Raw genomic sequence first — 56299 nt, 5'->3', positions numbered from 1 at the left:
GTCGTCGTGGCCCTCGAACGACAGATCGTCGCAGTACACCACGAAACGATGGCGGGTATCGCGCAGCCGCTGGACCATCGCCGGCAGGCCGATCAGGTCGTGGCGGTCGACCTGGATCAGCCGCAACCCCTCGCCGGCCAGGCTGTTGAGCAGCGCCCGCACCAGCGACGACTTGCCGCTGCCGCGCGCCCCCCACAGCAGCGCGTGGTTGGCCGGTCGGCCGCGCAGGAACGCCCGGGTATTGGCCAGCAGCGCCTGCTTCTGACGTTCGACGCCGATCAGGTCGTCGAGCCGGACATCATCGCGGGTGGCGACCGGAATCAACTGGCCGCCCAGTGCGTTGCGCTGCCACAGCGCGGCGATGTCGCGCTCCCAGTCGACCGCCGGGGCCGGCGGCGGCAGGGCCTCCTCGACCCGATCGAGCAAGCGATGCAGGCGCTGGGCCAGTTCGGCATCCATTCAGGCTATCTCCTCTGTCACTATTCATGGTGGCTGGACTTGCTCCCGCGAAAACCCGAACCTAGGCCGGCGGGAGGGAACTCGTCCCCGATAGGTGCATCCCGGTTGACCCACCGGCGCAACGGGGTATCTTGGAGCCGATCAGCGTCGCGGTCCACCACGCCGCGGCCCACGCAATCGCGATGCCGACCGCGCGGCATCCAGCAAGGAGCGACAAGCCGATGCAATGGAAGACCCGTGGCGCCGTGGGGGCGCTGGTACTCACCCTCGCCGCCTGCAGCCAGACCCCGACCGGGCGCTCGCAACTGACCCTGTTCTCCGACGAGGAGATCGATCAGATGGGCGAGCAGAGCTTCGCCCAGTACCAGCAGCAACTGCCCACGGTCGGCGGTCAGACGGCCGACTACGTGCAGTGCGTCGCCCAGGCCATTACCCGGGCCGCTGACATTGGTGAAAGCTGGGAGGTGAAGGTCTTCAAGGATGACTCGGCCAACGCCTTCGCCCTGCCCGGCGGGCATATCGGCGTCAACACCGGGCTGCTCGACGTCGCCGAGAACCAGGACCAGCTGGCCACCGTGATCGGCCACGAGGTGGCTCACGTGCTCGCCCATCACGCCAACGAGCGGGTCTCGACCCAGGCGGCGACCCAGACCGGGCTGTCGGTGCTGCAATCGGCCGCCGGCATCGAAAGCCAGGGTGGCCAGCAGTTGATGGGGCTGCTCGGCATGGGCGCCGAGTACGGCATCATCAAGCCCTTCTCGCGCAAGCAGGAGAGCGAAGCCGATGGCCTGGGGCTCGAGCTGATGGCCCAGGCCGGCTTCGACCCACGGGCGAGCGTCGAGCTATGGCAGAACATGTCGGCCAACAGTCAGGGCCAGCCGCCGGTGTGGATGTCGACTCACCCCAGCCACGGCCAGCGCATCGACGGGCTGCAGGGGCAGATGGATCGAGCGCTCGCCGCCTACCAGCAGGCCCGGGCCGACGGCCGCACGCCGAGTTGCCAGCGCCCGGGCTGAGCGGTTCGACCCGCACGTCCCCTCACAGCGAGCGGCGCAGCCGCTCGCGCACCGCCGCGGTGTCCGGCCGGACGCCGCGCCATAACCAGAACGATTCCGCCGCCTGCTCGATCAGCATGCCCAGGCCGTCGACGGTGCGCGCGCCGCGCTCGGCGGCCCAACGCAGGTACACCGTCGGCTCGGCGCCGTACATCATGTCGTAGGCCAGCCCGCCTTCCGCAAACAGCGCATCGGGCAGTGGCGGCAGATCGCCGGCCAGGCTGGCGCTGGTGCCGTTGATCACCAGATCGAAGGGGCCCGTGATCCCGTCGAAGCCGTCGCCGGTGATCGCTCCCAGGTCGGCGAAGTCCTCGGCCAACTGGCGTGCCTTGCCCGCGGTGCGATTGGCGATCACCAGCCGCGCGGGGCCGGACGCCAGCAGCGGCTCGAGTACCCCGCGCACCGCGCCGCCGGCGCCCAGCACCAGGATTCGCGCTCCTTCGAGCGGCGCGGCATGGGCGCGCAGATCGCTGACCAGCCCCACACCGTCGGTGGTGTCGCCGTGCAGCCCGCCGTCTTCGTCGAGCAGCAGTGTATTCACGGCACCGGCGCGCCGCGCGCGGGGACTCAGCGCATCGGCCAGGCGCCAGGCGTCCTCCTTGAACGGCACCGTGACGTTGGCGCCGCGTCCACCGGCGGCGACGAAATCGCGCCAGGCGCCGGCGAAGTCGTCGAGCGGCGCCTCGATGGCCTGGTAGCTCAGCGCCTGGCCGGTCTGCTCGGCGAAGGCGGCGTGGATCTGCGGCGACCTGGAATGCCCCACCGGGTGGCCGAACACGCAGTAGCGATCGCTCATGACGCGTCCTCCTCTTCATCGAGCCAGTCACGCGGACGCAGATAGTCGCGGTAGAGCGTTTCCTCGGCGCTGCCGGGTTCCGGCGTCCAGCCGTAGTGCCATTCGACCACCGGCGGCATCGACATCAGGATCGACTCGGTTCGCCCGCCGCTCTGCAGGCCGAACAGCGTGCCGCGGTCCCAGACCAGGTTGAACTCGACGTAGCGCCCGCGCCGGTAGAGCTGGAAGGCGCGCTCGCGCTCGCTGTAGGCGTCGTCGCGCCGCCTGCGGACGATCGGCAGGTAGGCCTCGAGGAAGCTGTCGCCTACCGCACGCTGGAAGCCGAAACAGGTCTCGAAATCCCACTCGTTGAGATCGTCGAAGAACAGCCCGCCGACGCCGCGGGTCTCGTCGCGGTGCTTGAGGTAGAAATACGCGTCGCACCAACGCTTGAAGCGCGGGTAGACGTCGTCGCCGAACGGCCGGCAGGCGTCCCGCGCCACACGATGCCAGTGCAGCACGTCGTCGTGTACCGGATAGAAGGGGGTCAGGTCGTAGCCGCCGCCGAACCACCAGACCGGCTCCTCGTCGGGCTTCTCGGCAATGAAGAAGCGCACGTTGCCGTGACTGGTGGGCACATGGGGGTTGCGCGGATGCAGGACCCAGGAGACGCCGACGGCATGAAAGCTGCGTCCGGCAAGCTCAGGGCGCGCGGCACTCGCCGAGGGTGGCAGGGTGGCACCATGGACGTGGGAGAAATTGACCCCGCCCTTCTCGAAAACGGCACCGTTCTCGATCACCCGCGAGCGGCCGCCACCGCCGTCGGCGCGCTCCCAGGCATCCTCCCGGAACACGCCGTCAGCGTCTTCGGCGGCCAGCGCCTGACACAGGTTATCCTGCAGCTCGAGCAGGTAGCGCTTGACGGTGTCGAGATGGGGGTGGGACACGCGGATCTCCTTTGATCGTTTGACGAGGCGGTACGCTCATTCGCGCAGCCACTCGCCGCTGCGCAGGTCGCGGATACGGCTGGGGCGAGGATGCCCGCCCAGCGAGCCGTCGAGGATCGCCACCGCATCGCCGAAGTAGCTGCGCACGGTGGCAACGTCGCGGGCCGGGGGCTCGCCGGCGCGGTTGGCCGAGGTCGACACCAGCGGCCCGCCGAAGGCGCTGCACAGCGCGATCACCCCGGGGTGATCGCTGACCCGCACGGCGACCCGGTCATGATCGCCGCGCAACAGTGGCAGCGAACGGCCGTTATCGGGCACCAGCCAGGTCAGCGGCCCCGGCCAGCTGTCGGCCAGCCGCTGGCGCAGCGGCGCCTCGAGCCCTTCCAGCCAGGGCTCGAGCTGGACCATGGACGCGGCGATCAGGATCAGCCCCTTGGCGGGATCGCGCTGCTTGAGCGCGAGCAGTTGGGCGAGCGCGGCCGGGTCGTCGGGGTCACAGCCCAGCCCCCATACCGCCTCGGTGGGATAGGCGATCAGCCCGCCTTCACGCAGGTGAACGACGGCGGTTTGCAGGGTCGCGGCTGAGTACATCCGGCAGGGCTCCGACACACGCTGAGAACGCGGCCTAGTCTAGCATGCAGCGGCTTCGCCCGGCAGCCGCGACGCAGCGGGTCGCTTGCCGTCGGTCAGCACCGCACCCAGCCACCCGGCGCCTGGGTCACCCGGCCCTCGAGCTCGAGTTCGAGCAGGCGCTGCTGGCAGAAGCCGAAGTCCTTGCCGGAGAGCTCGATCAGCAGATCGAGCGGCGTCGGCGAGCTGCTGAGCAGGTCGAGCAGCACGTCGCCACCCGGCGCCGCCGGAGCTGGCTCGGCGGCGGGCGAGCCGCCGGCCGGTGCCCAGTGACCGAGTTCGAGGAGGATATCGTCGAGCTCGCTGACCAGCGTCGCGCCCTGCTTGAGCAGCGACAGGCAGCCCCGGGCCTGGGGGTTGTCGAGCGAACCGGGCAGCGCGAACACGTCGCGGTTCTGTTCGGCCGCCAGCCGCGCGCTGATCAGCGAGCCGCTCCTCTCGGCCGCCTCGATTACCAGCACGCCCAGCGACAAGCCGGTGATCAGCCGGTTGCGGCGCGGAAAGAACGCCGGATTGGCGCGGGTGCCCGGGGCGTGCTCGCTGAGCAGCAGCCCGCCCTCGCCGCGCATGCGCCGATAGAGTCCGGCGTGGCGCGCCGGGTAGTTGACGTCGATGCCGCAGCCCAGCACGCCGATGCTGCGGCCCCGCGCATCGAGCGCGGCCTGATGGGCGCGGCCGTCGATGCCCAGGGCCATGCCGCTGATCACGCACAGCCCGGCGGTGGCCAGCTCGCCGGCGAAGCGCGCGGCGTTGCCGAGACCCTCGCGGGTCGGCCGCCGGGTACCGACGATCGCCAGCCCCGGGGCCGCGAACGCGGCGAGATCGCCGACCGCCCACAGCAGCGGCGGCGGGTCGGGAAGCTCGTCGAGCAGGGCCGGCCAGGCGGCGTGCCCGGGGTAGAGCAGATGGCGGTCGGACGCCGCGGCCTGCCACTCCAGGGCGCCTTCGATGCGCGCCGACAGCGGGCTGCGCGACGGGTGGTCGAGCCATAGCCGCAGGGCATCGCGCGGCGCCGCCGGCAGCACCGCCAGCCAGCCCTGCGGCCAGTCGGGTGCCTGGCCTCGCAGTTCGGCCAACCGACGCGGCCCCAGTCCCGGCAGGTGAGCCAGTGCCAGTGCGGTTTCCAGTGCGCCCGTCATGGCCGCCGCGCCGCCCCGGCAAGCAGGTCGTCGGCGCGCGGCGCATGGACCCGATCGCCGATCGCCAGACTGCGCGTGGCGTGCATCACCAGCGCGTAACTGACCCGATCGTAGAGCCGGAACACCATCAGCCAGCCGGCGTCCTCGCCGGGCAGTTGCACCGGTTCGCCGGTCTGCGGATCGGTGACCGTCTCGCCCTGCTGCTCGACGGCCAGCACCGCGCCGCGGCTCAGGCCGTCACGCTGGCCGAGATCGAGCGCCACCACATCCAGCCGGCCGATGAACTGCACGCCGCCCGGTACCGACAGGATCCGGCCTTCGAGCGGGCGCCCCGGGGCGTGGGGCTGGAAGGTCGGCGTCACCGGCAGCGATTCCTGGGCCAGCAGCCGGTCGCCCTGGCGAATCTCCTGGCGCGATGCGGTGACCCGCAGCAGCGAAACGTCGCCGTCGCGACGCAACAGCCGGGCTTCGCCGAGGGTTTCAAGTTCGAGACCGAGGAACTCGCCGCTGTCGGGGTCGACGTAACGCTGGCCGCGGCGATAGATGCCGAAGCGCTCGCCGGGGGGCAGTTCGCCGCGTACGTAGAGGCGATCGCCGGCGCCGCTGATGAAGCGTCTATCGTCGCCGGCGATCACGTAGGCGGCCTCGTCGAGTTCGCCCGGACCGACGATACGGTTGGCCTCGAGGAAACGCTGCACGCTTTCCAGCGGCAGCGGCGGTATCGCCTCGCGACGCGGCACCTCGCGGACCTTCGGCGACAGCCGCACGACATCGCCCCGACCGGGCTCCAGGCCCAGCCGCGGCTGGCCGTTTTCATGGTAGAGGTAGATCGTGTCGCCGGGATAGATCCAGTGCGGGTCGTCGATCTGCGGATTGCCGTCCCACACCTCGGACCATTGCCAGGGGTGGTCGAGAAAGCGCCCGGCGATGTCCCACAGGGTGTCCCCGGACGACACGGTGTAGCGGTTCGGCGCATCGTCGCGCAACGTCGCGGCCGCGAGAGCCCCGCACGGCAGCAATCCGCCGAGCGCGGCACCCAGGACCAGGCCCCAGGCCGCCAGCCAGCGCCGGCATTCGCCGGCAGTGTGTTCACTCATCCCCTGCGCCTCGTTATTCTGGTATCGAGCGGTATTGCGTCACGCCGCCCCTGGCCGAGGTGGCATGCGGCCGGCATGTCCAGGCATTATCGTCAATGCCGTACATAGGCTTGAACTATCATGGCGATATCCCGGACATGGTTCCGTTCCATGCTACCGCGTCCTACAATACGGTACATATTCCTGCTTAACCCGAAACGGTATTTTCAACGCCATGGCCAAGCTAGAGATCCTCGAATTCCCCGACGAGCGCCTGCGCACCAAGGCTGCGCCGGTCGCCGAAGTCGACGACGAGGTGCGCACCCTGGTCGACGACATGCTCGAAACCATGTACGACGCACAAGGCATCGGCCTGGCGGCGACCCAGGTCGACCAGCATCGTCGCGTCATCGTCATGGATGTCAGCGACGACCACTCCCGGCCGCTGGTCCTGATCAATCCCGAGTACGCACCGCTCGACGACGAGCGCGAGCCGATGCAGGAAGGTTGCCTGTCTATCCCCGAGTTCTATGCCGAGGTCCCGCGCGCCCTGCGCGTGCGTCTCAAGGCGCTGGATCGCCACGGCGAGCCCTACGAACTCGAGGCGGACGGACTGCTGGCGCACTGCATCCAGCACGAGTGCGACCACCTGGAAGGTCGGCTGTTCGTCGATTACCTGTCGCCGCTCAAACGCGACCGGATCATGAAGAAGATGCAGAAACGCCACAAGCAGATGGCCTGACACCGCCGCCGTATTTCGCGAGCGCCGGGGGCCCTTGAGGGGTCGCCGGCGTTTTTCGTTCCGGGGGCGATCCGCTACCATGGCGGCGTTCCCCGTCAGCAAGGCTCTTTCGATGACCCGACCGTTGCGCGTGATCTTCGCCGGCACCCCCGACTTCGCCGCGCACAGCCTGCAAGCGTTGCTCGCCAGTCAGCATCAATTGCTCGCCGTGTACACCCAGCCCGACCGCCCCGCCGGTCGCGGCCGCAAGCTCACGCCCAGCCCGGTCAAGGCACTGGCCCAGCAGCACCGGCTGCCGGTCCACCAGCCGCGAAGCCTCAAGGACCCCGAGGCCCAGCGCGAACTCGCCGCCTACCAGGCGGATGTGATGGTGGTGGTCGCCTACGGCCTGCTGTTGCCGCAGGCGGTGCTCGACGCCCCGCGGCTCGGCTGCCTCAACGTCCACGCCTCGCTGCTGCCGCGCTGGCGCGGCGCGGCGCCGATCCAGCGCGCCATCGAGGCCGGCGACGCGCTGACTGGCGTGACCATCATGCAGATGGATGCCGGACTCGACACCGGCGACATGCTGATGACCCGCGAGACAGCGATCGACGCCACCACCACCGGCGGCGCACTTCACGACCGACTGGCGGCGCTGGGCGGCGAATCGATCGTCAGCGCCCTCGACGCGCTGGCCGGACCGGGGCTGACCGCCACGCCGCAACCCGGCACCGGGGCGACCTACGCCGCCAAACTGTCCAAGTCCGAGGCGGCGCTGGACTTCGCCCGCCCGGCCGTGGAACTGGCCGCCAGGATTCGCGCCTTCAACCCCTGGCCGGTGGCCTGGACGACGCTCGACGATGCCCCGCTGCGGCTGTGGTTCGCCGAATCCGAGGCCGGCGAGCAACGCGCCACCGCCACGCCCGGCACCCTGCTCGAGTCCGATGGCGACGCACTGCGCATCGCCTGCGGCGGCGAAGGCCGCGAGGTGTTGCGGGTGACCCGTGCCCAGTTGCCGGGCGGCAAACCGCTTGACGTGCGCGACCTGCTCAACGCCCGCGGCGAGCGGTTCACGCCCGGCAAGCGGCTGACCCGGGAGGGACCCAACGCATGAGCCAGCCCGATGTTCGCGCCACCGCCGCGCGCCTGCTGGTACCGGTACTCGACGGCCAGGGTTCGCTCGGCCATCTCGACGGCGGCCTCGCCGCGGCGGGTATCGCCAGTCGCGACCGCGGCTTCGCCAAGGCATTGTGCTACGGCGTGTGCCGCGCCCTACCGCGCCTCGAGGCGCTGTCCGGCGAGCTGTTGCGCCAGCCCTTCAAGCGGCGCGACCTGGACGTCCAGGCGCTGCTGCTGATGGGGCTCTATCAACTGCTCTACATGCGGGTGCCGCCGCACGCCGCGGTCGGCGAAACCACCGGCGCCGCACGGTCGCTGGGCAAGGACTGGGCGACCCGCGTGCTCAACGGCTGCCTGCGGCGCTTCCAGCGCGAGAGCCAGGCGCTCCAGGCCAAGGTCGATCGCGATCCGAGCGTCGCGCTGCTGCACCCGCCGTGGCTCCTCAAGACCCTGCGCCAGGCCTGGCCCGACGACTGGCGGGCGATCGCCGAGGCCAACAATCAGCCGGGGCCGATGACCCTGCGGGTCAACCGTCGCCGCACCGCCCGCGAGGCCTACCGGGGGCGACTCGCCGAGGCCGGATTCACGGCCCATGCCGCCCCCCATGCCGGGCAGGCGCTGACCCTCGACGAGGCCTGCGATGTCCAGGCATTGCCGGGCTTCGCTGAGGGCGATGTCAGCGTGCAGGACGAGGCCGCCCAGTTCACCGCCGAGCTGCTTGCCCCGCAGCTCGATACGCACCCCGGCGCACGGGTGCTCGACGCCTGCGCGGCGCCGGGCGGCAAGAGCGCCCACCTGCTCGAGGCCTTCGACATCGCACTCACCGCGCTCGACAGCGACGCCCAGCGGCTGTCGCGCGTCGAGGCCACCCTCGCCCGCCTGGGCCTGACGGCGACGCTGGCCCACGCCGATGCCGCCGACCTCGCGTGGTGGGATGGCGTGCCGTTCGACGCCATCCTGCTCGACGCGCCCTGCTCGGGCAGCGGCGTGATCCGCCGCCACCCCGACATCAAGCGCCTGCGCAGGCCCAGCGATATCCGCACGCTCGCCGGCCAGCAGGCGCGCCTTCTCGACGCCCTGTGGAAGACGCTCGCGCCGGGCGGCACGCTGCTCTACGCCACCTGCTCGGTGCTGCCCGAGGAGAACAGCGCGCAGATCGACGCCTTCCTGGCGCGCACCGCGGACGCCCGGGCGACGCCGATCGACACCGACTGGGGGCGCGCGGCCGGCGCCGGACGCCAGCTGTTGCCCCAGGCCGGCGGCCATGACGGCTTCTTCTACGCCCGGCTGGCCAAGGAGTCGACAGGCCCCCGTGGCTAGCCTCTATACTGGCGATGAGTCCGCACGCGTCTCGACGCAGGCGGACTCGCTCACATTCCGGCATAGGAGTTGCCCATGTCCACCCACGTCTACAAGCACATCGAGCTCACCGGCTCCTCGCCCAAGGGAATCGAGGACGCCGTGGAGCAGGCCATCGCCCGGGCCAACGAGAGCCTTCACGACATGCGCTGGTTCGAGGTCACCGACACCCGTGGCCACATCGAGCATGGCCGCATCATGCACTGGCAGGTCACCGTCAAGGTCGGCTTCACGCTTGCAGAGCCCGAGTGACGCGCCCGTGAGGCTCGCGTGGAAATAACGGGTCCGGTCCACCGGGCCCTGTCCCCGCCCCGCCCGACTGGTTTATGCTTGCTCGCGTTTTAGAGCGAATCCGGTTGAGCGCTCTTCTCCAATCCCGGACCTTGCGCACGCGGACCCGACAACGATGAAAATTATCATTCTGGGCGCCGGCCAGGTGGGTGGCACGCTGGCCGAACACCTCGCTCACGAGGAAAACGACATCACGGTGGTCGATACCAGCGCCGAGCGGCTGCGCGAATTGCACAACCGCCTGGACATCCGCACCGTGACCGGGCCCGCCTCCTATCCGATGGTGCTGCGCCAGGCCGGCGGCGAAGACGCCGACATGCTGATCGCGGTGACCAACTCCGACGAAGTCAACATGGTCGCCTGTCAGGTGGCGCATACGCTGTTCCGCACCCCGACCAAGATCGCCCGGGTGCGCGCCGCCGCCTACCTGACCCGAAAGGGGCTGTTCGCCAACGACGCGGTGCCGGTCGACGTGCTGATCAGCCCCGAGCAGGTGGTCACCGACCACATCCGTCGGCTGATCGTCTATCCGGGCGCGCTGCAGGTGCTCGAATTCGCCGGCGGCCAGGTCCAGCTGGTGGCGGTCAAGGCCTACTACGGCGGCCCGCTGGTCGGCCAGGAGCTGGGCTTCTTGCGCCGCCACATGCCCAACGTCGATACCCGCGTGGCGGCGATCTATCGCCGCAACCGGGCAATCATCCCGCGCGGCGACACGGTCATCGAGGCCGACGACGAGGTATTCTTCATCGCCGCGCGCAAGGACATCCGCGCGGTGATGAGCGAGCTGCGCAAGGTCGAGCGAGACTTCCGCCGGGTGCTGATCGCCGGCGGCGGCAACATCGGCCAGCGCCTCGCCGAGCACCTCGAGCACAGCCATCAGGTCAAGATCATCGAGCACGACCTGGAGCGCTGCACGATGCTCTCCGAGCGCCTCGACCGCACCGTGGTGCTGCATGGCAGCGCGACCAGCAAGCGGCTGCTGATCGAGGAGAACATCGAGGACTGCGACATCTTCTGCGCGCTGACCAACGACGACGAGGTCAACATCATGTCGTCGATGCTGGCCAAGCGCCTGGGCGCCAAGAAGGTGCTGACGCTGATCAACAACGCCGCCTACGTCGACCTGGTCCAGGGCGGCGAGATCGACATCGCCATCTCGCCCCAGCAGGCGACCATCGGCGGCCTGCTGACCCACGTGCGGCGCGGCGACATCGTCAATGTCCATTCGCTGCGCCGCGGCGCCGCCGAGGCGATCGAGGCGATCGCCCACGGCGACTCGCGCTCGTCCAAGGTGGTCGGCCGGGCGATCGACGAGATCGACCTGCCCGCCGGCACCACCATCGGCGCGGTGGTGCGCGGCAAGGAAGTGCTGATCGCCCACGACGACGTGGTCGTCGAATCCGGCGATCATGTCATCCTGTTCGTGGTCGACAAGCGGCGCATCCGCGACGTGGAACGGCTGTTCCAGGTCGGCCTGACCTTCTTCTGACCGCCTCTTCGAACCACGGGTACTGGCCAGTGACGATGCCTCATTCGACAAGGAGCGTGCGCTCTTGAGTCCCCGCGTCACCCTGCGCATCCTGGGGCTGCTGCTGATGCTGTTCAGCCTGACCCTGCTGCCGCCGATACTGATCTCGTGGCTGTTCGCCGACGGCGTATGGGAGGCCTTCGCCATCGCCCTGGCCATCACCGCGGTCACCGGCGCGCTGCTCTACGTGCCCAACCGCCGCGCGCGCAAGGAGCTGCGCACCCGCGACGGCTTCGTGATCACGGTGATGTTCTGGAGCGTGCTGGGGCTGTTCGGCTCGCTGCCGCTGATGCTCGCCAGCGACCCGGCGCTGTCGTGGACCGACGCCGTCTTCGAATCGTTCTCGGGGCTGACCACCACCGGCGCCACGGTGATCACCGGCATCGACCTGCTGCCCGACTCGATCCGCTACTACCGCCAGCAGCTGCAATGGCTCGGCGGCATGGGCATCGTGGTGCTGGCGGTGGCGATCCTGCCGACGCTGGGCATCGGCGGCATGCAGCTCTACCGCACCGAGATCCCCGGCCCGCTCAAGGATTCCAAGCTCACCCCGCGCATCACCGAGACCGCCAAGGCCCTGTGGTATATCTATGCGGCGCTGACACTGGCCTGTTTCCTGGCCTACTGGGTGGCCGGCATGAACTGGTTCGACGCCCTCGGCCACAGCTTCTCGACCGTGGCCATCGGCGGCTTCTCGACCTACGACGCCAGTATCGGCTACTTCGACAGCGCGACCATTGAACTGATCTGCGTGTTCTTCATGATCGTCTCGTCGATCAGCTTCGGCCTGCATTTCGCCGTGTGGCGCGAGAAGCGCATCAGACATTATCTGGCCGATCCCGAGTTCCGTTTCTTTATCCTCTTTCTGCTGCTGCTCAGCCTGATCAGCATCGCCACCCTGTTGATCAGCAACACCAACGACGACCTCACCGCGCTGCGTCACGGGCTTTTCGAATCGGTATCGGTCGCCACTACCGCGGGTTTCGGCGTCGCCGACTTCTCGGCCTGGCCCGGTGCACTGCCGTTTCTGCTGTTCGTCGCCGCCTTCGTCGGCGCCTGTTCGGGCTCCGCCGGCGGTGGCATCAAGGTGGTGCGCATCCTGCTGATTCTCAAGCAGGGCATGCGCGAGGTGCTGCGACTGATCCATCCCAACGCGGTGATCTCGATCAAGGTCGGCAAGGCGCGGATCACCGACAATGTGGCCCAGGCGGTATGGGGCTTCTTTTCGGTCTATGTGATGCTGTTCCTGCTGATGCTGGTCGGCCTGCTCGCCACCGGGCTCGATCAGGTCACCGCCTGGTCGGCGGTGGGCGCGGCACTCAACAACCTGGGGCCGGGGCTCGGCGAGGTCGCCAACGACTACGGCGATATCCCCGCGCTGGCCAAGTGGATCCTGGTCGCGGCGATGGTGCTCGGGCGGCTGGAGATCTTCACCGTGCTGGTGCTGTTCACGCCGGCCTTCTGGCGCCGCTAGGCTTCGCCTGCCACGGGCGGCAGCCGCCGGGCCACACCCGGGTTTGGTCTGCCCGCCCGCGATGTGGATAATCGAGCTTCTGCCTTACAGCCAGCGAGCCCCCATGACCGATACGCAGGACATTGCCTCCCCGGATACCGCCAGCGGCCCACGCGAGGTGGTCGTCAGCGGCGATACCCGCTACACCCTGCTGGGTACCGCCCACGTCTCGCGGGCCAGCGCCGACGAAGTGCGCGAGTTGATCGAGTCCGGCGACTTCGATGCGGTGGCCATCGAGCTCTGCGAATCGCGCCATCAGAGCCTGACCCAGCCCAACACCCTCGCCGATCAGGATCTGTTCCAGGTGTTTCGCCAGGGCAAGGCCGGCATGGTGGCCGCCAGCCTGGCGCTGGGCGCCTTCCAGCAGCGCGTCGCCGAACAGTCGGGGATCGAGCCCGGCGCCGAGATGCGCGAGGCGGTCAAGGCCTGCCGGCGTGCCGAGCTGCCGCTGCTGCTGATCGACCGCGACATCGGCGTGACCCTCAAGCGCATCTACGCCAACGTGCCCTGGTGGCAACGCGCCAGCCTGATCGGCGGGCTCGCCGGCAGCCTGGTCTCGCGGCAGAAGATCTCCAGCGAGGACATCGAGCGGCTCAAGCAGGGCGACGTGCTGGAGTCGACCTTCGCCGAGTTCGCCCAGCAGTCCGAGGCGTTGTACACCCCGCTGATCAGCGAGCGCGATCGCTACATGGCGCTGCGCCTGGCCGAGGACAATACACCGGCGCGCTATCGCGAGGTGCTGGTGGTGGTCGGCGCCGGCCATCTCAAGGGCCTGACCGAGCATCTCAGGGCGCCGCCGCCCGCCGAACCGGCCAGCGAACGCGCCGCACTCGACGCCATCAAGCCGCGGGCACGCTGGTGGAAGGCGATTCCCTGGCTGATCACCGCGCTGGTGCTGATCGGCTTCGCGATCGGCTTTTCCCGCGATACCCAGCTCGGCTGGCAGCTGATCGGCGAGTGGTTCTTGATCAACGGGGTGCTGTCGGCACTGGGCGCGACGATCGCCCTGGCCCATCCACTGACGATTCTGGCGACCTTCTTCGCCGCCCCGCTGACCTCGCTCAACCCGACCATCGGCGCGGGCTTCGTCGCCGCCGGCGTCGAGCTGGCGATGCGCCGGCCCAAGGTGCGCGACTTCTCGCGGCTGCGCCACGACGTCGCCTCGCTCAAGGGCTGGTGGCGCAACCGGGTGTCGCGCACGCTGCTGGTGTTCTTGCTCGCCACCGTCGGCTCGGCGGCCGGCACCTGGATCGCCGGGTTGCGCATCGCCGGGCAGTTGTTGGGTTGAACGCCAGACGAAAACAAGGAGCCCAATGTTTCAAGCCCCGTTATTGTCTTGTGGCTTGCTGGTCCTGATTGCCGTGGCCGTGATGCAGGGCATTCCCCGGCGATAACGGCTGCGAGCGGCCCAGCGCCGTGATCGCCTTGCGTTGCAGCTGCAACGAGCGCCGCGCGTGGACGAGAAAGGTTTCGCCACTGCCGGTCACCGCGATCCGGCGGACATGCCATGTGCCCAGTCCATGTTGCAACGATATAACGTTACTGCCAGAACCTCCTTAAGGGGCGTCTGGTCTTGCCGATAAGATTGATAGAGCCTCAAGCCGCGACACAGGCAGCCAGGACCCGATAACGATGACGGCTACTTTCCGCAGAAAGCGGTCGACGAGTCTACCGCTGCACGACGAGGTCGTTGCTCCCCAAAGGCCAGTCCCAAATGCCCAGCAAGCTTTACATGCACCACAACGCCTACTCCATTCCGCACTGGCGCTTCATGTACTGGTTGCTCTGCGACAGCCGCTTGCCCCTGCATATTCAACAGCGCTTGCTGCTGGGCCCCAACACCCAGACATCCGTCATGTGGTCCGGGACGCTCACGACACTCCTGCTGACGCTCATCGCCCTCTCCCGTCATCCGGCACCGCCATTCTGGCTCTGGTTTCTGGCCACGCTCGCGATCTCGGGTTATCGCGTCGGGCTCCATTATCAGGTCAAGCGGCAATGGCGCCGGCACATCGCCACACCCGCCGATCAGATCTATCTGGCCAATCTGCTCTGGAGTGCCACGACCGGGCTGGGCACCGCGCTTTGCCTGCTCAGCGGCGACGCGGTTCTGCAAGTATTAGCCATCCCGTCCATGATCGCATTGGCATCGGCCGCAGCCGCTTTCTCTCACGGGACTCCCCGTTATGCCATGTTGCAGGTCCTGCTGCTGGACCTGCCCCTCAAGCTCGCGGTCCCCTTCCAGCCGGAGCTCTGGTTCTGGGTATTCGTGCTGCAGGGCCCCTTCTTCTGGATGGCGCTGCGCATGATGACCCACTCCCTTTACGACATGTCGACCCAGGCCCTGCTCGGGGAGTATCACAGCCGGCGACTGGCCAGCCTCGACCCGCTGACCGAGCGGTTCAACCGGGAAGGCTGGTTCCGCGAGGCCCTGGTGATTCGCGGGCCGGGGCGCGGCACGCTCCCGGTCAGCCTGCTCTTCACGGACCTCGACGGCTTCAAGGGCATCAATGACACCTACGGGCACATGGCAGGCGATGACCTTCTGCGCCGCGTCGCCACCGCCATGAGCGAGATCCTGCGCCATGACGACCTTCTCGCGCGCTGGGGCGGCGATGAATTCGTGATCCTGTTGCCGGGTACCGACCCCGAGGCGACTCGCATGATCGCGCAACGACTGGTCGATGCCATCGCCGACCTCGGTCACGCCTATCCGGGGATAGGGCTGAGCATCGGTCTCGTCCATTGCCATGACTGGCGGGGCGCGGACCGGGAGCGTCTCGAGCGCCTGATGGCCCAGGCGGACCAGGCGCTCTACCAGGCCAAGCAGCAGGGCAAGGGGCGTTTTCAGGAATTCAACGAGCCGACGTGAAGCTGCCGGCGGGGGCACGACGCGACACCTAGCCGCGCCTTGCCAGCAGCCGCTTCATCGCCGCGGTCGGGGCCTCGAGCTTGCCGTGTCGGCGACTGGCCGCGTAACTGTCGTTGAAGGCATCGAAGTAGTCGTCGAGGGTCGCCGCCGCCTCGCCGTCGCCGGTCTGGTGAAGAAGCTCGGCGGCGACCTCGGCGGTGCACAGGTGCGCACTCGAGGCCGACTTGCGCAGCCGGTAGCGGGTGGTGCGTTCGCTGTGCAGCGGCAACACCGGCAGTCGCTCGAGATAGGGGCTCTTGCGAAACATCCGCCGCGCCTGGCGCCAGGTGCCGTCGAGCAGGATCAGCACCGGAATGCGTCCCTCGCGTTTGGCGGAGCGCACGGCATCGGGGCCGACCACGCGCTCGGCGTAGTCCGGCTGATCGTCGGGGAATACCACGAAGGGCGCGAAGCGCGGGTCTTCGAGGCGCGCCAGCAGGGTCGGGTCGGGTTCCGTGCGGTACCAGGTGAAGACCTCGGTGGTATCCAGGATATCGCCGATCAGCCGCCCGGTGTTGGTCGGCTTGTAGTGCTCGTAGGGGTGCGTCAGCAGCCACACGCGGGTCTCGCTGGCGGCGGCCACCTTGTAGGGGCACAGGCAGTTGAGGCTGGGCAGCCGACACGCCTCGCAGCGCGTCACGAAGCTGCCCCGGGCGTTGAACGGCTTGCGCCGCGGAGCGTCGTCCGACGCCTCTGCGCTGCGCTGGACGTCCTGTTCACGACAAGACTCGCTATGACGATTCACCATGGACTCACACGCACCGAACCCGGCAACCCTGCTTCGATCGACAGGAAGCTAAATGAAAGGGCCGGGCAGTCTAGCATGCCCGGCCCCGATTCCCCTCAAGCGATCCGTCAAGCGTTGGCGGCGGATCGCCGCCCGCGCTTCGCTCAGCGCGGAGCCAGCGCCGGTTCGGCCTCGTTGCCGACCGGGCGGCGTTTCCAGTAGCCCGCCAGCAGCGAGCCGGAGACGTTGTGCCAGACAGAGAACAGCGCGCCCGGCAACGCCGCGGTGGCGGTGAAGAACTGGTTGGCCAGGGTCACCGCCAGGCCGGAATTCTGCAGCCCGACCTCGAAGGCGATGGTGCGCGCGGTGCGCTCGTCGAAGCGCAGCGCCCGGGCCAGCGCATAGCCACCCCCCAGGCCGATGGCGTTATGGGCGATCACCGCCAGCGCGACGATCGGCCCCAGGGTGGCCAGGTTGCCGGCATTGAGGGCGACGACGATGGCGATGATCAGCACGATGGCGGCCATCGCCAGGGTCGCCAGCGCCGGTTCGACGCGCTGGATGCGCGTGCCGAGCAGATGATGGATCACCACCCCCAGCACGATCGGCGCGACCACCAGCTGGGCGATGCTCGTCAGCATCCCGGCCACCGGCACGTCGACGCTCTGGCCGACCAGCAGCAGCGTCAGCAACGGCGTGGCGAACACCGAGACCAGCGTCGAGACCATGGTCATCGACACCGACAGCGCTACGTGGCCGCCGGCCAGCCAGGTCATGACGTTAGAGGAGGTACCGCCGGCGGTGGCCCCCACCAGTACCATGCCGGTGGTCAGCTCCGGCGACAGCCCCAGCAGCAGCGAGACCAGCAGCGCCGCCAGCGGCATGATCAGGAACTGCAGCACCACGCCCACGGCGATCGGCTTGGGCGACTTGACCACTCGGGCGAAGTCGTCCTTGGAGAGCGTCAGCCCCATGGCGAACATGATGATGACCAGCAGCGTCTTGATGTAACCGGCCAGGCCGTTGAACAGCTCGGGCAGCAGGGCGGCGACGACCGCGAGCAGCACGGCCCATACGGGGAACAGACGGTTGATGCGTTCGAAGATCGACATGACGTGTCCTGAGCGTTGAAAGGTCCTGATAGACGACGGCCGCTAGGCGGGCTGACCCGCGCGGCTCTGGTTGGGCAACGCCGTGGCACAGAGGGCGTTGCTTAGCCGGCTATCATGCCGCAACGCCCCGGCGGCGGAAAGTCGACCTTGGACACGGACGTGCATCACTCCGGCAACTGCAATCGTCCCAGGCTCAACCAGTGGTCGGCCAGACGCGGCACACCCTGGCTGGCGGGCTCGTCGAGGGTAGTGACCCAGCGCGGCGCGACCTCGCTGGCGTTGGGGTCGACCAGCACGCAGGGGCATTCGAGTGGCGCCTGGTCGAGCAGCATCGCCGCCGGCATCACCGCCAGGGAGGTGCCCACCACCAGCAGCAGGTCGGCCTCGGCGACGATGTCGCAGGCCTGGGGGTAGGCGGGCACCGACTCGCCGAACCACACCACGTGTGGCCGCAGCTGGCTGCCCTTGTCGCACAGGTCGCCGAGCCGGATGCCGCCGCGCGGTAACGGATAGCGCAGCCGCGGATCGACGCTCGAGCGCGCCATGAGGATCTCGCCGTGCAGGTGCAGCACATCGCGGGAACCGGCACGCTCGTGCAGGTCGTCGATGTTCTGGGTGACCAAGCGCACGTCAAAGATCCGCTCGAGGCGCGCCAGCGCCTGGTGGGCGGGATTGGGACGCGCCTGGCGGACCTGCTCGCGGCGCTCGTCATAGAAGCGCAGCACCAGCTCCGGGTCGCGCTGCCAGGCCTCGGGCGTGGCGACGTCCTCGATGGCGTGGTTCTCCCACAGGCCATTGCCGTCGCGAAAGGTCCGGAGGCCGCTTTCGGCGCTGATGCCGGCGCCGGTGAGCACCACCAGGCGCGGCTTGGATTGCTCGGTCATGGCTCGCTCGGTCGTTGGTCGCAGGCCACGAACATAGCATCGCCGCACGCCGCCTCCAAACCGGCGACGGCGCGGCGATGAGGGTGACAGCGCGGGCCCCGGGCGGCGACAATGCCGCCCCTGTTCGTCTCCGTTTGGCTGCCCATGAATTCACTGACGATGCCCGCCAGCGATCGCCTGCCGATCGTCTACCAGGACGATATCCTGGTCGCGGTGCGCAAGCCCTCGGGGCTGCTGGTTCACCGCAGCGCCCTGGCCCGCGGCGAGACCCGCTTCGCGCTGCAACTGCTGCGCGATCAACTGGGCCGGCGCGTCTACCCGCTGCATCGCCTCGACCGGCCGACCTCGGGACTGTTGCTGTTCGCCCTCGATCCCGAGGTGGCACGCGAGCTGGGCGAGGCGTTCACCGCCCGCCAGGTCGCCAAGCGCTACCTGGCGGTGGTGCGCGGGGTAGGCCCCGAGCAGGAGCGCCTCGATTATCCGCTGCGCGAGGAGGACGGCGCCCGGCCCAAGGCCGAGATGCCCGCCCAGCCGGCCTGCACCGAGATTCGCCGACTCGACAGCGTCGAACTGCCGGTCCAGGTCGACCGTTATCCGCAGGCGCGCTATTCGTTGATCGAGGCGCGCCCGCTCACAGGCCGCCGCCATCAGATCCGCCGCCATCTGTCGCGGCGCGGCTACCCGATCATCGGCGACGCCAAGCACGGCAAGGGACTGCACAACCGCTTCTTCCGCGACCGGCTCGGCTGCGAACGCCTGTTGCTGGCCGCAGTGGGCCTCAGCCTGTGGCACCCGCGGCGTCGGGCCACGCTGCATCTGAGCGGCGCGCTGGAGCCCGACATGCAGCAATTGTTCGCGCATTTCGGCTGGGCCGGTCACGCTCCGACCGATGCCCATCGCTTTAGCGACGCGCCGACCCCGGGTACCGATTTCGCCTCCACTCATGCCTGCGAGGATCCGTCATGAACGATGACTACGATTTCCGCTTCGGCGGCATACGCCGCCTTTACGGTGCCCGGGCGGCATCCAGCTTCCGGCGCGCTCACGTGGTGGTGGTGGGCCTCGGCGGCGTGGGCAGCTGGGCGGCCGAGGCGCTGGCCCGCTCGGGGATCGGCCGGCTGACGCTGATCGACCTCGACGACGTCTGCGTGTCCAACGTCAATCGCCAGCTGCACGCCCTCGATGGCACCATCGGCCGGCCCAAGGTCGAGGTGCTCGCCGAGCGCTTCCGGGCGATCAACCCGCAGCTCGAGGTGACCGCCGACAGCGCCTTCGTCACCCCCGGCAATCTTGCGGCGCGCATTCCCGAGGACGCCGACCATGTCATCGACGCCATCGACAGCGTCCTCGCCAAGGCGGCGCTGATCGCCTGGTGCAAGCGCCGCAAGCTGGGCCTGACGGTGACCGGCGCCGCCGGCGGCCAGACCGACCCGACGCGGATCCGCACCGCCGACCTGACCCGCACCGAACACGACCCGCTGCTCGCCAAGGTGCGCGCCCGGCTACGCCGCGATTTCGGCTTTTCGCGCAATCCCCGGCGCCGTTTCAGCGTCGAATGCGTCTATTCTGACGAACAGCTGGTCTATCCGGGCGATGATGGCGAAGTCTGCCTGCAAAAGCCCGGGCTCGGCGAGGCGACCCGGCTCGACTGCGCCAGCGGCTTCGGCGCGGCGACCTTCGTCACCGGCAGCTTCGGTTTCGTCGCCGCCTCGCGGACCCTGGCACGCCTGGCCGAGCGCGCCCGCCGCGAAGCCGCCATCGCCCCTCCCGAGGAGTCTTCCGATGCATCATGAAGCGTCCCGCCCGGTACCGGGCATCTATCGCCACTACAAGGGCCAGAGCTACGAGGTCCTGGGCCTGGCCCATCACAGCGAAAGCGAGGAGCCGATGGTGGTCTACCGCGCGCTGTACGGCGACCATGGACTCTGGGTGCGGCCGCTGGCGATGTTCAACGATAACGTCGAGGTACAGGGCGAGCCGGTGACGCGCTTCGCGCTCGTCGCGGCCTTCCCCTGACGCCACGCGCGCGTCGCATGCCCTGCCGCGTCGGCGATGCTATACTCCGGCGCTTGTTTTCAGGGTCGGCAGAACCGGTTTCCAGGTACAGCGGGGCCGACCACGCGACAGCAATCGGGCTAAGAGGGTGTTTACAAAACAGGCGAACGAAGGCAAGACAAGGCAAAAATTGACGAAATAGCGGAGTTTACGTGGGTGTAAATGAGCACATTGAGCCAATTTTTAACGCCGTATTGCCGAGTGCAGTCATTTTGTATACATCCTCGAACCAAGCGGAGGCAGCATGAGCGCACTGGTAGGCGTCATCATGGGATCGAAATCGGACTGGTCGACGCTGTGTCACACCGCCGAGACCCTCGAGCGGCTGGGCATCGAGCACGAGGTCCGGGTGGTGTCCGCGCACCGCACGCCGGATCTGCTGTTCGACTACGCCGATGGCGCCGCCGGACGCGGCCTGGAGGTGATCATCGCCGGTGCCGGCGGTGCCGCCCACCTGCCGGGCATGGCCGCCGCCAAGACGGTACTGCCGGTACTCGGCGTGCCGGTCCAGTCGAGCATGCTCAGCGGCGTCGATTCGCTGCTGTCGATCGTCCAGATGCCGGCCGGGATTCCCACCGGAACCTTGGCTATCGGCCGCGCCGGAGCGATCAACGCCGCGCTGCTGGCGGCGGCGATGCTCGGCAACAAGTACCCCGATATCCGCGCCGCGCTCGAGGAGTACCGCGCCGAGCAGACCCGGGCCGTGCTCGACGCGCCGGACCCGTCATCGCCAGGAGGGAACTGAACCATGCGTATCGGAATCGTCGGCGGCGGCCAACTGGGCCGCATGCTCGCCGAGGCCGGCGCCGGCTTCGACGCCCGCTTCACCTTTCTCGACCCGGGCGAAGCGCCCTGTGCGGCGCTGCACGGCCGCCACCTGCACGCCGCCTGGGACGACGCCGAGGCGCTCGCCACGCTGGTCGAGGCAAGCGATGCGCTGACCTTCGAATTCGAGAACGTCGACCCTGAAGTGGTCGCCCGCCTTGCCGAGCAGCGCCCGGCCTATCCACCCGCCCGGGCCCTGGCCACCGCGCGCGATCGCTGGGCCGAAAAGACCCTGTTCCGCGAGCTGGAGATCCCGCTGCCGCCGGTGGCGCGCATCGACAGCCAGGCCGAGCTGGACGGCGCGGTCGCCGAGATCGGCCTGCCGGCGGTACTCAAGACCCGCACCCTGGGCTACGACGGCAAGGGCCAGAAGGTATTGCGCGAGCACACCGACGTCGGCGGCGCCTTCGCCGAGCTGGGCGAGGTACCGCTGGTTCTCGAGGGCTTCGTCGACTTCGACCACGAAGTCTCGCTGATCGCGGTGCGCGATCGCCTCGGCGAGACGCGGGCCTGGTCGCTGGTCAGGAACGAGCATCGCCAGGGCATGCTGCACTGCTCGATTCCGCTGGCCGACCATCCGCTGCAGCGCCTCGCCGACGACTACGCCCAGCGGGTGCTCGAGCGGCTCGACTATGTCGGCGTGATGGCCTTCGAGTTCTTCGTCGCCGGCGACGAGCTATTGGCCAACGAGATCGCGCCGCGGGTCCACAACTCCGGCCACTGGACCATCGAGGGCGCCACCACCAGCCAGTTCGAGAACCACCTGCGGGCGGTCGCCGGCCTGCCGCTGGGCGCCACCGAGCGGCTGACACCCTGCGCGATGCTCAACGTGATCGGTGCCCTGCCGGAACGCGACGCGGTACTCGCGGTACCGGGAACGCGCTGGCACGACTACGGCAAGACACCGCGACCGGGGCGCAAGATCGGCCATATCACCGTGCTCGCCCCCGACCAGGCCAAGCTCGACGAGCGTATCGAAGCCGTCGAGGCGCTGCTGGTCAACGATCTCGGCTGATCCGGGGCACACCGGAGCCCTGTAAAAACCGAGAAGGCGCCCCACGGGGCGCCTTCTTCATGGCGGCTTGCGGTCGGGTCACTCCCGCCGTCCGGTCACGCCTGCGATCGATCAGCCCTCGTCGGACTCGTGCATCTTCTTCTGCAGGTAGTTCTCGAGCCCCACCTTGTCGATCAGACCGAGTTCGGTCTCGATGATGTCGATGTGCTCTTCCTCGTCGTCGAGGATCTTGCGGAACAGGTCGCGGCTGACATAATCGCGCACCTGCTCGCAGTAGGCGATCGCCTCGATCAGATCGTTGCGCCCTTCGTGCTCGATGGCCAGATCACTTTCGAGCATCTCGCGGGTGTTCTCGCCGATCCGCAACTTGCCCAGATCCTGCAGGTTGGGAAGCCCCTCGAGGAACAGGATGCGTTCGATATAGGCGTCGGCGTGACGCATTTCCTCGATCGACTCATCGTATTCCCACTTGGCCAGGCCGAGCAGCCCCCAGTCCTTGTACATCTTGGCATGCAGGAAGTACTGGTTGATTGCCACCAGCTCGTTGCCCAGTGCCTTGTTGAGGTGCTCGATGACCTTGCTATCGCCTTTCATGGAAAATCTCCTCACGTGCATTGTTCTGCCATCGCCGGGCACACGGCTACGCCCCAGCATCGTCGATGCTGGGAGTATCGTTCATGAGGAGAAAAAAGTCCAATCAGAGCAATATGTTACGTATACCCACTCGCAAATGACAAGGGTTGGCGGATCATAACGAGGGCGACTGTGATCGCTGCTTCGACGGCGCGGCGTCAGATGGCATAAGCCAGGTCGGTGCGCACCGACGGCTGGCGCAGGGCGACGGATTGCGCAGCGGCGCCTTGCTCCATGACACAGTCCGCCATGGCGTCGCGGGCGATCGTCTTGCCCATGCAAGCGCACTTGCCGCACTGAGTCGCGCAGCCGGTCTGCTCGCGCACGTCGCGCCAACTACGCGCCCCGTCCGCCACCGCCTGGCGGATGGCCTTGTCGGAAACGCCCTTGCAAAGACATACGTACATAAGAACCTCGCTTGGCATCGCGAAGTTAAATGTAAATGATTCGCATGATGAGCCGCAACCATGATCGCGAAAAACTATGGTCGCAATTGCCGGTCGCCAACCTGTCCCGGGCGTCCTCCAGCGATTCCTCGGTCCTAGCCGCTACGGCGCAGGAGATACAGGCCGAGCGCCGCACACCCCAGGGTAGGCGCCAGCACCGCCCAGATCGGCGAGAAACCGAACAGGGTCGAGGCCGGCGCCAGCAGGTCCTGCAGGTACTTGAAGCTCAGCCCGACGATCACCCCGTAGAACACCCGCGTCCCCGCGGCGACGCTGCGCAACGGGCCGAACACGAACGAGGCCGCGACCAGCACCAGCGACACCAGGGTCAACGGCATGATCAGCTTCTGCCAGAAGTACAGCAGCGGCTGCGTGGCGACGAGCCCCTGGGAGTGAAGATACTGCGCATAGGCCCACAGCTCGCTGGGCGCCTGACTGTCGATGTCGCGCAGCAGGCGGTTGAGCTGGGTCGGCGAGAACTCGGTCTGCCAGGCTTGCCGGCTGGCATGCTGCGTTTCGGTGGTATCGCCGGCGAAGCGAGTGGTGTCGACGTTTTCGAGCACCCAGCGATCGTCCATCCACACGGCACGCTGCGCATGGGTGGCTTCGACCAGCCGCTGCCCCTCGAAGCGGTAACGGGTCAGGTCGATCACGGTATCGTCGGCGCGGATGGCGCCGAAGCGATAGAAGTCGTCGCCCTCGCGCTGCCAGCCACCGCGATGGCTGAGCACCGCGCCGGCGCCCTCCAGTTGCTCGAGACGCCAGGCCTCGGCGAACTGCTCGCTGCGCGGCGTCACGAACTCCGCGATCACCAGCAGCAGGATCACCACCAGGCCCACCGGCTTCATCACCCCCCAGAGGATGCGCACCAGCGAGCGTCCGGCGGCACGTATCACCGTCAGTTCGTTGCTCGAGGCCATGCTGCCCAGCCCGATCAGCGCGCCGATCAGCACCGCCACCGGGGCGTACTGGTAGAACCGCCAGGGCAAGCGCAGCCCCAGGTAGAGCAGCACGTCGAGAGCGCTGTAGCCGCCTTCGACGTCGTTGAGGTCGTTGATGAAGCTGATCACCAGGTCGAGCCCGAGCAGAACCAGCTGCACCACCAGCATCGCCGCGAGTACGTTACGGGCGATGTAGCGGTCGAAACGATCGGCCAGCATCAGCGATTGCCTCCCAGTTGCGAACGACGCAGCAGGCCCAGCCCGAGCAATAGATAGACGCCGTGGATCGGCCACATGCCGATGGCCGGTGACAGCGAACCGCGACCGATGGCATCGAGTGCCGCCAGCAGCAGGCTGAGATAGCTGATATGCAGGAAGATCGCCGGCAGCAGCTTGGCGAAACGCCCCTGACGCGGGTTGACCCGCGACAGCGGCAGCGCCAGCAGGGTCAGGATGGGAATCATAAGCGGCATGCTCAGGCGCCATTGCAGCTGCGCCAGCGCCTCGTCGGACCCCGAGGCGATCAGCGCGGGTGTCGAGGCGTACTCGGCATCGTCGAGCTGAGCCATCTCCGCGGCGCGCGACAGCCGCACCGCATAGGTGCCGAACTCGAGGCGCTCGGCGACGTTGCGTCCCGGCTCGACGCTGTAGCGCTCGCCGTCGGTCAACACCAGAAAGCGACTGCCGGTTTCCTCGTCGGTAGTCTGGTAGCCCCCCTCGGCGCGCGTCACCACGGTTTCCGGGGTGCCATCGTCACGCCGCTGACGCTCGCTGATGAAGACCTCCTGCATGCGTGTCTGATCGTCGTTGAACGCTTGGGTGTAGGCGGTACGGCCGTCGCCGAAGTCCTGGAAACGCCCCGGCGTGAGCGCCGAGAAATCCAACCGGCTCTGCTGCTCCTCGATCAGCACCTCGTTGTAGCGCCCCCCCGCCGGAGTGAGCCACAGGCTGCACAGCGCGACCAGAATGGTCACCAGCGCGGCGGGCAGCATGGTCACCCGCAGCAAGCGGTTGGGGCTGGTGCCGCAGGCCACCAGCACGGTGATTTCGCTGTTCAGGTAGAGCTGGCCATAAGCCAGCAGAATGCCCAGGAAGAACGACAGAGGCAGGATCAGCTCGAGGAACCCCGGCAGGTGATAGAGCATCAGCGTGCCCAGCATGCTGACCGGAATCTCGCCTTCGGCGGCGCTGGAGAAATAGCGGATGAAGCGACTGCCCATGATCACCAGCAACAACACGCCGGCAACGGCGCTCATGGTGACCAGTATCTCGCGGGTCAGATAACGAAAGATGATCAAATCGGTCTCCCTGACGCGGTATGACGATCCATGCAATGGCACAGTGCTTTGCGTACACTGGGGGAGTTAAGCCGGCCATGTGTCAGTGCCGGCATTATCCAGAATCCCGGCTCGCCTGTCTCGTCAGCAAGCCAGTCGCGCACAATATCCTGTCGTGGAGATGTCATGGAATTTTCTGTCCTAACCGTCAACCCGGCCAAGGTCGAAACGGCCTGCCTCGTGGTTCCGGTATTCACCGATGGTGACTTGCTCCCGGTAGCCGCCAAGCTCGACGACGCCAGCGAGCGCCTGATCGGCCAGCTGATCGAGCGTGGCGATTTCGATGCCGGACTCGGCAATGTGCAGTTGATTCCCTTCGCCCCGGGCCTGGCCGCCGAACGTCTGATGCTGGTCGGCCTCGGCACCCGCGCCAAATGCAACGAGGCCAGCCTGCGCACCGCCCTGGACGCCACCTTTCCGGCACTGGCGAAGCTGCCGCTCGACGAGGTCGTGGTCGCCTTCAGCGATGTTCCCGTGCCCGACCGCACCGCCGACTGGAAGGCCCGCGTGACCGCCGAGGCGGCCCAGCGTGCCGTCTACCGCTTCAGCGAATTCAAGTCCGATCCCGCTCCGGCCCCGCGCCTGTCGCGGGTCAGCCTGCTGGTCAGCGATCCCACCGAAGCCACCGCCAGCGAACAGGGGGCGCGGGTCGGCCGCGCGGTCGGCGAAGGCGTCAACTATGCGCGCACCCTGGGCAACCTGCCGGGCAATGTCTGCACGCCGAGCTACCTGGCAGCCCAGGCCGAACAGCTCGGCCAGGGCTCGGCCGGCGCGCTCGACGTCGAGATCCTCGACGAGGAAGCGCTGGAGCTGCTCGGCGCGCATTCGCTGCTCTCGGTGGGTCGCGGCAGCGAGGAGCCCTCGCGGCTGATCGTGATGCGCTACCAGGGCGCCGACGACCCCGACGAAGCGCCCCACGTGCTCATCGGCAAGGGCATCACCTTCGACACCGGCGGCATCTCGCTCAAGCCGGGCGCCGACATGGACGAGATGAAATTCGACATGTGCGGCGCCGCCAGCGTGTTCGGCACCGTCAAGTCGCTGCTCGCGCTCAAGCCGAAGCTCAACGTGGTGGCGATCGTCGCCAGCGCCGAGAATATGCCCGACGGCCGCGCCACCAAGCCCGGGGACATCATCAAGACTCTCAAGGGGCTGACCGTCGAGGTACTCAACACCGACGCCGAGGGGCGCCTGGTGCTGTGCGACGCGCTGACCTACGCCGAGCGCTATCAGCCGGCCAGCGTGGTCGATATCGCCACCCTCACCGGCGCGGCGGTGATCGCCCTGGGCCATCACGCCACCGGCCTGTTCGCCAACGACGACGACCTGGCGCTGGACCTGCTCGACGCCGGCGAAACCGCCTGGGATCGCGCCTGGCACATGCCGCTGTGGGACGACTACCAGAGCCAGCTCGACTCCAACTTCGCCGACCTGGCCAATATCGGCGGGCGCCCGGCGGGCTCCATCACCGCGGCGTGCTTCCTGTCGCGTTTCACCGAGACTTACCCCTGGGCGCATCTCGACATCGCCGGCACCGCCTGGGCATCCGGCAAGCAGAAAGGCGCCAGCGGCCGCCCCGTGGGCCTGCTGACCCAGTATCTGCTGGACCGCGAAGTCGAGCTGGGCGAGACCCCGGAGAACGTCGAGTAGCGGTCAAGCCGATCGGCGCTTCGCAACGCATCGTTCGCATGCTAATTTTAGTTGCGAAGCGTTCACCATCCGGGCCGGGCTTTCCCGGCCCGTGTCGGTTATGTCATTCTCGCTGTCATCGTTCGCCACGCCGCTGCGTGACGACGCCCAACCGCAACGGCCCACGGCCCGGCGACTCGTCGGCTGCCGGGGCAGAGTTCTGTAACGGAGACCCCCGGTGACCACCTCTGGCTTCGACGTACGGCCGACCGCCCACCCCACGGATACCGCTATCCGCGACGAGATCCTCGGCAATTCCGGCTTCGGCCGCTATTTCAGCGACCACATGGCACACATCCGCTGGACCGCGGACGACGGCTGGCACGGCCACGAAGTGCGCCCCTATGGGCCGCTGACCCTCGACCCCGCCGCCGCCGTGCTGCACTACGCCCAGGAGATCTTCGAGGGCATCAAGGCCTACCGCCACGCCGATGGCTCGGTGTGGACCTTCCGCCCCGAGAAGAACGCCGCGCGCTTTCGCGCCTCGGCACGCCGCCTGGCGCTGCCCGAGCTCGGCGACGACGACTTCATCGGCTCGCTGAAGGCGCTGGTCGCCCAGGACAACGCCTGGGTCCCCACCCCGGCCAGCGCCGCCGAGGAAACCAGTCTCTACCTGCGCCCCTTCATGATCGCCAGCGAGAAGTTCCTCGGCGTGCGTCCATCGAAGGAGGTCGACTACTACGTGATCGCCTCGCCGGCGGCCGCCTACTTCAAGGGCGGCGTCAAGCCGGTGTCGATCTGGCTGTCGTCGAACTACAAGCGCGCCGCCCCCGGCGGCACCGGCTACGCCAAGTGCGGCGGCAACTACGCCGCCTCGCTGGCGGCGCAGAAGGAAGCCGAGGCGCATGGCTGCGACCAGGTCGCCTTCCTCGACGCGGTGGAAAACAAGTGGGTCGAGGAGCTCGGCGGCATGAACCTGTTCTTCGTCTACCGCGACGGGCGCATCGTCACGCCCAAGCTGACCGGCACCATCCTCGAGGGGGTGACCCGCGACTCGATCATGCAGCTGGCCCGCGACGAGGGCCTGACCCCGGAAGAGCGCCACATCAGCATCGACGAATGGCGCGACGGCGCCGCTTCCGGCGAGATCAGCGAAGTCTTCGCCTGCGGCACCGCGGCAGTGGTCACGCCGATCGGCGAGCTGGTCGGCGAGGAGGAGCGCATCCGCCTCGCCGCCGACAACGGCGGCGAGATCGGCAAGCGCCTGCGCACCAAGCTGCTCGACCTGCAGTACGGGCGTTGCGAGGATACCCATGGCTGGCTGACCCGCCTGGCGTAAGTCATCAAATCGAGCGACGGGCTGCGAGTCGCGAGCAGTACAGCACCGACTCGCAGTCGAGTGGAAGGGAACTTGTTCCCGATGAAGGTGGCTCAGGAGCATGGTCAGGGGCCTTTGTGGGAGGGAACTTGTTCCCGATTGGCGCCGTCAGGCGCCCGGTATGGCCGGGGAGGTACAGTGCCCACCGCCATCGCGAATGAATTCGCTACCACGAGTCCGTAGCCCGTAGCCCATAGCCCATAGCCCATAGCCCATCATCAGGCCCCAGCCGTGACCCAAGTCGACTTCTACATCCTGCCCGATACCACCCGCGAGGCGCGCCTCGACTTCGCCTGCAAGCTGGCCGAGACCATCTGGCGCAAGGGTTACCGGCTGCACGTGCACACCCAGGACGAGGATCAGGCCCGGGCGTTCGACGAGCGGCTGTGGACCTTTCGCGACGACAGTTACGTACCGCACGCATTGAGCGGCAGCGGCCACGACGTGCCGGTGACCATCGGCTGGCAGGCATTGCCCGAGCCGGCGCTCGACGCCCCGGGCATCGAGGCGATGCTCAACCTGAATCTGGCGATCCCCGAGTGGTTCTCGCGCTTCGAGCGGGTCGCCGAGATCATCAACCAGCACCAGGACATCCTCACCGCCAAGCGCGACTGCTGGCAGACCTACAAGCAGCGCGGCTACCCGGTGAAGGCGCACAAGCTTTAGTTTTTAAACAAGCCTAGCCTTCTGGACGCTCATGACGCTGAGCGCCTCGGGCGCTATAATCGAGCCCATTTTCCTTACGCCCTCGACCGCAGGCGCGCCATCGATTGAATGACGCCGGCGCCAGGTCGTTCGCTGCCATCGTCAGACAGAGCGCTCCATGGACAAAACCTACCAACCCGAACAGATCGAAGCCCGCTGGTACCAGCGCTGGGAAGCCGACAACCGTTTCGCGCCCTCGGGCGAGGGCCAGCCCTTCTCGATCATGATCCCGCCACCCAACGTCACCGGCAGCCTGCACATGGGCCATGCGTTCCAGGACACCATCATGGACACGCTGACCCGCTACAAGCGCATGCAGGGCCGCAACACCCTGTGGCAGGTGGGCACCGATCACGCCGGGATCGCCACCCAGATGCTGGTCGAGCGCAAGATCGCCGCCGAGAGCGGCCAGAGCCGCCACGATCTGGGCCGCGAGGCGTTCATCGACAAGGTCTGGGAGTGGAAGCAGGAGTCCGGCGGGCATATCACCCGCCAGCTGCGCCGGATGGGCGCCAGCGTCGACTGGAGCCGCGAGCGCTTCACCATGGACGACGGCTTCTACAAGGCGGTGCAGGAGGTCTTCGTGCGGCTGTTCGACGAGGGCCTGATCTACCGCGGCAAGCGGCTGGTCAACTGGGACCCCACGCTGCACACCGCGATCTCCGATCTCGAGGTGGAGAACCGCGAGCAGCAGGGCCAGTTCTGGCACTTCCGCTACCCGCTGGCCGATGGCGTGACCACCGACGACGGCAAGGATCACCTGGTGGTCGCCACCACCCGCCCGGAGACGCTGCTCGGCGATACCGGCGTGGCCGTCAATCCGGACGATCCGCGCTATGCCTCGCTGGTCGGCAAGTTCATCGAACTGCCGCTGGTCGGCCGGCGCATCCCCATCGTCGCCGATGAGCACGCCGACATGGACAAGGGCTCGGGCTGCGTGAAGATCACCCCCGCCCATGATTTCAACGACTACGCGGTGGGCAAGCGCCAGGGCCACGTGCTGATCAACGTGTTCACCCCCGACGCCCAGATCCGCGACGCCGCCGAGGTCTTCAACCTCGACGGCACGCCCAACGCCGACGTCGACCCCGGGCTGCCGGGAGCCTACCAGGGGCTCGACCGCTACGCCGCCCGCGAGGCGATCGTCGCCGACATGCAGGCCGCGGGGCTGCTCGAGAAGACCGAGAGCGTCACCAATACCCTGCCCTATGGCGATCGTTCCGGCGACGTCATCGAGCCGCTGCTCACCGACCAGTGGTTCGTCGCCGTCGAGAGCCTGGCCAAGCCGGCGATCGAGGCGGTGGAGAACGGCGACATCGAGTTCGTGCCCAGAAACTACGAGAACATGTATTTCGCCTGGATGCGCGACCTGCAGGACTGGTGCATCTCGCGCCAACTGTGGTGGGGCCATCGCATCCCCGCCTGGTACGACCCCGAGGGCGGCGTCTACGTGGCGCGCAGCGAGGCCGAAGCGCGCGAGAAGTACGGCCTGGCCGCCGACGTGATCCTCACCCAGGACGACGACGTGCTCGACACCTGGTTCAGCTCCGGACTGTGGACCTTCGCCACCCTGGGCTGGCCCGAGAAGACGCCGGAACTGGCGACCTTCCACCCCACCAGCGTGCTGGTCACCGGCTTCGACATCATCTTCTTCTGGGTCGCGCGGATGATCATGATGACGTGTAAGTTCACCGGCGAGGTGCCCTTCAGGCAGGTCTACGTGCATGGCCTGGTACGCGACGCCCAGGGCCAGAAGATGTCCAAGTCCAAGGGCAACGTGCTCGACCCCATCGACCTGATCGACGGCATCGACCTAGAGGCGCTGGTCGCCAAGCGCACCGGCAACATGATGCAGCCGCAGAAGGCGCGCGCCATCGACAAGGCCACCCGCGACGAGTTCCCCGCGGGCATCGAGTCCCACGGCACCGATGCGCTGCGCTTCACCTTCCTGTCGCTGGCCACCACCGGGCGCGACATCAAGTTCGACATGGGCCGGCTCGACGGTTTCCGCAACTTCTGCAACAAGCTGTGGAACGCCTCGCGCTATGTGCTGATGAACACCGAAGGCGAGGACCTGGGCGATGACGTCGAGCTCTCCCTGGCGGATCGCTGGATCGTCTCGCGGCTGCAGCACACCGAGGCCCAGATCACCCGGGCACTCGACGAGTACCGCTTCGACCAGGCCTCGCAGGCACTCTACGAATTCGTCTGGAACGAGTACTGCGACTGGTACCTGGAGCTTTCCAAGCCGGTGTTGTGGGATGAAGCCGCCAGTCCCGCCGCCAAGCGCGGCACCCGGCGCACCCTGGTGCGCGTGCTCGAGACGATCCTGCGCCTGGCGCAACCGATGATGCCGTTCATCAGCGAGGAGATCTGGCAGCGCGTGGCGCCGCTGGCCGGCAAGACACATGGCGACGCCGCGCAGTCGGTGATGGACCAGCCGTGGCCGCAGGCCGATGACGGCAAGCGCGACGCCCAGGCCGAACGCGATATCGACTGGCTGAAGGGAGTGATCGTCGCGGTGCGCAACATTCGCGCCGAGATGAACCTGGCGCCGGGCAAGCCGCTCGACGTGCTGCTGGCCAAGGGCAGCGCGGCCGACCGCGAGCGCCTCGCCGCCAACCGGGTGTTCCTCGCCAAGCTGGCCAAGCTGGAAAGCGTCCACTGGCTCGACGACCCCGCCGCGGCGCCGTTGGCGGCGACGCAACTGGTCGGCGACATGGAAGTGCTGGTGCCGATGGCCGACCTGATCGACAAGGACGCCGAACTCGAGCGCCTGGCCAAGGAACTCGACAAGCAGGACAAGTTCATCGGCGGCATCGAGAAAAAGCTCGGCAACGAAGGATTCATCGCCAAGGCCCCCGCCGCGGTGGTCGACAAGGAGCGCGCCAAGCTGGCCGAGGCCAGGGCCAGTCGCGCGGTGCTCGCCGAACAGCACGACAAGATCGCCGCGCTGTAAGCCGAGCGCAAGCCTCCGCAGGTGGCAGCGGGCTAGCTGGCCCGCTGCTCGAAGACCGCGCGCATCTGTTCGGCGGCCCTGTCGAGCACCACCGGCGACGCGTCCTGCATCGACGGCGCGTCGTCACCGCACACCTGATCGCGGCCGTCGCGCTTGGCCTGGTAGAGCCGCCGGTCGGCCAGAGCGATCAGGCCATCGATATCCAGGGCCTCGCCGTTGGCCGCCACGCCGATGCTGACGGTCATGTGCAAATCGCCGCCATCCAGCGCATAGGGTGTTTCGCGCACGGTCGCCGCCAGACGCTCGGCGGCACACAGCGCCTCGCCATGCCTCTTGTCATGGAGCACGGCGATGAACTCTTCGCCCCCGTAGCGACCCAGGGTGTCCTCGTCGCGCAGGCTTTCCCGCAGGCACTCCACCAGGTGGCACAACGCGCGGTCGCCCCGCTTGTGGCCGTAGCGGTCGTTGATCGGCTTGAAATGGTCGATGTCGATCATCAACAGTGCGAACGGCCGCGCATTGTCCATTGCGAGTTCGACCTCGCGCAGCACGGCTCGACGATTGAACACCCCCGTCAGGGCGTCGTGGTGGGCCTGACGCCGATAGCTGATTTCGAGGCGCTGGGACACCCCCTCCAGCCGGCGCAGGATCACCGCGAACAACACCCCCAGGGTCGCCAGGTTGGCTATCAGCAGGGCCTGTGGCGCCCACCCTCCCAGCCTGTCGACGACCGTCGTTTCCGGGACGCCCATCAATTGATAGGTCGTCAGCCCCATCACCACGAGGCTGACCCCGAGCTTGGCGACCTGAGACAAGGCGCTGATATAGGTGACCAGCAGGATCAGCGCGAAATACAGCTCGAATCCCAGACCGCTGCCGTATGTGCCGATGGCGACCAGCATATGCGCCGTCATCGTGGCCAGCATCAACAGCACACCGGCCCCCATATAGCCCCGCCGGTGCAGCTCGCGGGCGACCAGGGTCATGCCCAGCCCAGCCACGCTGACAATGAACAGCCGCGTATCGGCCAGCAGCCAGAACATCGGGATGAAGTCGAACAGATAGACCACGGTCGCGATCAGATAGAGCCGCGACAGCGTATGGAAATAGCGCTGCCGGTCCGCCGGCAGCGGGCAGGCGGGTAGTGACAGCGCGCGCCAGTGTCCGAGGTTACGGAACTTGCCGTTCATGGAAATCCTTTTCTCCTTCCGCCCCCGTGTGGGTGGCGGTCTTCGATTCGCCTTCTTGGCGATATCGCTCGGTTCTGGTAGTTACCGACTCTGGCACGAGGCACCAGTTTATCGAGCCGTTCGGACCGGCCACGATGAGACCACGCCACTCCTTGGCGGGTCGTGAACGCTTGCAGGCGTCGCGGTGACGCCGGGTTTTGCAAGCCGGGGGTATTGGCCACAGGATAGACTGTTTATCGCGTGACCCGCCACCCCGGCCACGTAACCGATCGCCTCGACAACCGAGTCGCAACGTCCCTGAACCCTGTGCTCGAAGGCCCCGGCATGGGATAGTAACGCCTTGACTCACAACAAGAGATTGACCCCTTCATGCTCAACGCCCTGCACAACGAGGCCCTTGGCAAACTGGTACTGCGGCTCGGCGTCGGCTGCCTGATCCTGCTTCACGGCATCGCCAAGCTGATCGAGCCCGGTACGCTGAGCTGGATCGGCGACCGGATCGCCGCCCAGGGTCTGCCGACCTTTCTCGCCTACGGCGTGCTGATCGGCGAAGTGATCGCCCCGCTGATGGCGATCCTCGGCTGGCAGGCACGCCTGGCCGGGTTGTTGATGGCGGCCAACATGGTGGTGGCCATCGTCCTGGTGCACAGCGGGGAGCTGTTCACCCTGGCCGGCAACGGCGGCTGGTCGCTAGAACTGCAGGGACTGTTCCTGTTCGGCGCGCTGGCCATCGTCTTTCTGGGCAGCGGGCGCCTGGCGCTGCATCCCGACTAGCGGGCCATCCGCCGTCAGGGAATATCCAGCGATTCGAGACGAGCCGCCAGAAGATCCGGAAAGCGCTTGAACCAGGCCTGGTTGAGCGGCGAAGGATGCGGCAGTGGATGCAGCCTGAACGTCGCCTCGTGGCCTTCGCCATCGACCAGCAGCGTCTCATGGCTGGCCGAGAAGCGATCGTCGCGCTTCCAGAAGGCCTCCAGCGCCTGACGCACCTCGCGCGGCTGGTTGATGGCGAACCACAGGAAGGCCTCGCGGCCCAGCGTGACCAGCTCGCGCCCCTGCCACTCCTCGACCAGAAGCTGGGCGATCAGCGGCTGGAAGCGCTTCTTGACCGCCATCGACCACGCCTTGTTGCCCCGCGGCTTGTAGGGCACGGTATTGGCCCAGAAGAAATGCCGCCCGATCTCGCGCGAGGCCTCGAAATCGGGCATCGGTTCGCCGTGCAGGGCCCGGTACAGCCCCTCGCGGACCTTCTGGCCGCCGCTACCGATGAACGGCTCGCCCCACTTCACCTCCAGCCGCCCCGGGTCGCGACCGAAGATACCCACGCGGGCCTCGCGCGGCCCCAGGCCGATGATCGGCTCGCAGGGGTCGCGCTCGAAGTCGCGATAGACCTGCTCGTCCACGCCCTCCAGCGCCTGCGCCTCGCGTCGCAGCGCGGCATGCAGAGTCGCATCCAGTGCCATCCGCTCGCTCTCCTTGCGTCGCCCTCTCGCGTCAAGGCTCACCAGTTGCCGGTGTTCTCCATCGATGTCCAGGGTTCCCGCGGCGGCAGGTCGTCGCCCTGCTGCAGCAACTCGATGGAGATGCCGTCGGGCGAGCGGACGAAGGCCATGTGACCGTCGCGCGGCGGGCGGTTGATGGTCACGCCGTTGGCCTGCAGGCGTTCGCACAACGCGTAGATGTCCTCGACGCGATAGGCCAGATGACCGAAGTTGCGTCCGCCGGTGTACTCCTCGGGGTCCCAGTTGTAGGTCAGTTCGAGCATCGCGGTGCGCTCCTCGCGGGCGCGCTGCCGGTCGTCCGGCGCGGCGAGGAAGACCAGCGTGAAGCGCCCCTTCTCGCTCTCCTTGCGGCTGATCTCCTCGAGCCCCAGCAGCTCGCAGTAGAAATGCAGGGAAGCCTCGAGATCGCTGACGCGAACCATTGTATGAAGATACTGCATCGTCTCTCCTCACTCTCGCTATCGATTGGGATGGCGTTGACTTCACTGACTCCGCCGGCTTTCCCCGGTGTCGTCACCTGGGGCATCATGCCCGATGAAGACCGTCACCGTCACATCGGGAATGGTGCGGTACAAGCAGAGAGAATCCGCGATGTCCGACTACTGCGACCACGCTCCGCAACACCCCTATCACGGCCCCTACCACGATGGCGAATACGGCTTTGCCGTGGCCGGCGACGACGAACTGTTCGAGCGCCTCATCCTGGAGATCAACCAGGCCGGCCTCTCGTGGCTCACCGTGCTCAAGAAGCGCGCGGCCTTCCGGGCGGCGTTCGACGAATTCCGTATCGAGCGGGTGGCGGCCTACGGCGCCGCCGAGCGCGAGCGGCTGCTCGACGATGCCGGCATCATCCGCAACCGCCTCAAGGTCGACGCCGCCATCCACAATGCCGGCGTGGTCCGCACCCTGCAGGCCGACCACGGCAGCTTCAAGGCCTGGCTGGACGCCCATCACCCCCAGCCGCTGGCCGACTGGGTGCGGCTGTTCAAGCGCACCTTCCGCTTTACCGGCCCCGAGATCGTCAACGAGTTCCTGATGAGCACCGGCTACCTGCCCGGCGCGCATCGTGACGATTGCCCGGTACAGGCGCGCATTCGCGCCTCCCGGCCGCCCTGGATGCAGATGCCATGCCCCTGACACCGCTGGCTGTCATGGCCTCGTCGGCCCGCCCATGGATTCGCTGACCCAGGCCTGCCTGGGCGCCGCGGTCGGCGCCAGCCTGCTGGGCCGCCCGCTGGGCCGCAAGGCGCTGCTGCTGGGCGCGGCGCTGGGCACGCTCCCCGATCTCGACGTGGTCATCGACTACGGCGATGCCGTGGCCGACTACACCTACCATCGCGGCTTCAGTCACTCGCTGTGGGTTCTGGCCGCGCTGGCCACGATACTGGCCCTTGCGAGCGCGGGTTTCGCCCGACGCCACGGAATCTCACTGCGGCGCTGGTGGCTGACGCTGGGTGCCTGCCTGCTGAGCCACCCGCTGCTCGATGCCTTCACCACCTACGGCACCCAGCTATGGTGGCCCTTGACGTCGCCGCCGACCGCCTGGGCCAGCGTGTTCATCATCGACCCGCTCTATACCCTGCCGCTGATCGTCGCACTGGGCATCGGCCTGGTCCGCGGCGGTGCGTCGCGGGCGCCCTGCTGGGGACTGGCGCTGTCCGGCGCATACCTGCTGTTCACGCTGGGCGCCAAGTTCATCGTCGACGAACGCATTGCGCCGACCCTGGCCGAACGCGACCTGGCCGAGGCGCCGCGTCTGGTCCAGCCAACGCCGTTCAACAGCCTGCTGTGGCGGGTGACGGTCGTCGAGGACGGGTATTACCACGAAAGCCTGGTCGGCCTGTTCGACGAGCGTGCGCCCCGTCTGACGCGCTTTCCACGCGGCGCGGCGCTGGAACCGGCGGCCCGGGCCACCGCCGCGGGCCAGCGCCTGCACTGGTTCGCCGGGCCGTTTCTCGCCTACCAGATTGCCCCACGCGATGGCCGCGAAACGCTCATCGCCACCGACCTGCGGCTGGGCTTCCCGGGCTATCATCCGTTTCGCTTCACCCTCGCCGAACGCGTCGAAGGCGATTGGCAGGCGGTCGACTCGCGGCTGGTTCCCGGCGCCTCGGCAGGCGCCGGTGCCTTGCGGCAACTCGCCCGGCGTATCGTTTCCGAGCGCATTCCGCTGTGCCAGGAAACGTCGCCGAACGCCGACCCGGTTGGCATGATCGATTGCCCCGAACGCTGACACCCCTGTCGACAACGGAGCGCGGCGCCCGAAGGCGCCGCGCTCGTACAGCCGGGTAGCCCGCCAGGGGCATGGACGGCTAGAGCCGCGCCACCAGGCCGTCGATCGCCTGTCGGGCTTCGCCGATCGAGGCCTCGCGATGTCGATCGCCCATCGCCAGCCCTTCGGCATACACGAAATCGACCTCGGTGATCCCCATCAGACCCAGCATGTGGGTCAGGTGCGGGGTCTGCGAATCGAGCGCGGTGCCCGCGTACTGACCGCCGCGCGCCGTCAGCACGATGGCCCGCTTGCCCTCGACCAGGCCCTGCGGCCCGTTCTCGGTGTAACGAAAGGTCTTGCCGGCACGCAGCACGCGGTCGAACCAGGCCTTGAGCTGCGTGGGAATGCCCAGGTTGTAGAGCGGCACCGCCAGCACCAGTACGTCATGGTCGAACAGCTCGGCGAGTGCCGCTTCGGAGCGTGCCGCCAGCTCGCGCTGCTCGGCGTCGCGTTCATCCTCGGCGACCATCCAGCTGGCGAGTTCGGTGCCGTCCAGATGCGGCAGGGCCTCGGCGACCAGGTCGCGCTCGGTGACCTGCACGTCGCCACGCGCGGCGAGCCGGCGCTTGAAATGCTCGGCAAGGCCACGGGATTGACCGTTGTCGCCGAGGATCGAACTGTTGAGCAGCAGTAGCTTGGTCGGGGTCGTCATGGTGGGGTCCTCCAGCCAGGGGTGATGACGACCATATTAAATGGTTTTTTTGCAATGAAAATCGCAAAAAAACGCGCCAACCATTCGATTAAAGCGATCGCTACGGCCGCTCGATGCCCTGCCCGCAGCCGCGCAAGGTGCGCTCGGGCGTTTCGACGCGCACCCGCACCGGATAGGGCTGGCCGCTCATGGCGTCGAAACAGGCACGCGCCTCGAGATGCACCGTGACCGGCTCGGCGGCATCGCCGCTGCGCAGGGTCACGCTGGCCTGGCGTCCGTTTTCGAGATCGACCAGGCGATAATCCAGGGTGCGGCGCTCGTCGCCATAATCGGTGACCAGCGTCATCCGCGGCGAGTCGCGATCGAGATCCAGCATCCAGCCCGGCTCGTTGCCCAGGGCATGGAAGATCGACTGCGGATGGTCGGCACGCGTCAGCGTCTGGCGACGGATATCCTGCTGGCATTCGAGGCGCCCGTTGTCGCTTTCCACCATCGCCCGCTCGCCCTTGCTCCAGAAGGTCAGGTCGTCCTTGACGTAACGCGTCCCGGAAGCCACCACGGCACGCTCGAGCCGATAGTGGCCCTGCCCCGACCACAGCCGCAGGTGGTCGTCGGGGAATGCCGCGATCAGATCCTGGGCGGGGGTGCAGCGCCAGGCGATGAACGCTTCGGCACCATCGGCAAAGAACGCCGAGGGCAGCAGCGGCGACCGCGGCTCATCCCGCGGCGTGTCCGCTTGCGGTTCGGGCACCTGGGCCGGCGGGCGCTCGGCGAGATCATCGACCGTCGGTGCGGTGGATGGCGAGGTCGATGGGCCAGCACAGCCGGCCAACAGCACGGCGGCACCGAGCAACGAAACGATACGCATGAGGACTCCTTGCATGACCGAGCATGACGATGCTCATTCTTTGTCGTCAGGATACCAATCGGCGCCGGTGATGGCTGCCTTGAATCGTCAGTTGCCGCAACGCGCCCGCGCAGACGCAAGAACCGCCATGGCAGCTACGCCACGGCGGTTCTTCCCCGGAGGGGCGGGCCGCCCCCGGGATGGCGCCTGTCCTAGCCCTCTACCTCGCCCTCAGCCATGGCGCTTGCGCAACGTCCTTGCCGCCTCGACCATGTTGGCCAGGGCCGGCTCGACCTCGGCCCAGCCACGCGTCTTGAGGCCGCAGTCCGGGTTGACCCACAACCGCTCGGCGGGCACCTTCTCGGCGGCCTTGTCCATCAGCTGGACCATCCAGTCGACCTCGGGGATGTTCGGCGAGTGGATGTCGTAGACCCCCGGCCCGATCTCGTTGGGATAAGCGAAGTCCTGGAAGGCGTCGAGCAGTTCCATGTCCGAGCGCGAGGTCTCGATGGTGATCACGTCGGCATCCAGCGCGGCGATGGCATCGATGATGTCGTTGAACTCGGAATAGCACATGTGGGTGTGAATCTGCGTCTCGTCGCGCGCCACGGCCGCCGATAGCTGAAAGCACTCGACCGCCCAGTCGAGGTAGCGCTGCCACTGCGCCTGACGCAGCGGCAAGCCTTCGCGCAACGCCGGCTCGTCGATCTGGATCGCCTGGATGCCGGCCGCCTCGAGATCGGCGACCTCGTCGCGCAGCGCCAGGGCGATCTGCCGGCACGAAGTCTCGCGCGGCTGATCGTCGCGCACGAACGACCACTGCAGGATGGTCACCGGCCCGGTCAGCATGCCCTTCATCGGCCTGGCGGTCAGCGACTGGGCGTACTCGCTCCAGCGCACCGTCATTGCCGCGGGCCGGCTGACGTCGCCGTAGATCACCGGCGGTTTGACGCAGCGCGAGCCGTAGCTCTGCACCCAGCCGTTGTCGGTGAAGGCGAAACCGTCGAGCTGCTCGCCGAAGTACTCGACCATGTCGTTACGCTCCGGCTCGCCGTGCACCAGCATGTCGAGGCCCAGCGCCTCCTGGCGTTCGACGGCGAAGGCGATCTCCTCGCGCATGCGCGCCTCGTAGGCCACCGCATCCAGCTCGCCGCGCTTGAAGGCGCGCCGGGCCGCACGGATCTCGCCGGTCTGCGGGAAAGAGCCGATGGTGGTGGTCGGGAACAGCGGCAGTTCGAGCCGCTCGCGCTGCGCCCGGGCACGCTGCGGATAGCCGCTCGCGCGCCGGGCGTCCGCGGCATTCACCGCCGCCAGCCGCTCGGCGACGGCCGGCTTGTGGATGCGCGTCGACTGGCGGCGCGACTCCAGCGCTTCGCTGGCGGCCTCGAGATAGCGCGAATCGGCCGCATCGCCGCGGCCGTCCAGCAGCCGCGCCAGGGTCGCCACCTCGTCGAGCTTCTGGCGGGCGAAGGCCAGCCAGCGCTTGAGCTCGGGGTCGAGACGCGCCTCGGCGTCAAGGTCCACCGGCACGTGCAGCAGCGAGCAGCTCGGCGCCAGCCACAGCCGTTCGCCGAGGCGCATCCGCGCGGTGGCCAGGCTCTCGCGCAACGCCGCCAGGTCGGCGCGCCAGATGTTGCGACCGTCGATCGCCCCCACCGAGAGAACCTTGTAGGCCGGCAGCCGGTCGAGCACCCGCTCGAGCTGCTCCGGGGCGCGCACGCAATCGATATGCAGGGCATCCACCGGCAGCCCGGCGGCCAGGCTCAGGTTGTCGCCCAGATCACCGAAATAGCTCGCCACCAGGAGCTTGACCGGTGCCGACTGCAGCTTGTTGTAGGCCGTCTCGAAGGCTTGCTGCCAGGCGCGCGGCAGATCCTGGACCAGCGCCGGCTCGTCGAGCTGGACCCACTCCACGCCCTGCCCGGCGAGCCGCGCGAGAATCTCGCCATAGGCGGCGACCAGGCCATCGAGCAGCTCGAGACGGTCGAAGCCCTGCGCCGCTTTCTCCTTGCCCAGCCACAGCCAGGTCAGCGGCCCGGTCAGCGCGACCTTGACCGGATGACCGGCTCCGTGGGCCTCGTCGACTTCGCGAAACAGCTGCTCGCCGGCGACGCGGAAGCGCTGGCCCGGGTGCAGCTCGGGGACCAGGTAGTGGTAGTTGGTATCGAAATACTTGGTCATCTCGCAGGCGGGGGCCGGCTCGCCGGTCGGCGCCCGCCCGCGGGCCATGCGGAAGGTGGTGTCGAGATCGACGATACCGCCGTCATGGCCGAAGCGCGGCGGTACCGCGCCGAGCAGTGCCGAGACGTTGAGTACCTGATCGTAGAAGGCGAAGTCGCCGACCGTGACGAAGTCCAGCCCGGCGTCCCGCTGCGCCTGCCAGTGGCGGGCACGCAGTTCGGCGGCGGTGGCGTGAAGCGCCGCCTGATCGCTCTCGCCCTTCCAGTAGGCCTCGACGGCCTTCTTGAGTTCGCGCCCCGCGCCGATGCGGGGATAGCCCAGGGTATGTGCCAGCGTCATCGTTGAGTCCTCGGTTGCATTAGCCGGTAAGATGGGGCGGCTTGACCGTCGCCGTTGGCCGAGAAGTCTCGCTGGCACCGCCAGGTGAATCAAACTAAATTAACTAATCATCAACGTGAATGGCTTTCATGACATGCTCGAGCTACGCCATCTCCGCACTCTCATCGCCCTGCGCGATGCCGGCTCTCTGGTGGAAGCCGCCGAGCGCGTTCATCTGACCCAGTCGGCGCTGTCGCATCAGATCAAGGATCTCGAAGCGCGCCTGGGCAATCCGCTGTTCCAGCGCAAGACGAAGCCGGTGACCTTCACCCGCGCCGGCGAGCGTCTGCTGACACTGGCCGACCAGATCCTGCCGCAGGTACGCGTGGCCGAGCGCGACCTGGCGCGCCTGGCCGGCGACGAGCAGGGCCGGCTGCACATGGCCATCGAGTGCCACAGTTGCTTCCAGTGGCTGATGCCGACCATCGACCGCTTCCGCAACCACTGGCAGGAAGTGGAGGTCGATATCCCCAGCGGCCACAATTTCGACCCGTTGCCGGCACTGACCCGGGAACAGCTCGATCTGGTGATCACCGCCGACCCGCAACCCCTGGCCGGCGTGCATTATGAACCGCTGTTCCGCTACGAGGGGCTGCTGGCGGTGGCCAAGCAGCACCGGCTGGCCGGGCACGGCTTCGTCACTCCCCAGGAACTCGCCGACGAGACGCTGATCACCTACCCGGTCGAGCACGCCCGGCTGGACGTCTTCAGTCAGTTTCTCGACCCGGCCGGGCTGGCGCCGCGCGAGGTACGCACCGCCGAACTGACGATCATGATGATGCAGCTGGTGGCCAGCGGCCGCGGGGTCTGCGCGCTGCCCAACTGGGCGCTCACCGAATACCTCGAACGCGGTTACGTGCGGGCGCTGCCGCTCGGCGAGCACGGCGTGTGGAGCACGCTGTTCGCGGCGATTCGCGAAGAGAGCCGCGAACTGCCGTGGATGGAGGATTTCCTGCGCACCGCGCGCGAGACCTCGTTCGCGGTGCTGGAGGGTATCAAGCCGGCCTGATCAGCGCCGCCACTCGAGGACCGTCACATACCCGCCCTCGGGCAGCTGCGGACTGGGCTGGTCGGTGGTCAGCGTCAGCCGGTCATCCTGCAGCCGCACCGTGCGGGTCAGCCGCGAGCCCTCCCAGAAGGGCAGGCTGGCCATGTCGATATCGTGGTGGATCCGGTCTTCCTCCAGCGTCCATCGGCCGCCATAGGCGAAACCGCTCTTGAAATGCGCCGCCAGACTGGCCTCGCTGGTCATGTCGAAGGGAGGGCGCTGGCGGGCCACCACCTGCACCGCCATGCGCTCCGGCGCCTCGTCGGCGCCGAGCAGGTAGCACAACTGACCGTCAACGTCGCCCAGCGGCGCCAGCTCACGGCCATCCGGCCAGCGGTAGACGAAACGCAGCAGCCGCCAGTGGCCGGCCAGGTCGTGGGGCGAGGGAGTCGCCGAGTGAGAAACGTCCATGGTGGTCCTCGTGAAGGAACGGTCAGTTGTCGATGCGCGATGGCGATGCGTTGCCCGGCAACAGCAGGCTGAAACGCGCGCCGCCCAGCGCCTGACTGTCGTCGACGACGACGCTGCCACCATGCCATAGCATGATCTTCTGGACGATCGACAGGCCCAGGCCGTACCCCCCCGAGCGCCGGGCGCGGCTGTCGTCGAGTCGGGCGAAGGGCTTGAAGACCTCCATGCGCTCGTGTTCCGGCACGCCGGGGCCGTCGTCCTCGACGTCCAGGCGGACCGCCCGGGCGTCGTGGGACAACTTGATCAGCACCCGCGATTCGGCGTGCCGGCAGGCGTTGGCGACCAGATTCTGCAGCGCGCGCTGCAGGTAACGGGGCTCGGCGACCACCTCGATCTCCTCGCCGGGGGCGATCGCCAGTTCGATGTGCGGATGCAGCGAGTCGAGCGCCTCGACGACCCGCGCGGCCAGGTCGCGGCATTCGACCGTTTCGGCTTCCAGACGCACGCCGCTGGCGTTGTCGCTGCCCAGCTTGGCGTAGGTGAGGATCTCGTCGATCAGCTGGTCGAGCTCCTCGATGTCGCTGTCGATACCCTTGAGCTGGCGGCGCACGCCCTCCTGCTCGGTCATGTCGTCGACCATCTGCACCGCGAAGCGGATCCGCGCCACCGGCGTGCGCAGTTCGTGGGAGACGGCGCGGATCATCTCCTGCTGGGCGCGGATCAACGACTGCACCTGGGCGGCCATGCCGTTGAAGGCCATCCCCAGGCGGCCCATGAAGTCGCTGCTGTCGACCTTGACGCGGGTGTCCAGGTAGCCGCCGGCGATGCGCGTCGCGGCCTTTTCCAGCCGCGCCATGCGCGCCTCGACGCTGCGCACGATCAGGTAGATCGCCCCGGCGAGCAGCATCAGCGCGACCAGCACCAGCCCCAGGGTCAGCACCAGCGGCATGGGGTCGAAGGCGTGCAGCGGCCCGACCCTTATCCAGCGCGTGCCGCCGTGCTCGGTCATCGGCTTGAGCCGCGCGAAGGCCGATACCGTGCCCTGCTCGGCCAGCAGGTGCATCACCACGTCGCCGTCCTCGAGGCGCTCGAGCTGCTGGTCGTCGAGCACCGTGGGGGGCGACCGTGACAGCGAAACCGGCAACGCCTGACGATCGATCAGGCTCTGCAGCGGCGATTCGGGGGAGTACTTGCCTTCGAGCCAGACCCTCAGGCTACCGACCAGACCACGCAGCTGCTGCTCGGAAAGGTGCCTGAGACTTGCTTCGAGCAGCACCGGTTCGTCGGGCAGCCGCCGCCACAAGTGCCAATCACCGTCGCCGTCGCGCGCGACCAGCGGGCGGGACTCCTCGAGCCGCGCCCGCTGAAAGTAGTTGAAATCGGTTTCGTCGACGTCGTGCAGGGTCAGCACCATGTCGAGGCGCTCGCTCTGGTCGACCAGCCAGGACTCGCGTTTTTCGGGCTCGACCTCGGCGGCCAGGGTCGCCAGCAATGCCATGGGCGCCTCGGCCATGGACTCGCGATAATGCTCGCGGCGCACCTGGTCGACGATCAGATAGCCCATCATCGCCAGGCCGAAGGTCAGCACCAGCGCCAGCAGCAATGCCGCATAGACCCGCAGAAAGGTGCTGTCGGCCAGGGCACGACGCATGGCGATCATGCGTCCTTGACGAACAGGTAGCCTTTGCTGCGAACCGTCTTGATGCGGTGCGGATGGTTGGGGTCATCGCCGATCTTGGGACGGATCCGCGAAACGCGCACATCGATGGAGCGATCCTGACCGTCATACTTGATGCCGCGCAATGCCGAGAAGATCTCCTCGCGGGTCAGTACGCGGCCGGCGTTGTCGGCGAGCAGCCACAGCAGGTCGAATTCGGCGCTGGTCAGGTCGATGCGCTCGTCCTCGAGCCAGGCCTCGCGCGTGGCGCTGTCGATCAACAGGTTGCCGAAGGTCAGGCGTACCGCGCCGCTGCCACTCTCCGCCGGGTCGCTACGGCGCATCAAGGCACGCATGCGCGCCAGCAATACCCGCGGTTGCACCGGCTTGGGCACGTAATCGTCGGCGCCCATCTCGAGCCCGAGCACCTGGTCCATGTCGTCGGTGCGGGCGGTCAGCATCAGGATCGGCCCGGCATAGCGGGGGCGCACGCGGCGGCAGATCGACAGGCCGTCCTCGCCCGGAAGCATCAGGTCGAGTATCACGAGATCCGGCGCGAGTTCGACGATCCGCTCGACCCCGTGGGCACCGTCGGCCTCGATCCTCACCTCGAACCCATTGGCCTCGAGGTATTCTCGAGTCAGATTCGCCAAGCGCTCATCGTCCTCGATGATCAGTACCAAGTCCTTGTCTCTGCTGTCCAAGCTGTCATCCATCCTGTTGACTGGAGTGGCGTCAATCGGCCGCCACGGTCGGGAACATTTCTAGAAGCCTAGCGCATGCTACACCCCTGCAACAGGCCGTTACGAGATGCTCACCCCAACCATAGCGGAAAGTAACCGATGCTACCTGATATCATTCGTATCGATGTACTCCCGGCTGCCCGCAGGCAGCGATCCTCCCCGCTCCGCCCGAGTGGGTGGGCACTTACTCCGATATCGCCGCAATGATTCGCCCAAGCGCCCGCTTCACGTCAAGACATAGAGCTTTCCCGCCCGGTCCAGGTGCGCTCTCATTTCATTGATCGCCAAATCGGCATCGTGTCTGCGTACGGCATCGAGGATGCGCGCATGCTCCTCCAGGGTGACGTTCTCGTTGCCCTTCCAGTGCAGCGCCGAGGTGTGGAAGTTGGCAAGCCAGTCGAGCATGGCGTTGCTCACGGCAATGTAAATGGCATTGCCGGTGATCTCGGCAATGGCGACGTGAAAGGACATGTCAGCCTTGATAAACGCGCCGACATCGCCGTTCAGATGAGCGCGCTGCGCCTCGAGTAGCGTTTCCAGCCGCTCGATGTCCGCTTGCGTGGCTTTCTCGGCCGCCCGGGCGACCATACCGAGTTCGAAGAAGGCCCTCGCCTCCTTGAGCTGCTCCAGCGACTGCGGCGAACTCGACAGCATGTGCATGGCCGTCAGTTCGATCTGCGAGAGCACACCCGACGCCGTCGGCATGGTGACCGTGGGCCGCTGGCCATGGTGGATGCTTACCAGACCGGCGCGCTCCAGGGACTGCATCGCCTCGCGTACCGCCGGCCGCCCCACCCCGAACATCTCCATCAACTGGCGTTCCGACGGCAGGCTGTCTCCCGGCCGGTAATCGCCGTTGAGCAGCATCGCATAGAGCCGCTCGAAAACGTCGTCGGATAGCTTGCGGCGGGAGATTTTCAAGGCATCGCTCATGGCATCTCTCTGGATCGATAACGGAAGGCAGCTTATCCAATCGTCGCGCCGACTGCAGCCATGCCGGTATCGACCTGGCTCGCGACCAAAGTCGCGTTTGACAGCCCAACCAACTTGTCATGTCATCATACCAGTTGCAATTCGCTTCTTACCTACCAATCGGCAAAGGCAGGACAACGACAATGACACGCATCGCACTGATCGGCGCCGGCGGCAAGATGGGCTTTCGCCTGTCGCGCAATCTGAAGGACTCGGCATTCTCGGTCGACCACGTCGAGGTCGGCGAGGCGGGCCGCACTCGGCTGAAGCAGGAGCTGGGCATCGATTGTACCGACGCCGAGCGCGCCGTCCCCGAGGCCGACGCAGTGATCCTGGCCGTGCCGGACACGCTGGTCGGCAAGATATCCCACCAGCTCTCGCCGATGATGCAAAGCGGCACCCTGGTCATCACGCTCGATGCGGCCGCCCCCTTCGCCGGTCACCTGCCCGCGCGCGACGATCTGACCTATTTCGTCACCCACCCCTGCCATCCGCCGATCTTCAACGACGAGACGGACCTGGAGGCCAAGAAGGATTACTTCGGCGGCTTCAAGGCCACTCAGCACATCGTCAGCGCGCTCATGCAGGGCCCGGAAGCCGGCTTCGAGCTCGGCGAGCGCATCGCCCGAACCATCTACGCCCCGGTGGGCCGCTCGCATCGGGTCAGCGTCGATGAGATGGCCCTGCTCGAGCCGGGGCTTTCCGAGACGGTCTGCGCCACCCTGCTGGCGGTGATGCGCGAAGCCATGGACGAGGTCGTGGCACGCGGCGTTTCCCAGCAATGCGCCCGCGACTTCCTGCTCGGCCACATGAACATCCTCTCCGCCGTCATCTTCGACGAGCAGCCCGGGGCCTTCTCGGACGCCTGCAACAAGGCCATCGAGAACGGCAAGCCGATGCTGATGCGCGACGACTGGAAGAAGGTCTTCGAGCGCGAGGAGATCGCCGAAAGCATCCGCCGCATTACCTGATCGCAGGATCTGACAAGAGGCGCACCATGAGCGAACGGATCCACGCCACCTACCTCATCGAGACACCCTACCCCGTCGAACGGGCCGCCGAGGTGATGGCCGGCGAACAGTCGTCGGGCACCTTTACCCGACTGGCCAACGAGACCGACGCGTTGCGCGCCGACCATGGCGCCATCGTCGAGCGCATCGAACGACTCGACTGCGTCGAGACGCCGTCGCTGCCGGTGCGCCCGACCAGGGGCAGCGACATGCCGCGCTATCAGCGGGCGCGGGTCACGCTGTCCTGGCCGATCGCCAACCTGGGGCCGTCGCTGCCCAACCTGCTCTCGACGGTGGCCGGCAACCTGTTCGAGCTCAAGGAGTTCTCGGCGCTCAAATTGCTCGACCTGACGCTGCCGGCAAGCTTCGCCGCGGCCTATCCGGGGCCGCAGTACGGCATTGCCGGTACGCGCGAACTCACCGGCATCGCACGACGCCCGCTGATCGGCACCATCATCAAGCCCAGCGTGGGTCTGTCGCCGGCGCAAACGGCGGAGGTCGTGGAGCAGCTCGTCGAGGGCGGCATCGATTTCATCAAGGACGACGAACTGCAGGCCAACGGACCCCACAACCCGCTCGAAGCGCGGGTCGACGCGATCATGCCGATCATCGACGCCCATGCCGAGCGCACCGGGCGCAAGGTGATGTACGCCTTCAACATCACCGACGACCTGGATGCCATGCTGCGTCACCACGACTATGTGGCCGCCGCCGGCGGCACCTGCGCCATGGTCGCGCTCAACAGCGTGGGACTGGCCGGGGTGGCGCACCTGCGCCGGCATTGCCGGCTGGCCCTGCACGGCCACCGCGCCGGCTGGGGCATGTACAGCCGCTCGCCGCACATCGGCATGAGTTTCATCGCCTACCAGAAGCTGTGGCGCCTGGCCGGGGTCGATCATATCCACGTCAACGGCCTGGCCAACAAGTTCAGCGAGGCCGATGACAGCGTCATCGCCAGCGCCCGGTCCTGCCTGACACCGATGTTCGCGCCGCCTGCGCCGGGCTGCGAGGTGATGCCGGTATTCTCTTCCGGCCAGACGGCGCGCCAGGCGGTGGATACCCATCAGGCGCTGGGCAGCACCGACCTGATCTTCTGTGCCGGCGGCGGCATCATGGCCCACCCCGGCGGCATCGCCAGTGGCGTGAAGAGCCTGCGCCAGGCCTGGGATGCCGCCGTGCAGGGCGTGACGCTGGAAGCCCATGCCACCGAGCATCGCGAACTCGCCCAGGCCCTGGAGGCCTTCCGGTGAACACGACCGAGACACTCATCGCCTATTACGGCGATGACCTCACCGGCTCCACCGATGCCCTGGAAGCCCTGAGCAGTCGGGGCGTACCGACGGTGCTGTTCACGGCCATCCCCGACGCTGCGCAACTGGCCCGCTTCGCGGAGTGCCGTGCCATTGGCCTGGCCGGCACCAGCCGCAGCGAGTCGTCGGCCTGGATGCGCGAGCACCTCACGCCGGCGCTGAGCTGGCTGCATGAACGCCGTGCCGGGCTGTGCCACTACAAGACCTGTTCGACCTTCGACAGCGCGCCCGACACCGGCAGCATCGGCTGTGCACTGGAGATCGGGCGCGAGGTGTTCGGCCAGGCCTGCGTGCCCATCGTGGTCGGCGTCCCGCAGATGAAGCGCTATACCGCCTTCGGCCATCTGTTCGCGGCCTATCGGGGCGACGTGTATCGCATCGACCGTCATCCGGTGATGGCACGCCATCCGGTGACGCCGATGCGCGAAGCCGACCTGCGTTGCCACCTCGCCGCTCAGACCAAACTGGATATCGGCCTGGCGGACCTGGCCTCGCTGACCGCCGAGGCTATCGATCAGCGTGTCGATGACTGGCAACGCCAGCATCAGGCGCTGCTCTACGACGTCATCGATGAAGCCACCCAGGCCAGTGTCGGCCGTCAGTTGTGGCGCACGCGCCAGGCCGGTGGCAGCTATGTGGTGGGCTCCTCCGGTGTCGAGTACGCGCTGATTCCCGAATGGCGCAGCCAAGGGCTGATCGGCCCGCCGCCGCGCTTTGCCGACCCCGGCTGCGTGGAGCGGATCGCCGTGGTCTCGGGCAGTTGCTCGGAAACCACCGCCCGGCAGATACGCTGGGCGGCAGACCACGGCTTTCAGACCATCGCCGTGGACGCCGCCCGGCTGGCCGCCCCGGCAAGCGGCCAGGCGGCACGCGACGAGGCGCTGCGGCGCGGCCTGGCGGCCCTGCGCTCCGGCGACAGCGTGATCCTGCATACCGCGCTGGGGCCCGATGCCGCCGATCCGGCGCTGAATACCGAACAGGCCCGACACGGCATCGGCCGACGCCTGGGCGAGATCCTGCGCGAGCTGGTCATTGCCGAAGGCCTGACGCGCGTGGTGGTCGCCGGCGGCGACACCTCGAGCCATGCCCTGCAGCAGTTGGGCATTCATGCCCTGACCGCACGCCTGCCACTGCCGGAGACGCCGGGGTCGCCGCTGTGCACGGCCTACAGCGATGACGCGCGCTTCGACGGCCTGGAGATCGCCTTCAAGGGCGGCCAGATCGGCAGCGACGGCTATTTCGCCACCATCCGCGACGGTGGCGTCCGACGTTAACGCGTTTCCAGGATACGGATCAGCTCCGGCGCCAGGCGGTCGCCATGGCCCTGATCGTTGACCTCTCGGTACAGCGCCTCGATGGCCTCAGCGACGCGATGCGGCGCCTTCACGTCCTCGGCCATGGCGTTGTAGTAGCCGACGTCCTTGAGGGTGTTGGCGAGACTGAAACGGAACCCCGATGGGTCATCGGCGGCAATGAACGGACGCAATCGCTCGAGTACCACGCCGGCGCCCCCGCCATTGCCGAGCACTTCGAGGAACACGTCGTCGGCGATCCCGGCATGGCGTGCCGCCGAGGCGGCCTCGGCGAGCACCGCGGTGAAGCCCAGCGACACGTAGTTGTGCAGTAGCTTGAGCTTGTGGCCCGAGCCCACCGGGCCGCCATGGGTGATGTTCTCGGCAAAGTCCTGCAACAGCGACAGCACGTCGCGGAACAGCTCGTCCGAGGCTCCGACGATCAGGTTCAGGCGACCTTCGGCGGCCTCCCTGGGGGTACGCGTCATGGCGGCATCCAGAAACTGTCCGCCGGCCGCGGCGACCCGCTCGGCGATCGTCAGCGTGGAGCTGGGAATCGCCGTGGAGCAGTCGATGACGATGGTGCCGCTGCCCAGCCCCTCGACGACGCCACCCGGCTCGAACAGCACGCTTTCCACCTGGGGCGTGCCGGTCACGCACAGGATGACCACCTCGGACGCTTCGGCGACCTCGCGGGCGCTGCGCTTGAGTACCGCGCCCTTGCCGAGCAGGTCGTCGACCGGCTGATTGCCGGGATGGTCGAGAAAGCACAGCTCATGATTGTGACGCAGCAGGCTGGTGGCAATGCCGTGGCCCATCAGGCCGATGCCCACCATGCCGACGCGATAGGGTCTGCTCATGCCCGTTGCTCCTCGATGGCTGATTGGGTCTGCTCGCCTGCCGCCAACGCCTCGGCGATGGCTCGGCCGAGCGTCTCGGTCGTGCCGCTACCCTTCAGGTCCGGCGTGATCACGCTCGGGTCGCTGCGTGCCATGACCGCCTCGATGGCAGTGACGATGGCCTTGCCGGCTTCGACCTCGCCCAGGTGCTCGAGCATCATCGCGCCGCACCAGATCTGGCCGATGGGATTGGCGATGCCCTTGCCGGCGATATCCGGCGCACTGCCGTGAACCGGCTCGAACAGGCTGGGGTACTCGCGCGTGGGATTGATGTTGCCTGAGGGGGCAATGCCGATGGTGCCGGTACAGGCCGGGCCCAGGTCGGAAAGAATGTCGCCGAACAGGTTGCTGGCCACCACCACGTCGAACCAGTCGGGATGCAACACGAAGTTGGCGGTGAGGATGTCGATGTGGAACTGATCGACGCTGACGTCCGGATAATTCGCCTTCATCGCCTTGACCCGCTCGTTCCAGTACGGCATCGAGATCGATAGACCGTTGGACTTGGTCGCCGAGGTCAGCTTTTTACGGGAGCGGGTGGCTGCCAGCTCGAAGGCGTACTTGAGTACCCGGTCGACCCCGGTGCGGGTCATGATGGTCTCCTGCAGCACCACCTCGCGGTCGGTGCCCTCGAAGACGCGACCGCCCAGGCGCGAGTATTCGCCCTCGGTGTTCTCGCGCACCACCATGAAGTCGATGTCGCCCGGACCGCGCCCCTTGAGCGGGCTTTCGATGCCCGGCATCAATCGGCACGGGCGCAGGTTGACGTACTGGTCGAAGGCGCGCCGGAACTTGAGCAGCGAGCCCCACGCCGAGACGTGATCGGGCACGGTGTCCGGCCAGCCCACCGCGCCGAAGAAGATGGCATCGAAGCGGGTCAGCGTCTCGTACCAGTCGTCCGGCAGCATGTCGCCATGTGCCATGTAATAGGCGCAACTGGCAAAGTCGAACTGCTCGAATTCCAGCGACAGGTCGAAACGCTTCGCCGCCGCCTCCAGCACACGAAGCCCCTCCGGCACGACCTCGAGGCCGATCCCGTCGCCCGGTAATACCGCAATCTTGTAGGTCATCGTCGTTTTCCTCAGCCGTGCTTGATGGCGACGGTTTTGATTTGCGTATAACTCTTCAGCCCTTCGAAGCCCTTCTCGCGGCCGTGACCCGAACGTCCCACCCCGCCGAACGGCAGCTCGATGCCACCGGCGGCGCCGTAGTTGTTGATGAACACCTGGCCGCTGCGGATGCGCTTGGCCAGGCGCAACTGGCGCCCGCCATCGCGGGTCCAGATACCGGCGCACAACCCGAAGTCGGTGGCATTGGCCAGGCGCACGGCATCGTCCTCGTCCTCGAAGCGCTGCACGGCCAGCACCGGGCCGAACAATTCCTCGCGCACCACATCGTGATTCTCGGGAATATCGACGAGCATCTGCGGCACCACGAAGTGGCCGCCACCAGGCGCACCATCGGCCAGCTGGCCGGCAGCCGCAACGCGGATACCGTCGTCCTTCGCCTCGGCGAGCCGCGTCTCGAGCTTTTCGCGCTGGCGGGCATTGATCAGCGGGCCACAATCCGGATCCTTCTCGCCGGCATCGCAACGCAGCGCCGAGAAGCGCTCGGCGAGACGCGACATCACCGCGTCGTAGCAGCTCGACTCGACCAGCAGGCGACTCCCCGCCGAGCAGGTCTGGCCGGCGTTCTGGATAATGCCGCGCACTACCGCCGCCAGCGCGGTGTCGAGATCGGCATCGGCGAATACCACCTGAGGGGACTTGCCGCCCAGTTCCATGGTCACGGGCACGTGATTGGCCGCGGCCGCCTGGGTGACCAGCGTGCCGGTGACCGGCGAGCCGGTGAATGAGAGATGATCGATCAGCGAGTGAGCCGACAATGCCGCGCCCGCCTCGCTGCCCAGGCCGGGAATCACGTTGAGCACGCCGGGCGGCAGGCCACAGCGCATGGCGATCTGGGCCAGGCGCAGCACGCTCAGGCAGGCATCCTCGGCGGGCTTGAGCACCACCGTATTGCCGGCGGCCAGCGCGGCAGCCACGCAGCGTCCGAAGATCTGCGACGGATAGTTCCAGGGAATGATCTGGGCGCAGACGCCGAATGGCTCGCGCAGCGTCATCACCGCAAAGTCGTTCTCGAAAGGGATCGTCTCGCCATGCAGCTTGTCGGCAGCCCCGGCATAGAAGCGGAAGTAGCGCGCACAGACGGCAATGTCGCCCTTGGCCTGGCTCATCGGCTTGCCGGTATCGGCGCACTCCAGCGCGGCGAGTGACTCAGCATCGGCATCGATAGCCGCCGCGAAGGCAAACAGCCACTCGCCGCGCTGACGGGCCGACCAGCGATGCCACTCGCCCAGCTTGCCGTCGAAGGCGCGCCGCGCGGCCCTGACGGCTTCCTCGACGTGTTCCGCCTCGCTGCGGGCGATCTCGCTGAGAGTCTCGCCGGTGGCCGGTGCCTCCACGCGCAGCGTGTGGGGTGTGGTCGCCCACTCGCCGGCGATCAGTGCCGCACGAGGTGGCATTTCGGGTAACTCATGCATTGTTGTTTTCCTCGCTCAGTAGAGAAGATCGACCAGCCCCAGCGATATCCAGGGCAGATAGGTGATCGCCATCAGGCAGGCCAGCACCACCAGCACGAAGCGCAGCAGCCAGGGGATCAATTGATCGATGGACAGCTTGGCCACCGCACAGGCGGCGAACAGGTTGACGCCCAGCGGCGGCGTGAACATGCCCAGCGCCAGGTTGACGACGACGATCAGGCCGAAGTGCACCGGATCGATGCCGTACTGCACCGCGATGGGGGTGAAGATCGGCGCCAGCACCAGGATCGCGGCGGAGGTCTCGACGAACATCCCGACGATGAGCAGCATCACGTTGACGGCAAGCAGGAACGTGATCGGGCTGTCGAAGACCTGGGTTACCCAGGCCGCCACGTCCGAGGGCAGCCCGGAGCGACTGATCAGGAAGCTGAACAGCGTCGCGGCGGCAATGATCAGCATGATCGTGGTGGTCGAGATCACGCTCTGCTTGAAGATCGGCCACAGGTCGTCGAAGCCCAGTTCGCGGTAGACCAGCCCGCCGACGATCAGCGCATAGACCACCGCCACCGCCGAGGCCTCGGTGGGCGTGAACACCCCGCCGTAGATACCGCCGATGACCACCACCGGCATCAGCATGGCCGCCCAGGCCCGCCGGAACGCCGTGGGAAAGGCCTGGCGCTCCTCGCGGTCGCGCAGGCCGTAACCGCGTACCTTGCAGAACAGGTAGAGGAACAGCAGCAGCGAACCGCCGATCAACAGCCCCGGGCCGATGCCGGCAATGAATAGCCGGCCGATCGAGGTGTCGGTACTGACGCCATACAGGATCAGCGGAATCGACGGCGGGATCAGTACGCCCAGTTCGGCGGACGAGGCCTGGATCGAGGCCGCCAGCGGGCGCGGATAATCGTGGCGCACCATGGCCGGGATCAGGATCGAGCCGATGGCGAACGTCGTGGCCACGCTCGACCCGGACACCGCGGCGAACATCATGCAGGTCAGCACGCAGGTCATCGCCAGCCCGCCCTGCAGGCCACCGACGAGCGACTTGGCGAGATCGACCAGGCGCTGCGAGATGCCGCCGGCAGCCATCAGGTTGCCGGCCAGGATGAAGAACGGGATCGCCATCAGCGGAAAATTGTCGATGCCGACGAACATCTGCTGCGGCACCATCAATAGCGGCAACCGCGAAAAGAATTCGATGCCGATGATCGAGGCCAGCAGGATGGATACGGCGATGGGCACGCCCAGCCCGAACAGGATGATCAGCGAGAGTCCGATGGCCAGGTTCATGAGCGGGTCCTCCCGGTGAGTCCGGTCGGGGCCGATACGGCCGATGTCTTCGCGGTGCTGGGCATGGTGTCATTACGCGCCTGGCCAGTGGGCGCGATCGGCGTGTCATGCTGGTGTTCGGGCAACGCTTCGGCCTCGGCGGGGCCGATCGGTTCGCGCCGGCTTATCTGGGCGGCGATGCGCGCCAGCACGGCCAGCACCGAGAAGGCGGCGCCGATGGGAATCGCCGCGTAGACCCAGGCGATTGAAATTCCCATGCCCGATAGCGTCTGCGCACTGACCCGCATCGCCATCAAGGTTCCGAAGTAGACGAGAATCGTCAGCACGATGAGGCAGCACAGCGCGACCAGCAGCTCGAGCCACACCAGAGCCCGGGCCGGGACCAGCTTGTAGATGACCTCGACGGCCATCATGTAGCCGCCGCGGAAGCAGGCCGCCGCACCGAGAAAGACACACCAGATCATCGCCGAGCGCGACATCACCTCGGACCAGGTCGACGGGGCATCGAACACGAAGCGCGTCAGCACCTGGTAGAAACCCAGCGACACCGAGACGACCAGCATCACGACGGCTGCGATCAGCGCGATACGCGACGTGAAGCGCTCGAGGCGCAGAAAGAGTTCCAGCATGGCAGTCACCTTGCGTCGGCCACCCCCGAGTCGGGGGGTGGCGAGGTTCCTAGAGCGCTGTGCTTAGCTGCCGGCGAGACATTCGCTGTTGCGAATCTTGTCGAGCATCTCGCTGCCGTACTGGTCGGTATACACCGAATAGGAGGGTTCGACGGCTTCCTGGAACTGCGCCTTGTCGACGCTCTCGACCACCGTCATGCCCTTGTCCTTGAGTGCCTCGACCCCCTCGGTCTCGAGGCGCGAGACCTCGGCGCGGGTCGCCTCGGCGCCGGCCCTGGCGGCCTGCGTGAACCAGCCCTTCTGCTCGTCGCTGAGGCCATCCCACAGCACCGGCGAGGCGAGCATGACGGCTGGCGAGTAGACATGGCCTGTCAGCGTCATGTGGTCCTGAACCTCCCACAGGTTGCTGGTCAGGATCACCGACACGGGGTTTTCCTGGCCGTCGACGGTGCCCTGCTGCAGCGCCGTGAACAGCTCGGGGAAGGCCATCGGTGTGGGATGCACGTCCATCTCCTCGAAGGCGGCCATGTGCATCTGGTTTTCCATGGTGCGGATCTTCAGGCCCGCCGCATCCTCGGGTGTCTCCACGTCACGCAGGCTGTTGGTCAGGTGACGGAAACCGTTTTCGGTCCAGGCCAGGCCGACCAGATCGTTTTCGCCGATCTGGTCGAGCAGGTCCTGGCCGATCTCGCCATCCAGCACGCAGCGCGCCTGGTCGTAATCGGCGAACAGGAACGGCAGGTCGAGCACGTAGGTCTCGGGCACGAAGTTGCCGAGCGGCCCGGTGGACGTGATGACGGTGTCGATGGTGCCGATCTGCAGCCCCTCGATCATGGCGCGCTCGCCACCCAGGGCGCCGGAAGGATGCTCCTCGACGGTGAACTCGCCGCCGCTGAGCTCTTCCAGGGTCTTCTTGAAGGCATCGACGCCCACCGAGTAGTGGGAGTTGTCGGATGTGGTATGGCCGACCGTGACGGTCTGGGCCGCCAGGGCACCGAGGCTGGTGGACGCCAGGGTGATGCCGGCGATGGCGGTGGTCAGAGCGGTGCGTGCAAAGCGTGCTGTCATTGTTGTGTCCTCGTTCGCGTTACGCTTCGTGGTATGGCGGCGCTGCCGCCGGATGAGTCATTGTGTTTATTGTGAGTCTGGCCTCAGGACGCCTCCCGCTCGGCGATGAAGGTGCGCACGATCTCGCGGAAGTCGCGGTCGCCGGTGAAGCCGAGTCGATCGGCACGCGGCGTCTCGAAGCGAGCCGGCCAGCTGGCGACGATGGCTTCGATGCGCGGGTCGGGCTCGTGGCTC

Annotated in this window: 54 protein-coding genes (1 of these 54 cut by a window edge); 25 read left to right on the top strand and 29 right to left on the bottom strand. The window is 67.4% G+C overall.

Annotated elements, in window-relative coordinates; translation table 11 throughout:
* Nucleotides 1–459, bottom strand: partial view of an ATP-binding protein gene (locus HR9077_RS08270; protein WP_136066539.1) — the 5' portion only. The gene continues 402 nt to the left of window position 1, outside the view; the window shows 459 of its 861 coding nt (coding positions 1–459); its start codon is at nucleotides 457–459; the stop codon falls past the left edge of the window.
* A 221-nt stretch (nucleotides 460–680) separates the two neighbouring features.
* On the opposite strand from HR9077_RS08270, the gene HR9077_RS08265 reads away from it, so the two are divergent.
* Nucleotides 681–1475 (top strand): M48 family metallopeptidase, encoded by a 795-nt coding sequence (locus HR9077_RS08265; protein ID WP_136066538.1) that lies wholly within the window; start codon nucleotides 681–683, stop codon nucleotides 1473–1475.
* Between the two features lie 22 nt (nucleotides 1476–1497).
* Here the strand turns inward: HR9077_RS08265 and aroE are convergent, their stop codons facing one another.
* The 5 genes from aroE to HR9077_RS08240 all read right to left on the bottom strand — a co-directional run bounded on the left by aroE (nucleotide 1498) and on the right by HR9077_RS08240 (nucleotide 6102).
* Entirely contained in the window at nucleotides 1498–2310 is an 813-nt protein-coding gene (gene aroE / locus HR9077_RS08260; RefSeq protein WP_136066537.1) for a shikimate dehydrogenase, read from the bottom strand.
* Nucleotides 2307–3236, bottom strand: a complete 930-nt coding sequence (gene hemF / locus HR9077_RS08255) for an oxygen-dependent coproporphyrinogen oxidase (protein ID WP_136066536.1) — start codon at nucleotides 3234–3236, stop codon at nucleotides 2307–2309. The genes aroE and hemF overlap by 4 nt, the downstream gene beginning before the upstream one ends.
* A gap of 36 nt (nucleotides 3237–3272) precedes the next feature.
* On the bottom strand, nucleotides 3273–3827 hold the full coding sequence (locus tag HR9077_RS08250) for an L-threonylcarbamoyladenylate synthase (RefSeq protein ID WP_136066535.1): 555 nt from the start codon (nucleotides 3825–3827) through the stop codon (nucleotides 3273–3275).
* 95 nt (nucleotides 3828–3922) lie between these two features.
* A complete protein-coding gene (gene dprA / locus HR9077_RS08245; protein WP_136066534.1) occupies nucleotides 3923–5005 on the bottom strand; it encodes a DNA-processing protein DprA in 1083 nt (360 codons plus the stop codon).
* Nucleotides 5002–6102, bottom strand: a complete 1101-nt coding sequence (locus tag HR9077_RS08240) for a LysM peptidoglycan-binding domain-containing protein (protein WP_136066533.1) — start codon at nucleotides 6100–6102, stop codon at nucleotides 5002–5004. The genes dprA and HR9077_RS08240 overlap by 4 nt, the downstream gene beginning before the upstream one ends.
* A gap of 214 nt (nucleotides 6103–6316) precedes the next feature.
* Between HR9077_RS08240 and def the strand changes: the two genes are divergently transcribed.
* From def to HR9077_RS08195, 8 genes are all read left to right on the top strand, one after another.
* Nucleotides 6317–6823, top strand: coding sequence for a peptide deformylase (gene def / locus HR9077_RS08235; RefSeq protein WP_136066532.1), 507 nt, complete (start codon nucleotides 6317–6319; stop codon nucleotides 6821–6823).
* Between the two features lie 112 nt (nucleotides 6824–6935).
* Nucleotides 6936–7916, top strand: coding sequence for a methionyl-tRNA formyltransferase (fmt, locus tag HR9077_RS08230; protein WP_136066531.1), 981 nt, complete (start codon nucleotides 6936–6938; stop codon nucleotides 7914–7916).
* Nucleotides 7913–9241 carry a 16S rRNA (cytosine(967)-C(5))-methyltransferase RsmB gene (gene rsmB / locus HR9077_RS08225; RefSeq protein ID WP_136066530.1) on the top strand — a complete coding sequence of 443 codons (1329 nt, stop codon included), beginning with the start codon at nucleotides 7913–7915 and terminating at the stop codon, nucleotides 9239–9241. The genes fmt and rsmB overlap by 4 nt, the downstream gene beginning before the upstream one ends.
* Nucleotides 9242–9316: 75 nt before the next feature.
* The gene (locus HR9077_RS08220) at nucleotides 9317–9532 is read left to right on the top strand and encodes a dodecin (protein WP_136066529.1); all 216 of its coding nucleotides are present in this window, start codon (nucleotides 9317–9319) and stop codon (nucleotides 9530–9532) included.
* Nucleotides 9533–9686: 154 nt separating this feature from the next.
* Nucleotides 9687–11060, top strand: a complete 1374-nt coding sequence (trkA, locus tag HR9077_RS08215; protein WP_136066528.1) for a Trk system potassium transporter TrkA — start codon at nucleotides 9687–9689, stop codon at nucleotides 11058–11060.
* A gap of 64 nt (nucleotides 11061–11124) precedes the next feature.
* Nucleotides 11125–12573: a TrkH family potassium uptake protein gene (locus HR9077_RS08210; protein WP_136066527.1), complete on the top strand. Its 1449-nt coding sequence runs from the start codon at nucleotides 11125–11127 to the stop codon at nucleotides 12571–12573.
* Nucleotides 12574–12676: 103 nt separating this feature from the next.
* Nucleotides 12677–13900: a TraB/GumN family protein gene (locus tag HR9077_RS08205; protein WP_136066526.1), complete on the top strand. Its 1224-nt coding sequence runs from the start codon at nucleotides 12677–12679 to the stop codon at nucleotides 13898–13900.
* 426 nt (nucleotides 13901–14326) lie between these two features.
* Nucleotides 14327–15484 (top strand): GGDEF domain-containing protein, encoded by a 1158-nt coding sequence (locus HR9077_RS08195; RefSeq protein WP_136066525.1) that lies wholly within the window; start codon nucleotides 14327–14329, stop codon nucleotides 15482–15484.
* A 28-nt stretch (nucleotides 15485–15512) separates the two neighbouring features.
* On the opposite strand, the gene HR9077_RS08190 is transcribed toward HR9077_RS08195, so the two are convergent.
* From HR9077_RS08190 to HR9077_RS08180, 3 genes are all read right to left on the bottom strand, one after another.
* Entirely contained in the window at nucleotides 15513–16268 is a 756-nt protein-coding gene (locus HR9077_RS08190; protein ID WP_244613101.1) for a tRNA-uridine aminocarboxypropyltransferase, read from the bottom strand.
* Between the two features lie 146 nt (nucleotides 16269–16414).
* Nucleotides 16415–17362, bottom strand: coding sequence for a bile acid:sodium symporter family protein (locus tag HR9077_RS08185; RefSeq protein WP_136066523.1), 948 nt, complete (start codon nucleotides 17360–17362; stop codon nucleotides 16415–16417).
* A gap of 164 nt (nucleotides 17363–17526) precedes the next feature.
* On the bottom strand, nucleotides 17527–18246 hold the full coding sequence (locus HR9077_RS08180) for an SIR2 family NAD-dependent protein deacylase (RefSeq protein ID WP_136066522.1): 720 nt from the start codon (nucleotides 18244–18246) through the stop codon (nucleotides 17527–17529).
* 144 nt (nucleotides 18247–18390) lie between these two features.
* Between HR9077_RS08180 and HR9077_RS08175 the strand changes: the two genes are divergently transcribed.
* The 5 genes from HR9077_RS08175 (at nucleotide 18391) to HR9077_RS08155 (ending at nucleotide 22141) form a co-directional block, all read left to right on the top strand.
* Nucleotides 18391–19212, top strand: coding sequence for a pseudouridine synthase (locus HR9077_RS08175; protein WP_244613099.1), 822 nt, complete (start codon nucleotides 18391–18393; stop codon nucleotides 19210–19212).
* A complete protein-coding gene (gene tcdA, locus HR9077_RS08170) occupies nucleotides 19209–20039 on the top strand; it encodes a tRNA cyclic N6-threonylcarbamoyladenosine(37) synthase TcdA (RefSeq protein ID WP_136066521.1) in 831 nt (276 codons plus the stop codon). The genes HR9077_RS08175 and tcdA overlap by 4 nt, the downstream gene beginning before the upstream one ends.
* A complete protein-coding gene (locus HR9077_RS08165; protein ID WP_136066520.1) occupies nucleotides 20029–20262 on the top strand; it encodes a DUF1653 domain-containing protein in 234 nt (77 codons plus the stop codon). The genes tcdA and HR9077_RS08165 overlap by 11 nt, the downstream gene beginning before the upstream one ends.
* 283 nt (nucleotides 20263–20545) lie before the next feature.
* On the top strand, nucleotides 20546–21046 hold the full coding sequence (purE, locus tag HR9077_RS08160) for a 5-(carboxyamino)imidazole ribonucleotide mutase (RefSeq protein WP_136066519.1): 501 nt from the start codon (nucleotides 20546–20548) through the stop codon (nucleotides 21044–21046).
* A gap of 3 nt (nucleotides 21047–21049) precedes the next feature.
* Nucleotides 21050–22141 carry a 5-(carboxyamino)imidazole ribonucleotide synthase gene (locus HR9077_RS08155; protein WP_136066518.1) on the top strand — a complete coding sequence of 364 codons (1092 nt, stop codon included), beginning with the start codon at nucleotides 21050–21052 and terminating at the stop codon, nucleotides 22139–22141.
* Nucleotides 22142–22252: 111 nt separating this feature from the next.
* On the opposite strand, the gene bfr is transcribed toward HR9077_RS08155, so the two are convergent.
* The 4 genes from bfr to lptF form a co-directional block, all read right to left on the bottom strand.
* Nucleotides 22253–22735, bottom strand: a complete 483-nt coding sequence (gene bfr, locus HR9077_RS08150) for a bacterioferritin (RefSeq protein ID WP_136066517.1) — start codon at nucleotides 22733–22735, stop codon at nucleotides 22253–22255.
* A gap of 197 nt (nucleotides 22736–22932) precedes the next feature.
* On the bottom strand, nucleotides 22933–23181 hold the full coding sequence (locus tag HR9077_RS08145; protein WP_244613097.1) for a bacterioferritin-associated ferredoxin: 249 nt from the start codon (nucleotides 23179–23181) through the stop codon (nucleotides 22933–22935).
* Between the two features lie 134 nt (nucleotides 23182–23315).
* Nucleotides 23316–24380 carry an LPS export ABC transporter permease LptG gene (gene lptG, locus HR9077_RS08140; RefSeq protein WP_136066516.1) on the bottom strand — a complete coding sequence of 355 codons (1065 nt, stop codon included), beginning with the start codon at nucleotides 24378–24380 and terminating at the stop codon, nucleotides 23316–23318.
* Nucleotides 24380–25459 (bottom strand): LPS export ABC transporter permease LptF, encoded by a 1080-nt coding sequence (lptF, locus tag HR9077_RS08135; protein ID WP_136066515.1) that lies wholly within the window; start codon nucleotides 25457–25459, stop codon nucleotides 24380–24382. Before lptF ends, lptG begins: the two co-directional genes overlap by 1 nt.
* A gap of 165 nt (nucleotides 25460–25624) precedes the next feature.
* Here lptF and HR9077_RS08130 point away from each other — a divergent pair, with 165 nt between their 5' ends.
* The 4 genes from HR9077_RS08130 to HR9077_RS08115 all read left to right on the top strand — a co-directional run bounded on the left by HR9077_RS08130 (nucleotide 25625) and on the right by HR9077_RS08115 (nucleotide 32169).
* Nucleotides 25625–27148, top strand: a complete 1524-nt coding sequence (locus HR9077_RS08130; RefSeq protein WP_136066514.1) for a leucyl aminopeptidase — start codon at nucleotides 25625–25627, stop codon at nucleotides 27146–27148.
* A gap of 217 nt (nucleotides 27149–27365) precedes the next feature.
* A complete protein-coding gene (locus HR9077_RS08125) occupies nucleotides 27366–28466 on the top strand; it encodes a branched-chain amino acid aminotransferase (RefSeq protein ID WP_136066513.1) in 1101 nt (366 codons plus the stop codon).
* Between the two features lie 270 nt (nucleotides 28467–28736).
* Nucleotides 28737–29171, top strand: coding sequence for a DNA polymerase III subunit chi (locus HR9077_RS08120; RefSeq protein WP_136066512.1), 435 nt, complete (start codon nucleotides 28737–28739; stop codon nucleotides 29169–29171).
* Nucleotides 29172–29328: 157 nt separating this feature from the next.
* Nucleotides 29329–32169, top strand: a complete 2841-nt coding sequence (locus HR9077_RS08115; protein ID WP_136066511.1) for a valine--tRNA ligase — start codon at nucleotides 29329–29331, stop codon at nucleotides 32167–32169.
* A gap of 32 nt (nucleotides 32170–32201) precedes the next feature.
* Here the strand turns inward: HR9077_RS08115 and HR9077_RS08110 are convergent, their stop codons facing one another.
* Entirely contained in the window at nucleotides 32202–33359 is a 1158-nt protein-coding gene (locus HR9077_RS08110) for a GGDEF domain-containing protein (protein WP_136066510.1), read from the bottom strand.
* A gap of 369 nt (nucleotides 33360–33728) precedes the next feature.
* Here HR9077_RS08110 and HR9077_RS08105 point away from each other — a divergent pair, with 369 nt between their 5' ends.
* On the top strand, nucleotides 33729–34133 hold the full coding sequence (locus tag HR9077_RS08105; RefSeq protein ID WP_136066509.1) for a DoxX family protein: 405 nt from the start codon (nucleotides 33729–33731) through the stop codon (nucleotides 34131–34133).
* Between the two features lie 14 nt (nucleotides 34134–34147).
* Here the strand turns inward: HR9077_RS08105 and HR9077_RS08100 are convergent, their stop codons facing one another.
* Nucleotides 34148–34822, bottom strand: a complete 675-nt coding sequence (locus tag HR9077_RS08100) for a uracil-DNA glycosylase family protein (protein ID WP_136066508.1) — start codon at nucleotides 34820–34822, stop codon at nucleotides 34148–34150.
* Nucleotides 34823–34860: 38 nt separating this feature from the next.
* On the bottom strand, nucleotides 34861–35301 hold the full coding sequence (gene gloA, locus HR9077_RS08095) for a lactoylglutathione lyase (RefSeq protein ID WP_136066507.1): 441 nt from the start codon (nucleotides 35299–35301) through the stop codon (nucleotides 34861–34863).
* Nucleotides 35302–35452: 151 nt separating this feature from the next.
* Between gloA and HR9077_RS08090 the strand changes: the two genes are divergently transcribed.
* Nucleotides 35453–35998 (top strand): DNA-3-methyladenine glycosylase I, encoded by a 546-nt coding sequence (locus HR9077_RS08090; RefSeq protein ID WP_136066506.1) that lies wholly within the window; start codon nucleotides 35453–35455, stop codon nucleotides 35996–35998.
* 34 nt (nucleotides 35999–36032) lie between these two features.
* Nucleotides 36033–37094 (top strand): metal-dependent hydrolase, encoded by a 1062-nt coding sequence (locus HR9077_RS08085; protein WP_136066505.1) that lies wholly within the window; start codon nucleotides 36033–36035, stop codon nucleotides 37092–37094.
* A 79-nt stretch (nucleotides 37095–37173) separates the two neighbouring features.
* Here the strand turns inward: HR9077_RS08085 and HR9077_RS08080 are convergent, their stop codons facing one another.
* The 3 genes from HR9077_RS08080 to metE form a co-directional block, all read right to left on the bottom strand.
* Nucleotides 37174–37788, bottom strand: a complete 615-nt coding sequence (locus HR9077_RS08080; RefSeq protein WP_136066504.1) for an FMN-dependent NADH-azoreductase — start codon at nucleotides 37786–37788, stop codon at nucleotides 37174–37176.
* Between the two features lie 100 nt (nucleotides 37789–37888).
* Nucleotides 37889–38656, bottom strand: coding sequence for an MliC family protein (locus HR9077_RS08075; RefSeq protein WP_136066503.1), 768 nt, complete (start codon nucleotides 38654–38656; stop codon nucleotides 37889–37891).
* Between the two features lie 210 nt (nucleotides 38657–38866).
* Nucleotides 38867–41155 carry a 5-methyltetrahydropteroyltriglutamate--homocysteine S-methyltransferase gene (gene metE / locus HR9077_RS08070; protein WP_136066502.1) on the bottom strand — a complete coding sequence of 763 codons (2289 nt, stop codon included), beginning with the start codon at nucleotides 41153–41155 and terminating at the stop codon, nucleotides 38867–38869.
* Between the two features lie 133 nt (nucleotides 41156–41288).
* On the opposite strand from metE, the gene HR9077_RS08065 reads away from it, so the two are divergent.
* Nucleotides 41289–42203 carry a LysR family transcriptional regulator gene (locus HR9077_RS08065; RefSeq protein WP_136066501.1) on the top strand — a complete coding sequence of 305 codons (915 nt, stop codon included), beginning with the start codon at nucleotides 41289–41291 and terminating at the stop codon, nucleotides 42201–42203.
* Here HR9077_RS08065 and HR9077_RS08060 read toward each other — a convergent pair whose 3' ends face one another.
* The 4 genes from HR9077_RS08060 to nanR form a co-directional block, all read right to left on the bottom strand.
* Nucleotides 42204–42653, bottom strand: coding sequence for a lipocalin-like domain-containing protein (locus HR9077_RS08060; RefSeq protein ID WP_168380916.1), 450 nt, complete (start codon nucleotides 42651–42653; stop codon nucleotides 42204–42206).
* Nucleotides 42654–42675: 22 nt separating this feature from the next.
* On the bottom strand, nucleotides 42676–44304 hold the full coding sequence (locus tag HR9077_RS08055) for an ATP-binding protein (protein WP_136066499.1): 1629 nt from the start codon (nucleotides 44302–44304) through the stop codon (nucleotides 42676–42678).
* A gap of 5 nt (nucleotides 44305–44309) precedes the next feature.
* Nucleotides 44310–45026: a response regulator gene (locus HR9077_RS08050; protein ID WP_136066498.1), complete on the bottom strand. Its 717-nt coding sequence runs from the start codon at nucleotides 45024–45026 to the stop codon at nucleotides 44310–44312.
* A gap of 252 nt (nucleotides 45027–45278) precedes the next feature.
* A complete protein-coding gene (gene nanR / locus HR9077_RS08045; protein ID WP_136066497.1) occupies nucleotides 45279–45986 on the bottom strand; it encodes a transcriptional regulator NanR in 708 nt (235 codons plus the stop codon).
* Nucleotides 45987–46168: 182 nt separating this feature from the next.
* Between nanR and HR9077_RS08040 the strand changes: the two genes are divergently transcribed.
* From HR9077_RS08040 to HR9077_RS08030, 3 genes are read left to right on the top strand one after another with little or no spacing between them, the layout of a single operon-like run.
* Nucleotides 46169–46996 carry a phosphogluconate dehydrogenase C-terminal domain-containing protein gene (locus HR9077_RS08040; protein ID WP_136066496.1) on the top strand — a complete coding sequence of 276 codons (828 nt, stop codon included), beginning with the start codon at nucleotides 46169–46171 and terminating at the stop codon, nucleotides 46994–46996.
* Nucleotides 46997–47022: 26 nt separating this feature from the next.
* Complete coding sequence (locus tag HR9077_RS08035) at nucleotides 47023–48285, top strand: ribulose-bisphosphate carboxylase large subunit family protein (RefSeq protein ID WP_136066495.1); 1263 nt, start codon at nucleotides 47023–47025, stop codon at nucleotides 48283–48285.
* A complete protein-coding gene (locus HR9077_RS08030) occupies nucleotides 48282–49619 on the top strand; it encodes a four-carbon acid sugar kinase family protein (RefSeq protein ID WP_136066494.1) in 1338 nt (445 codons plus the stop codon). The genes HR9077_RS08035 and HR9077_RS08030 overlap by 4 nt, the downstream gene beginning before the upstream one ends.
* Here the strand turns inward: HR9077_RS08030 and HR9077_RS08025 are convergent.
* From HR9077_RS08025 to HR9077_RS08000, 6 genes are all read right to left on the bottom strand, one after another.
* On the bottom strand, nucleotides 49616–50497 hold the full coding sequence (locus tag HR9077_RS08025) for an NAD(P)-dependent oxidoreductase (RefSeq protein ID WP_136066493.1): 882 nt from the start codon (nucleotides 50495–50497) through the stop codon (nucleotides 49616–49618). The two genes, HR9077_RS08030 and HR9077_RS08025, sit on opposite strands and share 4 nt — an antisense overlap.
* Entirely contained in the window at nucleotides 50494–51606 is a 1113-nt protein-coding gene (locus tag HR9077_RS08020) for a tartrate dehydrogenase (protein WP_136066492.1), read from the bottom strand. The genes HR9077_RS08025 and HR9077_RS08020 overlap by 4 nt, the downstream gene beginning before the upstream one ends.
* Before the next feature lie 11 nt (nucleotides 51607–51617).
* Entirely contained in the window at nucleotides 51618–53078 is a 1461-nt protein-coding gene (locus HR9077_RS08015; protein WP_136066491.1) for an aldehyde dehydrogenase family protein, read from the bottom strand.
* A gap of 15 nt (nucleotides 53079–53093) precedes the next feature.
* Complete coding sequence (locus HR9077_RS08010) at nucleotides 53094–54368, bottom strand: TRAP transporter large permease (protein ID WP_136066490.1); 1275 nt, start codon at nucleotides 54366–54368, stop codon at nucleotides 53094–53096.
* On the bottom strand, nucleotides 54365–54997 hold the full coding sequence (locus HR9077_RS08005; protein ID WP_136066489.1) for a TRAP transporter small permease: 633 nt from the start codon (nucleotides 54995–54997) through the stop codon (nucleotides 54365–54367). Before HR9077_RS08005 ends, HR9077_RS08010 begins: the two co-directional genes overlap by 4 nt.
* 63 nt (nucleotides 54998–55060) lie before the next feature.
* Nucleotides 55061–56065, bottom strand: a complete 1005-nt coding sequence (locus HR9077_RS08000; RefSeq protein ID WP_136066488.1) for a TRAP transporter substrate-binding protein — start codon at nucleotides 56063–56065, stop codon at nucleotides 55061–55063.
* Between the last annotated feature and the right edge of the window lie 234 nt (nucleotides 56066–56299).

The organism is Modicisalibacter radicis (genome assembly GCF_900961225.1).
Taxonomy (GTDB): domain Bacteria; phylum Pseudomonadota; class Gammaproteobacteria; order Pseudomonadales; family Halomonadaceae; genus Modicisalibacter.
This window is presented reverse-complemented; position numbering and strand designations above follow the sequence as displayed.

Bases quoted from the DNA above. Each gene is read 5' to 3' on its own strand.
- HR9077_RS08265 (WP_136066538.1), top strand. From the start codon at position 681: ATGCAATGGAAGACCCGTGGCGCCGTGGGGGCGCTGGTACTCACCCTC.
- aroE (WP_136066537.1), bottom strand. From the start codon at position 2,310: ATGAGCGATCGCTACTGCGTGTTCGGCCACCCGGTGGGGCATTCCAGG.
- HR9077_RS08250 (WP_136066535.1), bottom strand. From the start codon at position 3,827: ATGTACTCAGCCGCGACCCTGCAAACCGCCGTCGTTCACCTGCGTGAA.
- dprA (WP_136066534.1), bottom strand. From the start codon at position 5,005: ATGACGGGCGCACTGGAAACCGCACTGGCACTGGCTCACCTGCCGGGA.
- HR9077_RS08240 (WP_136066533.1), bottom strand. From the start codon at position 6,102: ATGAGTGAACACACTGCCGGCGAATGCCGGCGCTGGCTGGCGGCCTGG.
- def (WP_136066532.1), top strand. From the start codon at position 6,317: ATGGCCAAGCTAGAGATCCTCGAATTCCCCGACGAGCGCCTGCGCACC.
- fmt (WP_136066531.1), top strand. From the start codon at position 6,936: ATGACCCGACCGTTGCGCGTGATCTTCGCCGGCACCCCCGACTTCGCC.
- rsmB (WP_136066530.1), top strand. From the start codon at position 7,913: ATGAGCCAGCCCGATGTTCGCGCCACCGCCGCGCGCCTGCTGGTACCG.
- HR9077_RS08220 (WP_136066529.1), top strand. From the start codon at position 9,317: ATGTCCACCCACGTCTACAAGCACATCGAGCTCACCGGCTCCTCGCCC.
- trkA (WP_136066528.1), top strand. From the start codon at position 9,687: ATGAAAATTATCATTCTGGGCGCCGGCCAGGTGGGTGGCACGCTGGCC.
- HR9077_RS08205 (WP_136066526.1), top strand. From the start codon at position 12,677: ATGACCGATACGCAGGACATTGCCTCCCCGGATACCGCCAGCGGCCCA.
- HR9077_RS08195 (WP_136066525.1), top strand. From the start codon at position 14,327: ATGCCCAGCAAGCTTTACATGCACCACAACGCCTACTCCATTCCGCAC.
- HR9077_RS08185 (WP_136066523.1), bottom strand. From the start codon at position 17,362: ATGTCGATCTTCGAACGCATCAACCGTCTGTTCCCCGTATGGGCCGTG.
- HR9077_RS08180 (WP_136066522.1), bottom strand. From the start codon at position 18,246: ATGACCGAGCAATCCAAGCCGCGCCTGGTGGTGCTCACCGGCGCCGGC.
- HR9077_RS08175 (WP_244613099.1), top strand. From the start codon at position 18,391: ATGAATTCACTGACGATGCCCGCCAGCGATCGCCTGCCGATCGTCTAC.
- tcdA (WP_136066521.1), top strand. From the start codon at position 19,209: ATGAACGATGACTACGATTTCCGCTTCGGCGGCATACGCCGCCTTTAC.
- HR9077_RS08165 (WP_136066520.1), top strand. From the start codon at position 20,029: ATGCATCATGAAGCGTCCCGCCCGGTACCGGGCATCTATCGCCACTAC.
- purE (WP_136066519.1), top strand. From the start codon at position 20,546: ATGAGCGCACTGGTAGGCGTCATCATGGGATCGAAATCGGACTGGTCG.
- HR9077_RS08155 (WP_136066518.1), top strand. From the start codon at position 21,050: ATGCGTATCGGAATCGTCGGCGGCGGCCAACTGGGCCGCATGCTCGCC.
- bfr (WP_136066517.1), bottom strand. From the start codon at position 22,735: ATGAAAGGCGATAGCAAGGTCATCGAGCACCTCAACAAGGCACTGGGC.
- HR9077_RS08145 (WP_244613097.1), bottom strand. From the start codon at position 23,181: ATGTACGTATGTCTTTGCAAGGGCGTTTCCGACAAGGCCATCCGCCAG.
- lptG (WP_136066516.1), bottom strand. From the start codon at position 24,380: ATGCTGGCCGATCGTTTCGACCGCTACATCGCCCGTAACGTACTCGCG.
- HR9077_RS08130 (WP_136066514.1), top strand. From the start codon at position 25,625: ATGGAATTTTCTGTCCTAACCGTCAACCCGGCCAAGGTCGAAACGGCC.
- HR9077_RS08115 (WP_136066511.1), top strand. From the start codon at position 29,329: ATGGACAAAACCTACCAACCCGAACAGATCGAAGCCCGCTGGTACCAG.
- HR9077_RS08110 (WP_136066510.1), bottom strand. From the start codon at position 33,359: ATGAACGGCAAGTTCCGTAACCTCGGACACTGGCGCGCGCTGTCACTA.
- HR9077_RS08105 (WP_136066509.1), top strand. From the start codon at position 33,729: ATGCTCAACGCCCTGCACAACGAGGCCCTTGGCAAACTGGTACTGCGG.
- HR9077_RS08100 (WP_136066508.1), bottom strand. From the start codon at position 34,822: ATGGCACTGGATGCGACTCTGCATGCCGCGCTGCGACGCGAGGCGCAG.
- gloA (WP_136066507.1), bottom strand. From the start codon at position 35,301: ATGCAGTATCTTCATACAATGGTTCGCGTCAGCGATCTCGAGGCTTCC.
- HR9077_RS08090 (WP_136066506.1), top strand. From the start codon at position 35,453: ATGTCCGACTACTGCGACCACGCTCCGCAACACCCCTATCACGGCCCC.
- HR9077_RS08085 (WP_136066505.1), top strand. From the start codon at position 36,033: ATGGATTCGCTGACCCAGGCCTGCCTGGGCGCCGCGGTCGGCGCCAGC.
- HR9077_RS08080 (WP_136066504.1), bottom strand. From the start codon at position 37,788: ATGACGACCCCGACCAAGCTACTGCTGCTCAACAGTTCGATCCTCGGC.
- HR9077_RS08075 (WP_136066503.1), bottom strand. From the start codon at position 38,656: ATGCGTATCGTTTCGTTGCTCGGTGCCGCCGTGCTGTTGGCCGGCTGT.
- metE (WP_136066502.1), bottom strand. From the start codon at position 41,155: ATGACGCTGGCACATACCCTGGGCTATCCCCGCATCGGCGCGGGGCGC.
- HR9077_RS08065 (WP_136066501.1), top strand. From the start codon at position 41,289: ATGCTCGAGCTACGCCATCTCCGCACTCTCATCGCCCTGCGCGATGCC.
- HR9077_RS08060 (WP_168380916.1), bottom strand. From the start codon at position 42,653: ATGGACGTTTCTCACTCGGCGACTCCCTCGCCCCACGACCTGGCCGGC.
- HR9077_RS08055 (WP_136066499.1), bottom strand. From the start codon at position 44,304: ATGCGTCGTGCCCTGGCCGACAGCACCTTTCTGCGGGTCTATGCGGCA.
- HR9077_RS08050 (WP_136066498.1), bottom strand. From the start codon at position 45,026: ATGGATGACAGCTTGGACAGCAGAGACAAGGACTTGGTACTGATCATC.
- nanR (WP_136066497.1), bottom strand. From the start codon at position 45,986: ATGAGCGATGCCTTGAAAATCTCCCGCCGCAAGCTATCCGACGACGTT.
- HR9077_RS08040 (WP_136066496.1), top strand. From the start codon at position 46,169: ATGACACGCATCGCACTGATCGGCGCCGGCGGCAAGATGGGCTTTCGC.
- HR9077_RS08035 (WP_136066495.1), top strand. From the start codon at position 47,023: ATGAGCGAACGGATCCACGCCACCTACCTCATCGAGACACCCTACCCC.
- HR9077_RS08025 (WP_136066493.1), bottom strand. From the start codon at position 50,497: ATGAGCAGACCCTATCGCGTCGGCATGGTGGGCATCGGCCTGATGGGC.
- HR9077_RS08020 (WP_136066492.1), bottom strand. From the start codon at position 51,606: ATGACCTACAAGATTGCGGTATTACCGGGCGACGGGATCGGCCTCGAG.
- HR9077_RS08015 (WP_136066491.1), bottom strand. From the start codon at position 53,078: ATGCATGAGTTACCCGAAATGCCACCTCGTGCGGCACTGATCGCCGGC.
- HR9077_RS08010 (WP_136066490.1), bottom strand. From the start codon at position 54,368: ATGAACCTGGCCATCGGACTCTCGCTGATCATCCTGTTCGGGCTGGGC.
- HR9077_RS08005 (WP_136066489.1), bottom strand. From the start codon at position 54,997: ATGCTGGAACTCTTTCTGCGCCTCGAGCGCTTCACGTCGCGTATCGCG.
- HR9077_RS08000 (WP_136066488.1), bottom strand. From the start codon at position 56,065: ATGACAGCACGCTTTGCACGCACCGCTCTGACCACCGCCATCGCCGGC.